Annotated in this window: 47 protein-coding genes and 5 pseudogenes (1 of these 52 only partly in view); 22 read left to right on the forward strand and 30 right to left on the reverse strand. The window is 70.8% G+C overall.

The window, feature by feature from the left end; translation table 11 throughout:
- Window positions 1-779, reverse strand: a pseudogene (locus tag QC385_RS38535) (hypothetical protein); the annotation flags it as partial.
- A gap of 518 nt (window positions 780-1297) precedes the next feature.
- On the opposite strand from QC385_RS38535, the gene QC385_RS38540 reads away from it, so the two are divergent.
- Window positions 1298-1525, forward strand: coding sequence for a transposase (locus QC385_RS38540; RefSeq protein ID WP_279546064.1), 228 nt, complete (start codon window positions 1298-1300; stop codon window positions 1523-1525).
- A gap of 327 nt (window positions 1526-1852) precedes the next feature.
- Here QC385_RS38540 and QC385_RS38545 read toward each other — a convergent pair whose 3' ends face one another.
- Together QC385_RS38545 and QC385_RS38550 are read right to left on the reverse strand one after the other, a co-directional pair.
- Window positions 1853-2065 carry a hypothetical protein gene (locus QC385_RS38545; RefSeq protein ID WP_279546065.1) on the reverse strand — a complete coding sequence of 71 codons (213 nt, stop codon included), beginning with the start codon at window positions 2063-2065 and terminating at the stop codon, window positions 1853-1855.
- Between the two features lie 610 nt (window positions 2066-2675).
- Window positions 2676-2987 (reverse strand): hypothetical protein, encoded by a 312-nt coding sequence (locus QC385_RS38550; protein WP_279546066.1) that lies wholly within the window; start codon window positions 2985-2987, stop codon window positions 2676-2678.
- A gap of 889 nt (window positions 2988-3876) precedes the next feature.
- On the opposite strand from QC385_RS38550, the pseudogene QC385_RS44400 reads away from it, so the two are divergent.
- A pseudogene (locus QC385_RS44400) lies at window positions 3877-4146 on the forward strand (helix-turn-helix domain-containing protein); the annotation flags it as partial.
- Between the two features lie 603 nt (window positions 4147-4749).
- Here the strand turns inward: QC385_RS44400 and QC385_RS38560 are convergent.
- A complete protein-coding gene (locus QC385_RS38560; protein ID WP_279546068.1) occupies window positions 4750-5085 on the reverse strand; it encodes a hypothetical protein in 336 nt (111 codons plus the stop codon).
- A gap of 522 nt (window positions 5086-5607) precedes the next feature.
- On the opposite strand from QC385_RS38560, the gene QC385_RS38565 reads away from it, so the two are divergent.
- Window positions 5608-6816: a S8 family peptidase gene (locus tag QC385_RS38565; RefSeq protein ID WP_279546069.1), complete on the forward strand. Its 1209-nt coding sequence runs from the start codon at window positions 5608-5610 to the stop codon at window positions 6814-6816.
- Window positions 6817-7175: 359 nt separating this feature from the next.
- On the opposite strand, the gene QC385_RS44405 is transcribed toward QC385_RS38565, so the two are convergent.
- From QC385_RS44405 to iolC, 9 genes are all read right to left on the reverse strand, one after another.
- Entirely contained in the window at window positions 7176-7697 is a 522-nt protein-coding gene (locus QC385_RS44405) for a bifunctional DNA primase/polymerase (RefSeq protein ID WP_279546070.1), read from the reverse strand.
- 194 nt (window positions 7698-7891) lie between these two features.
- Window positions 7892-9409: a vWA domain-containing protein gene (locus QC385_RS38575; protein ID WP_279546071.1), complete on the reverse strand. Its 1518-nt coding sequence runs from the start codon at window positions 9407-9409 to the stop codon at window positions 7892-7894.
- Window positions 9410-9557: 148 nt separating this feature from the next.
- On the reverse strand, window positions 9558-10430 hold the full coding sequence (locus QC385_RS38580) for an ABC transporter permease (RefSeq protein WP_279546072.1): 873 nt from the start codon (window positions 10428-10430) through the stop codon (window positions 9558-9560).
- Window positions 10427-13081 carry a CocE/NonD family hydrolase gene (locus tag QC385_RS38585; protein WP_279546073.1) on the reverse strand — a complete coding sequence of 885 codons (2655 nt, stop codon included), beginning with the start codon at window positions 13079-13081 and terminating at the stop codon, window positions 10427-10429. The genes QC385_RS38580 and QC385_RS38585 overlap by 4 nt, the downstream gene beginning before the upstream one ends.
- A 192-nt stretch (window positions 13082-13273) precedes the next feature.
- Window positions 13274-14776, reverse strand: coding sequence for a CoA-acylating methylmalonate-semialdehyde dehydrogenase (mmsA, locus tag QC385_RS38590; protein WP_279546074.1), 1503 nt, complete (start codon window positions 14774-14776; stop codon window positions 13274-13276).
- A gap of 14 nt (window positions 14777-14790) precedes the next feature.
- On the reverse strand, window positions 14791-16668 hold the full coding sequence (iolD, locus tag QC385_RS38595; RefSeq protein ID WP_279546075.1) for a 3D-(3,5/4)-trihydroxycyclohexane-1,2-dione acylhydrolase (decyclizing): 1878 nt from the start codon (window positions 16666-16668) through the stop codon (window positions 14791-14793).
- On the reverse strand, window positions 16665-17477 hold the full coding sequence (gene iolB / locus QC385_RS38600) for a 5-deoxy-glucuronate isomerase (RefSeq protein WP_279546076.1): 813 nt from the start codon (window positions 17475-17477) through the stop codon (window positions 16665-16667). The genes iolD and iolB overlap by 4 nt, the downstream gene beginning before the upstream one ends.
- A gap of 10 nt (window positions 17478-17487) precedes the next feature.
- Window positions 17488-18369, reverse strand: a complete 882-nt coding sequence (locus tag QC385_RS38605) for a Cgl0159 family (beta/alpha)8-fold protein (RefSeq protein ID WP_279546077.1) — start codon at window positions 18367-18369, stop codon at window positions 17488-17490.
- Complete coding sequence (iolC, locus tag QC385_RS38610; protein WP_279546078.1) at window positions 18366-19316, reverse strand: 5-dehydro-2-deoxygluconokinase; 951 nt, start codon at window positions 19314-19316, stop codon at window positions 18366-18368. The genes QC385_RS38605 and iolC overlap by 4 nt, the downstream gene beginning before the upstream one ends.
- Before the next feature lie 407 nt (window positions 19317-19723).
- On the opposite strand from iolC, the gene QC385_RS38615 reads away from it, so the two are divergent.
- Complete coding sequence (locus QC385_RS38615) at window positions 19724-19924, forward strand: helix-turn-helix transcriptional regulator (protein WP_086603695.1); 201 nt, start codon at window positions 19724-19726, stop codon at window positions 19922-19924.
- A gap of 61 nt (window positions 19925-19985) precedes the next feature.
- Here QC385_RS38615 and QC385_RS38620 read toward each other — a convergent pair whose 3' ends face one another.
- Together QC385_RS38620 and QC385_RS38625 are read right to left on the reverse strand one after the other, a co-directional pair.
- Window positions 19986-21029 (reverse strand): zinc-dependent alcohol dehydrogenase family protein, encoded by a 1044-nt coding sequence (locus QC385_RS38620; RefSeq protein ID WP_279546079.1) that lies wholly within the window; start codon window positions 21027-21029, stop codon window positions 19986-19988.
- A 113-nt stretch (window positions 21030-21142) separates the two neighbouring features.
- Entirely contained in the window at window positions 21143-23350 is a 2208-nt protein-coding gene (locus QC385_RS38625; RefSeq protein ID WP_279546080.1) for an MMPL family transporter, read from the reverse strand.
- Window positions 23351-23514: 164 nt separating this feature from the next.
- On the opposite strand from QC385_RS38625, the gene QC385_RS38630 reads away from it, so the two are divergent.
- From QC385_RS38630 to QC385_RS38640, 3 genes are all read left to right on the forward strand, one after another.
- Window positions 23515-24195 carry a TetR family transcriptional regulator gene (locus QC385_RS38630; protein WP_443033100.1) on the forward strand — a complete coding sequence of 227 codons (681 nt, stop codon included), beginning with the start codon at window positions 23515-23517 and terminating at the stop codon, window positions 24193-24195.
- Between the two features lie 79 nt (window positions 24196-24274).
- Window positions 24275-24514, forward strand: coding sequence for a heavy-metal-associated domain-containing protein (locus tag QC385_RS38635; protein WP_059415768.1), 240 nt, complete (start codon window positions 24275-24277; stop codon window positions 24512-24514).
- 228 nt (window positions 24515-24742) lie between these two features.
- Window positions 24743-26998 carry a heavy metal translocating P-type ATPase gene (locus QC385_RS38640; RefSeq protein ID WP_279546081.1) on the forward strand — a complete coding sequence of 752 codons (2256 nt, stop codon included), beginning with the start codon at window positions 24743-24745 and terminating at the stop codon, window positions 26996-26998.
- Window positions 26999-27672: 674 nt separating this feature from the next.
- On the opposite strand, the gene QC385_RS38645 is transcribed toward QC385_RS38640, so the two are convergent.
- The 4 genes from QC385_RS38645 to QC385_RS38660 form a co-directional block, all read right to left on the reverse strand.
- Window positions 27673-28962: a citrate synthase gene (locus QC385_RS38645; protein ID WP_279546082.1), complete on the reverse strand. Its 1290-nt coding sequence runs from the start codon at window positions 28960-28962 to the stop codon at window positions 27673-27675.
- Between the two features lie 349 nt (window positions 28963-29311).
- Window positions 29312-31585: an SF1B family DNA helicase RecD2 gene (recD2, locus tag QC385_RS38650; protein WP_279546083.1), complete on the reverse strand. Its 2274-nt coding sequence runs from the start codon at window positions 31583-31585 to the stop codon at window positions 29312-29314.
- Between the two features lie 29 nt (window positions 31586-31614).
- Window positions 31615-31815, reverse strand: a complete 201-nt coding sequence (locus QC385_RS38655) for a DUF397 domain-containing protein (RefSeq protein ID WP_279546085.1) — start codon at window positions 31813-31815, stop codon at window positions 31615-31617.
- The gene (locus QC385_RS38660; RefSeq protein ID WP_279546086.1) at window positions 31805-32626 is read right to left on the reverse strand and encodes a helix-turn-helix domain-containing protein; all 822 of its coding nucleotides are present in this window, start codon (window positions 32624-32626) and stop codon (window positions 31805-31807) included. The genes QC385_RS38655 and QC385_RS38660 overlap by 11 nt, the downstream gene beginning before the upstream one ends.
- Window positions 32627-32937: 311 nt before the next feature.
- On the opposite strand from QC385_RS38660, the gene QC385_RS38665 reads away from it, so the two are divergent.
- Window positions 32938-33213 carry a hypothetical protein gene (locus QC385_RS38665; RefSeq protein WP_279546088.1) on the forward strand — a complete coding sequence of 92 codons (276 nt, stop codon included), beginning with the start codon at window positions 32938-32940 and terminating at the stop codon, window positions 33211-33213.
- Between the two features lie 19 nt (window positions 33214-33232).
- Here QC385_RS38665 and QC385_RS38670 read toward each other — a convergent pair whose 3' ends face one another.
- Entirely contained in the window at window positions 33233-33493 is a 261-nt protein-coding gene (locus QC385_RS38670) for a hypothetical protein (RefSeq protein WP_279546089.1), read from the reverse strand.
- Between the two features lie 34 nt (window positions 33494-33527).
- Complete coding sequence (locus QC385_RS38675; RefSeq protein ID WP_279546091.1) at window positions 33528-34121, reverse strand: CGNR zinc finger domain-containing protein; 594 nt, start codon at window positions 34119-34121, stop codon at window positions 33528-33530.
- An 88-nt stretch (window positions 34122-34209) separates the two neighbouring features.
- Here QC385_RS38675 and QC385_RS38680 point away from each other — a divergent pair, with 88 nt between their 5' ends.
- Window positions 34210-34998, forward strand: coding sequence for an MBL fold metallo-hydrolase (locus tag QC385_RS38680; RefSeq protein WP_279546093.1), 789 nt, complete (start codon window positions 34210-34212; stop codon window positions 34996-34998).
- 7 nt (window positions 34999-35005) lie between these two features.
- Here the strand turns inward: QC385_RS38680 and QC385_RS38685 are convergent, their stop codons facing one another.
- Both QC385_RS38685 and QC385_RS38690 read right to left on the reverse strand, forming a co-directional pair.
- The gene (locus QC385_RS38685; protein WP_279546094.1) at window positions 35006-35656 is read right to left on the reverse strand and encodes a dihydrofolate reductase family protein; all 651 of its coding nucleotides are present in this window, start codon (window positions 35654-35656) and stop codon (window positions 35006-35008) included.
- Window positions 35657-35992: 336 nt separating this feature from the next.
- Entirely contained in the window at window positions 35993-36358 is a 366-nt protein-coding gene (locus QC385_RS38690) for a hypothetical protein (protein ID WP_279546095.1), read from the reverse strand.
- Window positions 36359-36581: 223 nt separating this feature from the next.
- Between QC385_RS38690 and QC385_RS38695 the strand changes: the two genes are divergently transcribed.
- The 5 genes from QC385_RS38695 (at window position 36582) to rbsD (ending at window position 42499) form a co-directional block, all read left to right on the forward strand.
- Complete coding sequence (locus QC385_RS38695; protein WP_279546096.1) at window positions 36582-37649, forward strand: LacI family DNA-binding transcriptional regulator; 1068 nt, start codon at window positions 36582-36584, stop codon at window positions 37647-37649.
- On the forward strand, window positions 37646-39196 hold the full coding sequence (locus QC385_RS38700; protein WP_279546098.1) for a sugar ABC transporter ATP-binding protein: 1551 nt from the start codon (window positions 37646-37648) through the stop codon (window positions 39194-39196). The genes QC385_RS38695 and QC385_RS38700 overlap by 4 nt, the downstream gene beginning before the upstream one ends.
- Window positions 39186-41135 (forward strand): ABC transporter permease/substrate-binding protein, encoded by a 1950-nt coding sequence (locus QC385_RS38705; protein ID WP_279546100.1) that lies wholly within the window; start codon window positions 39186-39188, stop codon window positions 41133-41135. Before QC385_RS38700 ends, QC385_RS38705 begins: the two co-directional genes overlap by 11 nt.
- A 75-nt stretch (window positions 41136-41210) precedes the next feature.
- Window positions 41211-42113, forward strand: a complete 903-nt coding sequence (locus tag QC385_RS38710; protein ID WP_279546102.1) for a ribokinase — start codon at window positions 41211-41213, stop codon at window positions 42111-42113.
- Window positions 42110-42499 carry a D-ribose pyranase gene (gene rbsD / locus QC385_RS38715; RefSeq protein ID WP_279546103.1) on the forward strand — a complete coding sequence of 130 codons (390 nt, stop codon included), beginning with the start codon at window positions 42110-42112 and terminating at the stop codon, window positions 42497-42499. The genes QC385_RS38710 and rbsD overlap by 4 nt, the downstream gene beginning before the upstream one ends.
- A 200-nt stretch (window positions 42500-42699) precedes the next feature.
- Here rbsD and QC385_RS38720 read toward each other — a convergent pair whose 3' ends face one another.
- The gene (locus QC385_RS38720) at window positions 42700-43203 is read right to left on the reverse strand and encodes a GNAT family N-acetyltransferase (RefSeq protein ID WP_279546105.1); all 504 of its coding nucleotides are present in this window, start codon (window positions 43201-43203) and stop codon (window positions 42700-42702) included.
- Window positions 43204-43250: 47 nt separating this feature from the next.
- Complete coding sequence (locus QC385_RS38725) at window positions 43251-43964, reverse strand: GNAT family N-acetyltransferase (protein WP_279546106.1); 714 nt, start codon at window positions 43962-43964, stop codon at window positions 43251-43253.
- An 86-nt stretch (window positions 43965-44050) separates the two neighbouring features.
- Here QC385_RS38725 and QC385_RS38730 point away from each other — a divergent pair.
- Both QC385_RS38730 and QC385_RS38735 read left to right on the forward strand, forming a co-directional pair.
- Window positions 44051-44233 (forward strand): annotated as a pseudogene (locus tag QC385_RS38730) (AAA family ATPase); the annotation flags it as partial.
- Window positions 44215-44460, forward strand: a pseudogene (locus QC385_RS38735) (hypothetical protein); the annotation flags it as partial. The pseudogenes QC385_RS38730 and QC385_RS38735, both read left to right, overlap by 19 nt.
- Window positions 44461-44570: 110 nt before the next feature.
- Here the strand turns inward: QC385_RS38735 and QC385_RS38740 are convergent.
- Both QC385_RS38740 and QC385_RS38745 read right to left on the reverse strand, forming a co-directional pair.
- A complete protein-coding gene (locus QC385_RS38740; protein ID WP_279546108.1) occupies window positions 44571-45374 on the reverse strand; it encodes a sugar phosphate isomerase/epimerase family protein in 804 nt (267 codons plus the stop codon).
- 219 nt (window positions 45375-45593) lie between these two features.
- Entirely contained in the window at window positions 45594-46526 is a 933-nt protein-coding gene (locus tag QC385_RS38745; protein WP_279546152.1) for a bifunctional helix-turn-helix transcriptional regulator/GNAT family N-acetyltransferase, read from the reverse strand.
- 400 nt (window positions 46527-46926) lie between these two features.
- Between QC385_RS38745 and QC385_RS38750 the strand changes: the two genes are divergently transcribed.
- Window positions 46927-47499 carry a dihydrofolate reductase family protein gene (locus QC385_RS38750; protein WP_279546109.1) on the forward strand — a complete coding sequence of 191 codons (573 nt, stop codon included), beginning with the start codon at window positions 46927-46929 and terminating at the stop codon, window positions 47497-47499.
- A gap of 62 nt (window positions 47500-47561) precedes the next feature.
- Here the strand turns inward: QC385_RS38750 and QC385_RS44410 are convergent.
- Window positions 47562-47693: pseudogene (locus tag QC385_RS44410) on the reverse strand (IS5/IS1182 family transposase); the annotation flags it as partial.
- Between the two features lie 185 nt (window positions 47694-47878).
- Window positions 47879-48928, reverse strand: coding sequence for a LacI family DNA-binding transcriptional regulator (locus QC385_RS38760; protein WP_279546110.1), 1050 nt, complete (start codon window positions 48926-48928; stop codon window positions 47879-47881).
- Window positions 48929-49239: 311 nt separating this feature from the next.
- On the opposite strand from QC385_RS38760, the gene QC385_RS38765 reads away from it, so the two are divergent.
- From QC385_RS38765 to QC385_RS38785, 5 genes are all read left to right on the forward strand, one after another.
- Window positions 49240-50391, forward strand: coding sequence for a Gfo/Idh/MocA family protein (locus QC385_RS38765; protein ID WP_279546111.1), 1152 nt, complete (start codon window positions 49240-49242; stop codon window positions 50389-50391).
- Window positions 50388-51557, forward strand: a complete 1170-nt coding sequence (locus QC385_RS38770) for a dihydrodipicolinate synthase family protein (protein ID WP_279546113.1) — start codon at window positions 50388-50390, stop codon at window positions 51555-51557. The genes QC385_RS38765 and QC385_RS38770 overlap by 4 nt, the downstream gene beginning before the upstream one ends.
- Entirely contained in the window at window positions 51554-52390 is an 837-nt protein-coding gene (locus tag QC385_RS38775; protein ID WP_279546114.1) for a sugar phosphate isomerase/epimerase family protein, read from the forward strand. Before QC385_RS38770 ends, QC385_RS38775 begins: the two co-directional genes overlap by 4 nt.
- 451 nt (window positions 52391-52841) lie before the next feature.
- A complete protein-coding gene (locus QC385_RS38780) occupies window positions 52842-54662 on the forward strand; it encodes a glycoside hydrolase family 3 protein (RefSeq protein WP_279546116.1) in 1821 nt (606 codons plus the stop codon).
- Window positions 54663-54776: 114 nt separating this feature from the next.
- Window positions 54777-55433, forward strand: a complete 657-nt coding sequence (locus QC385_RS38785; protein WP_279546117.1) for a hypothetical protein — start codon at window positions 54777-54779, stop codon at window positions 55431-55433.
- Between the two features lie 43 nt (window positions 55434-55476).
- Here the strand turns inward: QC385_RS38785 and QC385_RS38790 are convergent, their stop codons facing one another.
- A protein-coding gene (locus tag QC385_RS38790; RefSeq protein WP_279546119.1) for a S28 family serine protease crosses the window boundary here: on the reverse strand, window positions 55477-56742 show its 3' portion. It continues 171 nt past the right edge of the window; the window shows 1266 of its 1437 coding nt (coding positions 172-1437); its start codon lies beyond the right edge, outside the window — the gene reads right to left on this strand; the stop codon is at window positions 55477-55479.

Consider the following 56742-nt stretch of genomic DNA (forward strand, 5'->3'; position numbering starts at 1 on the left):
CCGTCCTTGCCGTAACCGCCGTCCTTGCCGTAACCGCCGTCCTTGCCGTAACCGCCGTCCTTGCCGTAACCGCCGTCCTTGCCGTAACCGCCGTCCTTGCCGTAACCGCCGTCCTTGCCGTAACCGCCGTCCTTGCCGTAACCGCTGTCGTTACCCGAGTCGGCGTCCTCACCGTAGCTATCGTCATGACCCGAGCCGGCATCCTCATCACTGCCCGCATTCTCGCCGTAGCCACCGTCCCGACCGGAGCTGGTGACCTCACTGCCGGTGGCCTCACCACTGTCGGCGGCCTCACCGGAGCCAGTGGCCTCACCACTGTCGGCGGCCTCACCGGAGCCAGTGGCCTCACCACTGTCGGCGGCCTCACCGGAGCCAGTGGCCTCACCACTGTCGGCGGCCTCACCGGAGCCGGTGGCCTCACCACTGTCGGCCTCGGCCCCGACCTCGTCGCCGTACCCGCTGTCACTACTGGGGGCGCTACTGGGGGCACTGTCGCCGTACCCACTGTCACTGACGGAACCGGGCACATCGACATCGACGCGATCGGTGCTGTCGTCAAGGCCCCCGGGCCCGCGGTCCTCGCTCTGGGCAGCGACGTGCGGAATGGCTGACGATCCGCGCGGGTTCGGGCCGCTGGTGAAGGAGCTCCCGACGGGCGTGGCGGTCGCGGCACTCATGTCGCTGGACTTGTCAGAGACGCTGACGGACATGTCGGCGTGCGAGTCCGCGAACGCCGTGATGCCGTACAGGGGCAGGATGCTCGTCGCGGCGGCAGCCACGACCATTCCCCTACTCAGGTTCTTTCGCAATCTAGTCGTCTTCCTGTTCGAAGAAAAGGGGAAACCACAGGCCGGAATCGCGCGGGATCGCGTGCATCAGATCACACACATCGCGTCAGCGATTCCTTCTCTTCTTGCGGCTGCGACCTGGGATGGCTTCTCGCCTCCCGTAGTTCCGCCTCCGCTGGATCTTCCGGCTGGTCCAGTAATGAGAACCGGTGAAGTGCCAGTATCGACAGTCCGAGCACCGGTAGATGCGGTCGGGGATTTTCTCCAACAACGGCTGCTTGATCAGCCAGAGCCTCGCCTCGGATTCGGTACGGAACGACGCTTTACCTGTCACCGGACAACGCGGCAAGATAATCGTATCAGTCATATCCCCTCCGAGGCTGGATGCTACTCGCACCTCTCTGGGTGTAACTGATACTGCATCGGCAGGAAACCCCCCATCAAGTAGGTGACACTCTTCCGGGCGAGCAGTCATTGAATTTAATCCGAACGGCCCTGTACGGCGACTGATGCGAATTGCACTGATCAGACGATACTCGGGACGGCTTCACCATCTGCGCCACCCAGCGCGCATAACCACACGGCTCGGCCGACACCGCTGGGTCGTCGAACGCACGGTGTCCTGGCTGGCCGGATGCCGCCGCCTGCACCGCCGCTACGAACGCAAGGCCGAGCACTTCCTGGCCTTCGTCGGCATAGCCGCAGCCCTCATCGCCTACCGCCGACTCACCAACTGAAACGACGCCTAAGTTCGAACCCGTTAGCCGAGCCCACCGGCCACGGAAAAGAAAGAGCGGCCATCGGAATGGATGGCCGCAGCCGACATGGCGCCGGCTCATCAGCGACTGTCATATCACCGGTGACGTGACGTCACGTTGATCAATAGCTGCGAAACGGAAAGCGTCTCTCCCTCGCGGCGGATCAGGATGCCACTTCATCCGCCCGTAGGGAAAGACGCTTTCAGTCGGGCCCTAATCCCAAAGGGATCGACGGCAAAGGCTCTGACCGCGCCGACCTGCAGCCGAACGATCAAAGCCGCCAGGGCCCAGAAGGACTCAGGCCGTTCAGAGCGTGACCTCGACCGTGGCCGTGGCCGTGTTGGTGTTGGTGTTGGAGTTGGAGTTGGAGTTGTTGTTCTCGTTGACGATGATGATGTTGTCAACGCTGTCGTCGTTGTCCCCGTCCCAGCAGGAGGCGCTGGCAGCCGAGGCGGAACCCGCGAGAAGGGCCACCGCGGCGAGGGCCGACGCAGCGCCCAGCTTCATGCTCTTGCGCATTTGAATCTCCATTCTGATTCTTCCCCACTGGAAGAACGGAACCGATACTGCCGCGACACCGAAGGTCACACAACTTGGAATCACCCAAGGGCACGAAGTTCATCCATATGGCCCTGTACTACAGGTGATGGTGATTACCGAGTGCGCAGACCACATCTAGTCGGCCGCCCAAGGAGCAATGACCGACGAGCCAGAGAGGTAAACCGATCAGCAGCGGACCCCGGCGGGAAGGTCCCACACCTGACAGCCGGGCCGCGCACAACATCGCCCCCAGTGGGCGAGGTCACGAACCTGTTGCTCCGACTCAGATCCTGTACCTGCCCTCCTGGGTACCAAAAGGGCCGACCGCCATAGGCGGTCGGCCAGTTCAGCCCACCCCGTCACTACCCCGGAAACCGCCGAGCAGCGAAATGCGCGGCTCGATGCCGCGCATTCGCCGTAGTTGCGGCCGCTCAAGTGGAGCGCCTCTCCCTCGGCGGATGAGGTTGTCCCCTCATCCGCCCGCCAGGGAAAGACGCTTCCAGGTCGGGTCAGGACCCCCAAGAGAATCGGGTGACCGCCTGACCTGGAATCGAACGATCGCAAGCCGGCCCCCTAGGGCTCAGCCATATCAGAGGCCGAGGACGCCCAGGAGGGTGGGCGCGACGGCCTGCTGGGGAGCGGCGGCCGCCGGGGCCGCAGCCGCAGCCGCCGGAGCCGGAGCCGGCAGGGGGGCCTCCAGGGTGATGACAGCGCTGGCGGTGGCGTCGTTGTCGTTGGTGTTCGTGTTGTCATTGTCGTTGTTGTTCTCGTTGACAATGACGATGCCCGGCTCGTCGCTCACCGGCACGTCCTCGACGGCGCTGGCAGCAGAGGCGGAACCCGCGAGGAGGGCCACCGCCGCGAGGGTCCCCGCAGCACCCCGCTTCATGGTCTTGCGCATTTGATATCTCCGTTCTGTCTCTTCCCGGTTGGAAGAACGAAACAGATATTGCCTCAACGCGGAAGCGGGCACCACTTGGAAGGCCTGTGGCTCCGGAACTTCATCCACATGGCCCTCCGGGGGCAGGTAATATGAAGTGCGAGATACCCAGGTCATGCCTTATCCATGGAGCGACGGAGTAACGACACACCGGTTGCGCAACAGAGTTGAATCACCGTTTCATTTCGAACCACCGACCGAATGCACGCTCGATGGGGAGGCCTTCGGCCGTGTTCCCGGCATCGGCCCGAGGTGCCTCGAGCTGCACCGAATCGCCGTCGGCGAGGCCGGGTGTCCGTGGTGCTCCGACAAGGCCAAATCCCCCCGTCAGCAAGGCAGTCAGTTCCGGCTGAGTGGAGGAGGTTCGTTCTCAACCCGTCGCCTGGGCCTGGAGGTGCCGGATGCGCTGGGCAGTAGAACGCAGAGCGGGTAGTCATGCGGTGTCCGCCCGACGGCGGCGGGGTGGCGGAGGCCGGCACAGCGCGTGATCCGCTGCGGTCGGCCCAGACGGCGCAGTTCGGCAAGGAGGTCATTCCGGCGTGGACAACAGCACGCGCAGCGCCTCGCGTTGCCGATGGCTTCAGAGCTGGATGACCTGCTCGGTGGCCAGGGCCTCACCAGCCGCGCAGAGATGGCTCGAGCACGTCCGTCTTGCGTCTCCGTGGACCGGCAGACGCTTTGGGCGGCGGGAGCAGCGCTGTAGCTGTCGATTCCTTCGCGTGCCCAGCAACGGCTCTCCGCGGCCTGCACGAAGGCCACTGGAGATCTTCGAGGACACGGGTCATGTGGGGCCGCGATGGCTTGCGTGGGCTGCGCTGTGCGGCGGGATGAGGTATCCCGACGGTCGTGGCCCTGCGGTGCCCGCAGCAAGCTCGGTGCGAGTGAACTGTGTCTGCCAGGAACGGCGTTGGCTGTCAGCCCGTCCGTCGTCGGCGGGCGGCCGGTGCTGGATTCTGGCGAGGATCGTCGACGTCGTGCGCCACCGGTTCGGCGTCGAGCGCGTCATGGGCGGGCTGGATCTGCTGCTGCACCGCATCGGCTGGAGCGTGCAGGCCCCGTCCCGCAGGGTCACCGAGCGCGACGAGGAGAAGATCGCAGCCGGAAGGACGAACAGTGGCCTGCACCAAGCGAGTGCTGGAGTCCGCGTTGGACCGCGAGAGCACCGGCCATGCCGGCTGGGAGAAGCACGATCCGACCGGGAGAACGGGCCGCTCCACGGTGCTTCTCAGCGTTCGCGGACGCGCCGCCAACAAATCCGCAACCGCCTGCCCGGCGCGGGAGGAGGAGGGGCCGGTCGAGAGGGTGCCGGCGGACGTGTACGGCAGCGGAGACGGTGCCGCGTCGTCACACTGGTGCTCTTCGGGTGCTCTTCAGGCCGAGAGCCCTACTCATACAGCACGGCGCCAAGTCCACAGGGTGCTGAGCGAGCCCCCGACCGAGACGACGCCGGGCATCCATCTGCTCGCGGGCCACGTGCGAGGTCTTGAGCTCAACTGCAGAGCGGGGCCGGGGCGCCGCAGACGCTGCGGCCACTGCAGGAGGGGCGACTTCGGCGGTGATGGCCTTGTGACACGTGCCGAGTTCGGCTCCGCTTCCAGGTCCGTACCGATGCCGGGGCATGACCGGCGATGTGCCGGCGGTGGCCGCCGTCCATCCGGACCCTGCGGATCACGGAATGGGCGGCGACCGTATCCATCAGACTGCTGCCGGCGAGGGAGTGCCGTCAGCAGTCGCCGATCTGGGTGCTCGCACCGTCGGTCTCCAGCGTGGCGCAGACCCCGGTCGTTCTGGGCAAGGTGGCGGTGAAGGTCCCTTCGACACCGGCCTCAACGGTCTTCTGGGCGCTCAAACGCACACTGCCGTCGCCATCGGTGATGTGCACACTCACAGTCCGCTCCTGGTCACAGGTGACGCCGATGCTGACCGTGGTGGTCAGCTGGCTGCTCACCGTGCTGAGGTTGACGCCGCAGGGGAAGTTCTGCTGGGCAGCGGCCTGCGCGGGCGCGGCGGCGACGATCGGTGCGGAGGCCAGCAACACGGTGGCCGCCGAACGGAGCATGCGATGAGGCATTGGTTCTCCAGGGTGTCAATCGTGCCGACCGCCCTTTGGGCGGCCGGCCTTTCAATCGCGGCGCCCAAATCTCTCTTAAGCGCCATTCGGGGTAGATGTGACCATGCTTCGCACGATGCCCGCAACACGGCGCGCTTCCATCTGATGACCCCATCCGCCACTCGGGGGGACCGTGGTTCGCGCCCCAGCGTCCGCCTTACGGGAGCGTCAGCTTCCGTTACACTGCGTCGATTTCGGCCGCCTACGCCGCCGTCACCTCGTGACCGTCTGGACCTTGTGCCGCTGCTGCCACCACTTGAGGCGGCGCCCCGGAAGGGGACAACGGGCACCGTCCGCGCCCTGATGCGTGTCGTCTGCATACACGCGGAGAATTCACCGGTACGTGGATTTTGGTGCGCATTCAGGGTGAAAAGTGCTGACGGTGCAGTTCCGTGATGAACCGTCTGGTCATCATATGATCAGCAGCTTTAGCGAGCGGCGTCATAGGTCCCCCGAGGAAGGTTCTTCAGGATGCGAGAGAAGTTCACCGCCCGTCGGCGGATCGTCGCGGCGATCGTCGCGACGGCCGCGACCGCCGCGATCGGGTGCGGTACCGCCCTGCCCGCCCATGCCGATGCGGCCACCGGAAGGATTCTGGACGAGGGTTCCGCCGACTCCATCGACGGCAGCTACATCGTCGTCCTGAAGGAGGCCGCCGGGTTCAGGGCGAAATCGGCGGAAGGAGAACACTTCGCGTCCAAGTACGGCGCCACGGTGGAGCAGACATACGACGCCGCGCTCAATGGCTACGCGATCCGTATCGGCGCCTCCGGAGCGAGGAGTCTGGCGGAGGACCCGGCCGTCGAGTTCGTCGAACAGGACAAGAAGGTCCACCTCGACGCAACCCAGATCAACCCGCCGTGGAACCTGGACCGGATCGACCAGGTCCGCCCTCAGCGCAACCTGACGTACACCTATCCGGATACGGCGGGCGGTTCCGCGACCGTGTACGTGATCGACACCGGAGTGCGCATCACTCACACGGAGATCGCCGGGCGCGCCAGACACGGCTATGACTTTGTCGACCGTGATGCCAACGCATCCGACGGCAACGGTCACGGAACGCACGTCGCCACCACGGTCGCCGGCAGAACGTACGGCGTGGCCAAACGCACCAGGATCGTGTCGGTTCGGGTGCTGAACAACACTGGGGCCGGCACCCTCGCCAACGTCGTCGCGGGCGTCGACTGGGTCACCTCGCGCCGCGTCGGGCCCGCGGTCGCCAACATGTCGCTGGGCGCCGGCGCCAGCGCGGCGCTGGACACCGCGGTGAGGAACTCCATCGCCTCCGGTGTCACCTATGCGGTGGCCGCCGGCAACTCCAACGCGAATGCCGCCTACTACTCACCTGCCCGGGTGGGCCCTGCCCTCACCGTGGGAGCCAGCACCTGGATTGACGAAAGGTCCAGTTTCTCCAACTACGGCTTCATGCTCGACATGTTCGCCCCCGGCTCGTCGATCACCGCCGGCTGGCACACCAGCGACACCGCGTCGGCCACGCTCTCCGGCACCTCGATGGCGGCCCCCCATGTCGCGGGAGCCGCGGCCGTCTACCTCACCTCGCACCCCACCGCCAGTCCGGCGACCGTGCGCGGCGCGCTCGTCAACGGGGCCACGACCGGAGCCCTGAGCAACATCGGAACCGGTTCACCCAACAGGCTCCTCAGACTCGTACCCTGACGAGCTTGTGCACGGTAGGCCCACGGCGGGGGCACATTACTTGTCCGATAAACCGTGTCCGCGAACGAGGAAAACGTTCTTTCTCCGATGCGGGTCATGCCCCGGGGGGCCGTACCACCCGACTGCACACGGGCATTGACCGAAACGTGAATTGCGCTCTCAAGAAGCCTCCGCCGCGAACGCGGGACCAACCAGCGCCACACGCATAGTGTAATCCCCGCAATGCTGGTGGGAATCCGCCGTCTGCCTGCCCCAGGGACGCCCTGCCGACTTGGTGCCCCCACGCCGAAGGTGGGCCGCATCCCGGCGCCGTCGCCTCCACTGTGCGGCGTCGGTGGCGGCGACCGGACCCGTGGTTGTCATCTGGACCGGCCACCACTACGAAGACGGGTTCCAACGGTCCGTGTTCCACACACCGGACACCGCCGCCGCGGGGCGGCCCGCGCCGCGAGGGTGCCCAGGGCCTGCTGGAGAGCCGCTTCCACGGCTGTGGGAACAAACAGCGTTCCCGCACCGTCGGGAGGAACCAGCCAGCGGAGACGCCCTGAGGCCCGGTGCGGCGCGGGTACCGCGACCCATGCGCCATGGCCCAGGTATCGGACATCCGTGCCGACCCAGCGGCCTGCGGGATCCGGTGGCAGGAAGAAGCCCACTCTGCGGGCGACTACGTCCGCCAGTACGGGGCCGGGCGCCTGCGGGATGCGTAAGAGGGCACTCAGGGCCAGTGCACCCAATTCCTCCGGCACACTCAGCACATCCCAGAACCGTCCGCAGTCCAGCACTGCGACGCCGCTTTCTTCGTGCCACTGCCGTTTGCAGTCGCGCGGATCGGTCGCGGCGGCGGCGAGCCACTCCGTGGCCTGCCTCCCGATGGTTCGCATGAGGTCCCTCCGGATCCATTGGAAACGGCGTTTCCCCCCGTGCCACCCAGGCTGGTCAGGCCCGGCCCGTTCATGATGATGGATTTCTCAATTACGCGGAAGGGGTGGCGTACCCTGGCGAATTTCCTCTGAAGTGCTCGATACCGAGCTCTGCATTCCCATGAGTTCTGAAAATCGCCCAACAATATGAACGTTCATTCTCGGTCGGTGCGCTTCAGGCGCCTCGCCGTGTCGATCGCCTCCGCGAGGCGGTGTATTTCCGTGTCCTGCGTGCGGTCCGCCAAGTCGTCGGCGTGCCCGGCGAGTTCTTCGAGCCTGGGGGCGCCCGGCAGCAAGGGGTCGTCATGGCGCAGGGCGTCGGCGAAGTAGGCGGCCGTCGCGGTGACCTGGAAGGAGCGGTTCGCGCTCCGGACGGAGTCGTCGAGGGCGTCGGTCTCCAGGTCGCCGGTCTTCTCGTGCGGGGCGCGGGTGTCGGGGTCGAGCCAGCGGACGGTGGCGGTGGCGAGGTGGCCCTCGGCGCCGGGCTCGGTGCGGACGGCGTACAGGGCGGTGACGGTGTGGCCGGGGCCGACCTCGCCGCCGTCGACGCGGTCGTCGCGGAAGTCCTCGTCGGCTACGCGGCGGTTGTCGTAGCCGACCAGGCGGAACTCCTCGACGGTCTCGGGGTCGAAGGCGACCTGGGCCTTGGCGTCGCGGGCGGTGAGGTCGATGTTGCGCGGGAGTTCCTCGCAGAACACCTTGCGGGCCTCGTCCTCGTCGGACACGTAGACGGTGTGGCCGTCGCCCTTGTCGGCGAGGCGTTCCATCAGGGCGTCGCCGTAGTCGCTGCCGACGCCGACGCCGAAGAGGGTGATGCCGTGCTCGCGGCGCTCGCCGGAGATCCGCTCCAGGATCGTGTCGGCGTCGGTGTCGCCGGTGTTGGCGAGGGCGTCGGAGACGAGGACGACCCGGTTGGTCGCGCCCTCGCGCAGGCCCTCGACGGCCGTCTCGTAGCCGGTCTCGACGCCCGCGCCGAGGTTGGTGGAGTCGCGGATGTCCAGCTCGGAGATGACGTCGTGGATCTCGTCGCGGTTGCCGTCGAGGCGGGTCATGGGGAGCACGGTCTCGGCCTCGTCGCTGAAGGCGACGATCGCGACCGAGTCGTCGTCGCGCAGCCGGTCCGTCATCACGGACAGGGACTCCTGGGCGAGGTCCAGGCGGCCCGCTTCGGCCATGGAGCCCGAGACGTCGATGACGAAGGTGAGGGCGGCGGGCGGGCGTTCGCCGGTGCGTTCCGTGGTGCGGGTGGCCAGGCCCACGCGGACCAGGGACCAGTCCTCGTCGGCGGTGCGGGCGCCGTCGACGGTGACCGAGAAGCCGTCGCCGTCGGGGCGTTCGTAGTCCTGACGGAAGCTGTTGACGAACTCCTCGGGGCGGACCGTCGAGGGGTCGGGGAGCCTGCCGTCGGCCAGGGCGCGGCGGGCGTAGTCGTAGGAGGCGGTGTCGACGTCGAGGGCGAACGTGGAGAGGTGGTCGGGATCTTCTCGGCGATCGTCCTGCTCGCTGGTGCCCTGGCTCTGGGTGGGCGCGGGCAGGCCCGAGATGTCGCGGTCGGCGGACTTGCTGCCCTCGCTGCCGTCGTCTCCCCCGCTGCACGCGGTGAGCAGCAGCCCGCCCGCCGCCGTGAGCGCCAGCAGCAGCCTGCGTGTCCGGTACCGCCCGTACGGCTTCATCGTCCGTGCCCCCTTGGTCCGTCGGCGTCGCCTTCTTGCGACTGTGACGGCGCGGGGGGCCGGAACGTGCGGTACGGGGGGTTGCGGAAGCGTCTCGAAGCGGCCACGGGGACCGGCCTTCGAGACCGGTGGGTGATCTTCCGTTGACCTAGGAGACGACGTCCTTGCGGGCGAAACCGCGGAAGGCCAGGGCGAACAGCACGAGCGCGTACGTTACGGAAATCGACGTGCCCTGGATCATGTCCGTCCACTGCAACTGCGGCTGGACGGCGTCGAGCCAGGCGTACTGCCAGTGCGCGGGCAGGAAGTGCCGCCAGTCGCCGAGGGCCGTCACCTCGTCGAGGACGCTGCCGATGATGGTCAGGAACACCGCTCCGCCGACCGCGCCGAGCGGTGCGTCCGTCCGGGTCGACAGCCAGAACGCGAGGGCCGCGGTGACCAGTTGGGACACCATGATGTAGGCGACGACGATCAGAATGCGCACGGCGGCGGTGCCGGTGGGCAGGGTGCCGCCGGTGGGCAGCTCGAGCGGGCCCCAGCCGTAGGCGGCCGTGCCGACGGCGAGGGCGACGATCGGGAGCAGGACCAGCGCGGCCAGGCTCAGGCTGAGTCCGACGGCGAGCTTGGACCACAGCAGCCGGGCCCGCGGTACGGGGGCCGCGAGCAGGTAGCGCAGGGACGACCAGCTCGCCTCCGAGGCGACCGTGTCGCCGCAGAACAGGGCGACCGGGATGACGAGGAGGAAGCCTGCGGCGGAGAAGAGGTTGACGGCGGCGAAGTTCGCTCCGGAGGCCGTCGCCGTGTCCATCAGGTTGACGCGGTTGTTGTTGCCGCCCGGGTCGCCGCCGACCTGGAAGGCGATGAGCAGGATGATCGGCAGGGCGAACAGGACACCGCCCATGACCATCGTGCGGCGCCGCTTCAGCTGCCGGACCAGCTCGACGCGGAACGGCAGGGTGCGGCCCGCGCGGTAGCCCTCGGCGACCTCGACGGGCTCGGCCCGGTCGGCGAGCTTGCTCATGCTTCGGCTCCGATCAGAGTGAGGAAGGCGTCCTCCAGGCGGCGGTGCGGGCCGACCGACCGCACGGGCACGTCCAGCCGTACGAGTTCGGCGACCAGGCGCTGCGGGGTGCCGTCGGCGTCGAGCTGGACCAGGAGGCCCTCGTCGACGGGGACGGCCGAGGCGACGCCCGGCAGCGCGGCGACCTTCTCGACGACGGGCTCGTCCACGGGTGTGGCCGTGCCCACCAGGAGCGTGTCGCCCGAGCCGACGATGTCCTCGACCGGGCCCGCCTGGACGAGCTGCCCGTGGTCCATCACGACCAGGTGCGTGCAGGTCTGCTCGACCTCCGCGAGGAGGTGGCTGGAGACGATGACCGTGCGCCCGGCCGCCGCGTAGCGGATCATCACCTCGCGCATCTCGCGGATCTGGGGCGGGTCGAGGCCGTTGGTCGGTTCGTCGAGGATGAGCAGGTCCGGCATGCCGAGCATGGCCTGGGCGATGGCCAGGCGCTGGCGCATGCCCTGGGAGTAGGTGCGCACCGCGCGGGCGAGCGCGTCGCCGAGGCCCGCGATCTCCAGGGCCTCCTCCATGTGCGCGTCCTCGGCCGGGCGGCCGGTGGCGCGCCAGTACAGCTCCAGGTTCTCCCGGCCGGACAGGTGCGGCAGGAAGCCCGCGCCCTCGACGAAGGCGCCGACCCGGGACAGGACCGGGGCGCCCGGGCTGATGGCGTGGCCGAAGACGCGGATCTCGCCGCCGTCCGGCTTGATCAGGCCCATCAGCATGCGCAGGGTCGTGGTCTTGCCGGCGCCGTTCGGGCCGAGCAGGCCGAGCACCTGGCCCTTCTCCACGCGGAAGGACAGGTCCTTGACGGCGTACCGGTCGGAGGACTTGGCGTACCGCTTGGTCAGGTCCGTGATCTGGAGGGGCACGTCGGCGAGTTCGGGGTCCGGCGGGGCGGGTGCGGCCGTGCGGCGGCGTCCCGTGATGATCAGCGCCAGGGCGATCACGGCGCCGGCGAGCGGCATCCACCACACCCAGGCGGGCAGCGGGCCCTGCGCGTTGCTCTCGCCGAGCGCCGACGGGACCTTCAAGTCGCCCTTGAGGGAGACGCTGTACGTGGCCGGGGTCGCCGGGGAGGCGTAGCCGAGGTCCGTCGAGGCGAGGACCAGGCGCAGCCGGTGGCCGTCGTCGATCTCGTGGTCGATCGCCGGGAAGGTGATGGTGACGTCCTTGCCGGCCTTGGCGCCCTCGACCCTGATGGGCGTGACCAGCTGGGAGGGCAGCACCGGCTGGGTGCGGCCCGGGCCGACGTCGTAGACCTTGGCGAAGAGCACGGCGTCGTCGCTGGTGGACTTCACGTGGACCGTGGCCGTCGGGGAGCCGGTGATCTGGACGTCGTCCCGGAACGGGGCCGACTCGAACGCGGCGAACTGGCCGGGGAAGTCGAGGGAGACCCCGACGCCGAGCGAGGAGAGCTGGCTGAGGCCGCCGGCGCCGCCGAGGCCGGGCAGGGCTGAGACGCCGGGCGGGCTGGCGCCGGGCGGGTTGTCGAAGCTCTGCTCGCGGCCGGCCAGGGCGATGGAGCGCTGCTTGCTCTCCAGTCCGGGGTAGCGGTCCGAGGTCACGCCGGTCAGGCGGGGTTCGCCGTCGCCGGAGCCGAGGCCGAGGGTGCGGGTGACGCGGAAGGCGGGGCCGGTGTCGACCCCCTTGTCGTCCTTCAGGTAGCGGTCGAACCAGCTGTGCACTCGGTCCTGGACGCGGCTCGTCTCCATGTCGCCGCCGTCGTGGCCGCCCGAGATCCAGTCGACGTCGACGGGGGCGCCGCCCGCGCGGATCGCCTTCGCGGCCTGGTCCGCCTGGCCGAGCGGGAAGAGGGAGTCGGACTGGCCCTGCATCAGCAGCGTCGGCACCTTGATGTTCTTGCCGACCGCGGAGGGCGAACGCTCGTCGAGCATCTTGCGGGCTTCGGCGTCCGGCTCGCCCGACTCGGCGACCCGCTCGTACATCCGGCACAGCGCGGGCTCGAACCGCTCGCAGCCGCCGCCGGAGTTGACGAAGATGCCGGCCCACAGCTTCTTGAACACGCCGTTCGGGAACAGCGCGTCGGCGAGGTTCCAGTACGTGATGGCCGGGGCGATGGCGTCCACCCGGGCGTCGTGTCCCGCCGTCAGCAGCGCGATGGCGCCGCCGTAGGAGGCGCCGGCCATGCCCACGCGGGGGTCGCCGGGCTTGTCGAGTTCGACCTGGGGCTGCTTCGCGAGCCAGTCGATGAGCTTGGAGGCGTCGGCGACCTCGCCCTCGGGGTCGTTCAGCCCGATCTTCCCGTTGGACTTGCCGAAGCCGCGCGCCGACCAGGTCAGCACCGCGTAGCCGTCTCTGGCGAGATCCTCGGCCTGCTGCCGTACGTCGTTCTTGCTGCCGCCGAAGCCGTGGCCGAGCAGCACGGCGGGACGTCGGCCGTCACCGCCGGAGGTGAAGAACGAGGTGTCGATACGCACCCCGTTCCCCGTGTCCAGGACCCGGTCGGAGCGGTCGACCGGGGGCACCTCGTCGGACGCGACGGCCGTCCACGTCCCCGCGCCCGCGAGCACGACGACGGCGGCCCCGGCGGCGAGGAGCCTCCGGGGCCTCCGAAGCAGCCCGTTCAGTCCGGGCAGTCGAAGATCCATGCGTCAACGGTACGGGGTCAACCTGTCGATGAGTTGTCGACCGAAGACCGAAGTGCAAGGCCTTCCAGGGGTGTACACGGAGTTTCGGCGTACTGCGGGTGGTGTACGGCTTCGAGCTCGGGCGGTGTGGTGATCGGCCGGGTGCGGGGTTCGCTGTGGTTGTTCGCGCAGTTCCCCGCGCCCCTGAGGACCTCAGTGGTTGCGCGGGAAGCCCAGGTCCACGCCGGCCGGGGCGTCGGCCGGGTCCGGCCAGCGGGTGGTGACGACCTTGCCCCGGGTGTAGAAGTGCGTGCCGTCGTTGCCGTAGATGTGGTGGTCGCCGAAGAGCGAGTCCTTCCAGCCGCCGAAGGAGTGGTAGCCCACGGGGACCGGGATCGGGACGTTCACGCCGACCATGCCGGCCTCGACCTCCAGCTGGAAGCGGCGGGCCGCGCCGCCGTCCCGGGTGAAGATCGCGGTGCCGTTGCCGAACGGCGAGGCGTTGACGATGTCCAGGGCCTCCTCGTAGGTCTCCGTGCGCAGCACGCACAGGACCGGGCCGAAGATCTCGTCCTGGTAGGCCTTCGCGGACGTGGGCATCTTGTCGAGCAGCGAGATGCCGATCCAGTGGCCGTTCTCGAAGCCGTCGACGGTGTAGCCGGTGCCGTCGAGGACCACCTCGGCGCCCTCGGCCGCCGCGCCCTCGACGTAGGTGGCCACCTTGTCGCGGTGGACCTTGGTGATCAGCGGGCCCATCTCGGAGGTGGGGTCGTTGCCGGGACCGATCTTGATCTTCTCGGCGCGCTCGCGGATCTTCTGCACCAGCTCGTCGCCGATCGCGCCGACCGCGACCACCGCCGAGATGGCCATGCAGCGCTCGCCGGCCGAGCCGTAGGCGGCGGACACGGCGGCGTCGGCCGCGGCGTCGAGGTCGGCGTCCGGGAGGACCAGCATGTGGTTCTTGGCGCCGCCGAGCGCCTGGACGCGCTTGCCGTTGGCGGAGGCGGTGGTGTGGATGTAGCGGGCGATCGGGGTCGAGCCGACGAAGGAGACCGCCTTGACGTCGGGGTGCTCCAGCAGGCGGTCGACGGCCACCTTGTCGCCGTGGACGACGTTGAAGACACCGTCCGGCAGGCCGGCCTCGTGGAGCAGCTCGGCGAGCCTGACCGACGCCGACGGGTCCTTCTCGGACGGCTTCAGCACGAACGTGTTGCCGCACGCGATGGCGAGGGGGAACATCCACATCGGCACCATCGCCGGGAAGTTGAACGGCGTGATGCCGGCGACGACGCCCAGCGGCTGGCGGATCGAGGAGACGTCGACGCGGCTCGCGACCTGCGTGGACAGCTCGCCCTTCAGCTGGACGCTGATACCGCAGGCCAGGTCGACGATCTCCAGGCCGCGCGCCACCTCGCCGAGCGCGTCGGAGTGCACCTTGCCGTGCTCGGCGGTGATCAGCTCGGCGATCTCGTCGCGGTGCGCGTCGAGCAGCGCCCGGAACCTGAAGAGGATCGAGGTCCGCTGGGCCAGCGAGGACTGGCCCCAGGTGGCGAAGGCCTGCTTGGCGGCGGCGACCGCCGCGTCCACCTCGTCGACCGAGGCGAACGCGACCTTCGTCGTCACCTCGCCGGTCGCCGGATCGGTCACCGGCCCGTGCGTGCCCGAGGCGCCTTCGACGGTCTTGCCGCCGATCCAGTGGTTGACGATCTTCGTCATGGCCGGGAACTCCTTCACAGATGGCGGCGTCGGGTGGAGACGTGCCGTTCGTACAGCTCACGTGCCTTGACCGCGGACGGCCGTGTCGCGGTCTCGGCCACGGGTACATCCCACCAGGCCTGGGCGGGAGGCGCGCCCGACACTGTGTCTGCCGTTTGGGTCTCCACATAGACACATGTGGGAGTGTCGGCGGCCCGGGCCTCGGCGAGCGCCTCCCGCAGGTCCCGTACGGACTTCGCGCGCAGGACGCGCATGCCGAGGCTGGCCGCGTTGGCGGCGAGGTCCACCGGCAGCGGCGGCCCCGTGTACGTGCCGTCCTCGGACGGGAAGCGGTAGGCGGTGCCGAACCGCTCGCCGCCGACCGACTCGGACAGTCCGCCGATGGACGCGTAGCCGTGGTTCTGGATGATCAGGACCTTGATCGCGACGCCCTCCTGCACGGCCGTCACGATCTCGGTCGGCATCATCAGGTACGTGCCGTCGCCGACCAGCGCCCATACGGGCCGGTCGGGAGCGGCCATCTTGACGCCGATCGCGGCCGGGATCTCGTAGCCCATGCAGGAGTAGCCGTACTCCAGGTGGTACTGGTCGTACGAGCGGGTCCGCCACAGTTTGTGCAGGTCGCCGGGGAGGGAGCCGGCGGCGTTGATGAGGATGTCCGACTCGTCGACCAGGGCGTCCAGCACGCCGAGGACCTGCGGCTGGGTCGGGCGGGTGTCCGGCTCGTCCACCTCGTAGCAGGCGTCGACGCGCTGTTCCCAGCGCTCCTTGTCCTCGGTGTACTCGGTGGCGTACAGCGGCGCGACCCGGTGGCCGTGCATCTCCAGCCGCTCGGTCAGCTCCTCCAGGCCGGTGCGGGCGTCCGCGATCAGGGGCTGCCCGGCGAGCTTGTGGCCGTCGAAGGAGGCGATGTTGAGGTTGAGGAACCGGACGTCCTCGCCGGTGAAGAGGGTGCCGGAGGCGGTGGTGAAGTCGGTGTAACGGGTGCCGACGCCGATCACCAGGTCGGCGGTGCGGGCGAGTTCGTCCGCGGTGGCCGTGCCGGTGTGGCCGATGCCGCCGACGTCCTGGGGATGGTCGTGGCGCAGGGAGCCCTTGCCGGCCTGGGTGGAGGCGACCGGGATGCCGGTGGTCTCGGCGAACTCGGCGAGCGCCTCCTCGGCGCGGCTGTGGTGGACGCCGCCGCCGGCGACGACCAGGGGCCTCTTCGCCGCGCGGATGAGCCGTACCGCCTCGGCGAGTTCCGCCGGGTCGGCGCCGGGACGCCGTACGGTCCAGGTGCGCTCGGCGAAGAAGTCGTCGGGCCAGTCGTACGCCTCCGCCTGCACGTCCTGGGGCAGGGCGAGGGTGACGGCGCCGGTCTCGACGGGGTCGGTGAGCACGCGCATCGCGTTCAGCGCCGAGGGGATCAGGGCCTCCGGCCGGGTGATCCGGTCGAAGAACCTCGACACCGGGCGCAGGCAGTCGTTGACCGACACGTCGCCCGCGTACGGCACCTCGAGCTGCTGGAGGACCGGGTCGGCGGGGCGGGTGGCGAAGATGTCGCCGGGCAGGAGCAGCACCGGCAGGTGGTTGATGGTCGCCAGGGCCGCGCCGGTGACGAGGTTGGTGGCGCCCGGGCCGATGGAGGTCGTCACCGCGTGCGTGGACAGGCGGTTGGACTGGCGCGCGTAACCGACCGCCGCGTGCACCATGGCCTGTTCGTTGCGGCCCTGGTGGTACGGCATCGCGTCGGTGTGCTCCACGAGCGCCTGGCCGATGCCGGCGACGTTGCCGTGGCCGAAGATGCCCCAGGTGGCGCCGATGAGCCGCTGCCGTACGCCGTCGCGTTCGGTGTACTGGGCGGTGAGGAAACGGACCAGCGCTTGCGCGACGGTCAGCCGGGTCGTCATCGGTAACCCTCCGTGTGGTCCGGGTGGAAGCAGATCCGCCACTCCCGCGTCTCGCCGGGACCGGCCATGACATTCAGGTAGTACATGTCGTGGCCGGGCTGGGCGATGGACGGGCCGTGCCATCCGTCGGGGACGAGGACGGCGTCGCCGGAGCGGACCTCCGTGAGGACGTCGGATCCGCCCTCACGCGAGGGGAATACGCGCTGATAGCCGAAACCGTTCGGGCCGTCGATCTCGAAGTAGTAGATCTCCTCCAGCTCGGCCTCCTCGCCGGGCCGGTGCTCGTCGTGCTTGTGCGGCGGGTACGACGACCAGTTGCCGCCGGGTGTGATCACCTCGACCGCGATGAGCTTGTCGCAGTCGAAGGCGTCCGCCGAGGCGAAGTTGCGGACGTGGCGTGTGCAGGTGCCGCTGCCGCGCTGTTCGACGGGGACCTCCGGCGCGGGGCCGTAGCGGGCGGGGAGTTGTCGCTCGCACTTCGCTCCTGCCAAAGCAAAGCGGCCTCCCGCGCCGGAGGCGATCTGGGCCCGGGCGTCACGGGGCGCGTACGCGAAGTCGGTGACCGACGCGAACACGCTCTGTCTGCCCGAGAGGTGGAACTCCTCGTTCTCGACGCGCACGGTGCACGCGCCGGTCAGGGGCAGCACGATCCATTCGCTGTCCCCGGTGGTGAAGGTGTGGGTGCCGCCCGGTGCGAGCTCCACGATCCGCAGGCTGCTGTGCGTCCAGCCGGCCCGCTTGGGGTCGATGTCCAGGACGTAGTTCACGTCGGTGGTGGTGCCCTTGGGGACGTACAGCTCACTGGTCATGAAACGGCCCTCACAGCAGTCCTACGGCGGTGTCCACGGCGGCGGCCACGTCGCCGTCCGCCGGGTACAGCAGCGACCGGCCGACCACCAGCCCGCGCACGGTGGGCAGTTGCAGGGCGCCGCGCCACTTCTCGTACGCCCCGTCCTGGTCGTCGCTCACCTCGCCGCCCAGCAGTACGGCGGGCAGCGTGGAGGCGGTCATGACCTCGGCCATGTCGTCGGGGTTGTCGGTGACCGGCACCTTCAGCCAGGTGTAGGCGGAACTGCCGCCCAGACCCGAGGCGATGGCGATGGAACGGGTGACGGCCTCGGCGGACAGGTCGTTGCGCAGCCTGCCCGTCTCGTCGCGGCGGGAGATGAACGGCTCGACGAAGACGGGGAGCCGGCGGGCGGCCATGTCGTCGATGGCACGGGCGGTGGACTCCAGGGTGGTGAGGGAGCCCGGGTCGTCGTAGTCGATGCGCAGCAGCAGCTTGCCCGCGTCGAAGCCGAGGCGCTCGATGTCCTCGGGGCGGTGGCCGGTGAAGCGGTCGTCGAGTTCGAAGCGCGCGCCCTGGAGGCCGCCGCGGTTCATCGAGCCCAGGACGACCTTGCCGTCGAGGGCGCCGAGCAGGAGCAGGTCGTCGAGGATGTCGGCGGTGGCGAGGACGCCGTCCACGCCGGGGCGGGACAGGGCCAGGCAGAGGCGTTCGAGCAGGTCGGCGCGGTTGGCCATGGCCATGCTGCGGCCGCCGACGCCGAGGGCGCCGCGGGCCGGGTGGTCGGCGGCGACGATCATCAGCCGGCCGTTGTCGTTCAGCAGGGAACGGCGGGTGCGGCGGGCGGCGGCCTCGGCGATCGCCTCCGGGCGGCGGCTGCGGAGGCGGACGAGTTCGGAGACGTCGACGGTCACTTGACGGCCCCCGCGGTGACGGCCGCCTCGATCTCGTCCGGGGTGGGCATCGCGGACGAGCACTCCAGGCGGGAGGCGACGATGGCGCCGGCGGCGTTGGCGTGCCGCATGGTCTTCTCCAGGTCCCAGCCGGCCAGCAGGCCGTGGACGAGGCAGCCGCCGAAGGCGTCGCCGGCGCCGAGGCCGTTGAGGACGTTCACGGGCAGCGGCGGGACCTCGGCGCTCTCACCGTCGCGGTTCACGGCCAGGACGCCCTTGGGGCCCTGCTTGACGACGGCCAGCTCGACACCGGCGTCCAGGAGGGCACGGGCGGCGGCGTGGGGCTCGCGCACGCCGGTGGCGACCTCCACCTCGTCGAGGTTGCCGACGGCGACGGTGGTGTGGCGCAGGGCCTCCTGGTAGAAGGGGCGGGCCGCGTCGGGGTCGGTCCAGAACATCGGGCGCCAGTCGAGGTCGAAGACCGTCGTACCGGACTTGGCGCGGTGGGCGAGGGCCGCGAGGGTCGCCGTACGGCTCGGCTCCTCGCTCAGGCCCGTGCCCGTGACCCAGAAGACGCGGGCGTCGCGGATGGCGTCGAGGTCGAGCTCGTGGGCGTCGATCTCCAGGTCGGGGGCCTTGGGCTGCCGGTAGAAGTACAGCGGGAAGTCGTCCGGCGGGAAGACCTCGCAGAAGGTGACCGGGGTGGGCAGGCCGGGGACCGGGGTGACCCAGCGGTCGTCCACGCCGAAGCCCTTCAGGGCCTCGTGCAGGTAGGTGCCGAAGGGGTCGTCGCCGGTGCGGGTGATCACCGCGGTCCCCCGCCCCAGGCGGGCGGCGGCGACCGCGACGTTCGTGGCCGAGCCGCCGAGGAACTTGCCGAAGGACGTGACCTGCGGCAGCGGGACGCCCGTCTGGAGCGGATACAGATCCACTCCGATGCGCCCCATGGTGATCAGGTCGTACGCCATCGGCTTCCCCTCGTGTCGGCTCTCCCCGGCTTTGTAGCCCCCTTCCCGAAGCCCTGTCAATGTTTTGTCCGGACATTCGGACCAGATCATGACAGCGCTTTCGGCGAGTCGCGATGTGTCCGCTGTGCGTGCCTGCTCAGTTCCCAGTCTTCGCCCGGTGCCGCGTCAAGGCGCCTCGCCGGAGCTCCGGCGCGCGCCTTTGCCCCGGCTGTGTCACAAACACCCGCTTCCTGTCACATGTGTCGCATCTGCGCGGGTCTTCCGTCACACCCCGCGCACAGGCGCTGCCCCGTGTCACCGGAGCGTCGTTGTCCGGACACAGGCTTGTTGATCGCCAGCGCAGCGCCCGGCTCCCCCGGACGGCCGTCCCCGGTCGCCGCCGTGGTGCGCGCGGGGAGGGGCACGTCATGACCGACCGAAGGCTCTGGTCCTACAAGGAGATCGCTGCACACATCCGGGTGCAGCCGGACACCGTGCGGTCCTACCGCAAGCACGGCCTGCTGCCGCCGCCCGACCACGTCGAGAGCGGCAAGCCCTACTGGTACGCCGACACGGTCCGGGCCTGGGTGGCTTCCAGGCCCGGCAACCGTGCCCGAAGAGCCGACTGACCTTTCCGTCCCGGCCCCGCGCCCCACCGTCGCGTGCGGCACGGGGTGTTTTCGGGGAGGATCAGCGCCACGGCTCGATGACCGTCGCGCCCGCCGGTGGCGCCGTCCCCATCGCCGCCAGCGCGGGCGGGGCCTCGTCCAGCGGGATCCTGGACGTCACCAGCAGGTCGGGGCGCAGGACGCCGCCGCGGACCAGCTCCAGCATCGGCGGGTAGGCGTGCGCGGCCATGCCGTGGCTGCCGAGGAGTTCGAGCTCCAGGGCGATCGCGCGGGCCATCGGCACGGGTGTCGTGCCGGTCGGCGAGGGCAGCAGGCCCACCTGGACGTGCCGGCCGCGGCGGCGCAGGCCGTTGACGGAGGCGGCGCAGGTGGCGGGTGAGCCGAGGGCGTCGAGGGAGAGATGGGCACCGCCGCCGGTGAGGTCACGGACCGCCGCCGCGGGGTCCGGCACGGCCGACGCGTCCAGGCACCGCGCCGCCCCGAACTCCCGCGCCAGGTCCAGCGCCCGGTCCGACACGTCGACGGCCACGACCCGCGCGCCCGACGCCGCCGCGATCATCACCGCGGAGAGGCCGACCCCGCCGCAGCCGTGCACCGCGACCCACTCCCCCGCCGCGACCCGGCCCTGCCGCACCACCGCTCGGTACGCCGTGGCGAACCGGCAGCCGAGGGAGGCCGCCGTCGCGAACGACAGGTCCTCAGGGATGGCCACGAGGTTGACGTCGGCGTGGGCCAGGGCCACGTACTGGGCGAAGGAGCCCCAGTGCGAGAAGCCGGGCTGGGTCTGCCGCTCGCACACCTGGTGGTCACCCGCCGCGCAGGACGGGCAGGTGCCGCAGGCGCAGATGAACGGCACGGTGACCCGGTCGCCGGGCCGCCAGCGGGCCACCCGGTCGCCCACCGCCTCGACGACCCCGGCGAGTTCATGCCCCGGCACGTGCGGCAGCACGATGTCCGGGTCGTGGCCCTGCCAGCCGTGCCAGTCGCTGCGGCACAGCCCCGTGGCCTCGACCCGCACGACGACCCCGTGCTCCGCGGGCTCCGGATCGGCGACGTCCCGCACCTCGGCCGGCTCCCCGTACCGCTCGAACACCACGGCCCGCATGCATCTGCCCGCCCTTCGTTCGTATCCGGGGTCGCCGGGTGTCCTGGTGCCCCGGGCAGTCAGCGTCTCGGGGAACGCTAGCCCGTGCCCTGCGGGCCTGGCACACCCAGACCTCAGCCCGGGGCTCCGACCTTGTCCCTGGCCGGTTCCGGGTTTCCGGCCGGCTCCTGGTCCGCCTCGCTCAGGCCGAAGCGTTCGTGGAAGCGGCGCAGGGGGCCCGGGGCCCACCAGGTGGCGCGGCCGGTGAGGCGCATGACCGCCGGGACCAGGAGACTGCGGACGATCATGGCGTCCATCAGGACCGCCAGGGCGATGCCCAGGCCGAGCATCTTGGTGTTGGTGACCCGGGACGTGCCGATCGCGACCATGACCACGGCCAGGATGACCGCCGCCGCCGTGATCAGCCCGCCGGTGCGCTGGAGTCCGTGGCGGACGGCCTGGTCGTGGTCGCCGGTGTGGTCGTACTCCTCCTTGATGCGGGAGAGCAGGAACACGCCGTAGTCCATGGACAGGCCGAAGGCCACGCAGAACATCAGGACCGGGAGGGTCGTCTCGATGGAGCCGGGGCTGGTGAAGCCGAGCAGGCCGGAGAGATGGCCGTCCTGGAAGATCCAGACGACCGCGCCGAACATGGCCGTCAGGCTGAGCGCGTTGAGCACGACCGCCTGGACCGGTATCAGCACGCTGCCCGTGAGGAGGAAGACCAGGAGCAGGGTGACGATCGTGATGAAGACGGCCGCGAGCGGCAGGCGTTCGCCTATGGCGTCCTTGGAGTCGACCAGGACGGCCGCCGTGCCGGTCACCTTGGTGTCGAAGGGGGCCCGGACCTCGCGCAGGTCGCCGACGAGGCGCTGGGCCGGGTCGTCGACCGCCTCGCCCTCCGGCAGCACCGTGAAGTACGCCGAGTCGCCCTTCACCAGCGGCCCGTCGACCCGCAGCACATCGGGCAGTCCGGCGATCCGCTCCTTGTAGGCGCCGTACTGCGCCTCGGTCGCGCGGCCCTCGGCGAGCACTTCGAGGCCGCCGCCGGGGCTGCCCGGGAAGCCTTCCCGGATGTGCTGCTGCACGACGTGGGACTCGGACGTCGAGGGCAGCTGACGGTCGTCAGCGGTGCCGAACCTCACGCCCAGGAAGGGCAGTCCGAGCAGGACGAGGACGGCTGTGGTCCCCAGGGCGAAGAACGGGGCGCGGCGCATGACGAGCGACGCCGAGCGCGCCCAGGCCCTGCCCTCCTCCCCGGCGGGCTCCGGCCGCTGTCCGCGCCGGAACAGGCGGCGCAGGTCCAGGGAGTTGACCCGGTGGCCCAGCAGCATCAGCGCCGCCGGGAGCAGGATCAGCGCGGCGGCCGCGGCCAGCAGCACCACGGCGATCCCGGCGTAGGCGAAGGACCGCAGGAAGTACTGCGGGAAGACCAGCATCGCCGCCAGGGACACCGCGACCGTGAGGGCGGAGAACAGCACCGTGCGGCCGGCGGTGCGCAGCGTCGTGCCGATGGCGGTCAGGGGCTCGGCGCCGGTGGACAGCTCCTCGCGGAAGCGGCGGACGATGAACAGCGCGTAGTCGACGGCCAAGCCGAGGCCGAGGGCCGTGGTGAGGTTGATCGCGAACACGGACACGTCGGTGAGCTCGGTGAGGGCGCGCAGGATCGCGTTCGTCCCGAGGATGGCGACGATGCCGATGCCGAGCGGCAGCAGGGCCGCGACGGCGCTGCCGAAGACCATCACCAGCAGCACGAGCGTCACCGGCAGGGCGATGAGCTCCGCCCGGGTCAGGTCCTCCTGGATGATCGTCTGCATCTCGTGCCGCACGGCGACCGGGCCGCCGACGGTGACCTCCACCGGGCCGTGCACCCCGCGGTAGTGGGGCGCGATGCGCTCCAGGGTCTCGCCGGCGGTCTTCTCGTCGCCCGTGATGCGGGCGGCTATCAGCGCCTCATGGCCGTCCTCGGCGCGCAGGGCGGGGGTGCCGGACTGCCAGTAGGAGCCGACGCCGGTGACGCCCTTCTCGTTCGCCAGTCGCTCGGCGAGACGCTCGGCCCGGGCGGCGACGGCCGGGTCGTCGACCGAGGCGTCGCCCGCGTCGACCAGGAGCAGGAGGTTGGGCTGGGAGCCGGGGAACTCGCGCTCCAGGGCCTTGGTCGCGTACGTGGACTCGGCGGCCGGGTCCTCCCAGCCGCCGGCGCCGAGCCGGTCGGCGACGCCGCTGCCGGCCAGCACCGCGAGCGCGGTGAGGACCAGGGCCAACAGCAGTGACAGCCTGGGCCGGGCCGTGACGAAGCGGGTCCAGGCTCCGAGGCGTGGTGGTGCGTTGACTTCGGTCATCGTGCGGTGTCCCCTTCACCGTGACCCGTGTTCAGGCGCAGCCTGAACAGCACGGGGCTGCCGTAGACTGGCAAACACGAGAGATCGCTCGCATTTCTGCCGACTCCAGAATGCGAGCGACCGCTCGCGTTTGTCAATCGCGTTCTGAGACCTGGGGAAAACGCGTGCCCGAGAAGACCGAGAAGCCCGGAACAGCGAAACCCGGAACGGAGACCACGACGGCGGCCGAGGACCGGCCGCGCCGCCGCCAGGCGCGCGGCGAGCGCCGGATCGCCCAGCTCCTCGACGCCGCCGCCACCGTCTTCTCCACGACCGGCTACACGGCCGCCAGCACCAACGCCATCGCCCGCGAGGCGGGCGTCTCGCCGGGGACGCTGTACCAGTTCTTCCCGAACAAGGAAGCGATCGCGATCGAGCTGGGCAGCCGGCTCATGCACGAGATGCGGCAGTCCTACGACGAGGTCCTCGCCCCGATCGACCCCGCGGCGACCCCGATCGAGGACGTGATCGCCGGGACCGTCGACCGCTTCATCGAGTTCAACTGCCGCCACCCGGCCTTCTTCGCGCTGATGCACGGCTCCGACATCCCGGGACGCATCGCCGAGGAGCACGACGCGCTGCACCGCACGCTGGCCGCCCGGGTCGAGGCACTCCTCGCGCCGTTCACCCCCGACGCCCCCGCCCCGGCCGTCGCCCGCGCCGCCCAGATGTGCGTCGGCATCTACAAGGCGGGCCTGGAGCTGGTCCTGGCCCATGAGGGCGCCGAACGCGAGGCCTACGTCCAGGAGCTGAAGGACGCCCTCCTGCGCTACTTGCGACCCCTGGCCGGGGACCTCGTGAACTGATACCCCCTAGGGGTACAGTTGGTGTATGCGGACCCCACGGGTCCCCATTGCCCCACATGCCTCGACGAGGAGTAACGACATGACCGCCCAGACCGACACCACGGGCCCCGTCACCACCGTCTACAAGGTGAGCGGCATGAGCTGCGGACACTGCGAGGGTGCCGTCTCCGGCGAGATCTCCCAGATCTCCGGCGTCAGTTCGGTGACGGCCGTCGCCTCGACCGGCGAGGTCACCGTCGTCTCGGCCACCCCGCTCGACGACGAGGCCGTACGCGCCGCCGTCGACGAGGCCGGATACGAGCTGGCCGGGAAGGCCTGAGCCGGCTCCAAGAGCCCGGGTCGACCGGAGCCGGGCCCGAGGCCCCGGGCCGGGTTCAAGGGCCCGAGCCGGCTCCAACAGCCCGGCCCGGTCGCAAAAGCCCGGGACGCGCAGGCCTGAGACATCCCGGGCCTGGCACTCGTACCGGCGTACGGGCCGTACGCGCCGCCCCCGGCCCGTAGGGCCCGTTCCGCTTCCCGGGCGCCCCGCACCACCTGGAGTACGGACATGACCAGCACCACCGCCAAGGCGCCGACGGACCGCGAACCGGCGCTCGCCGAGGCCGAGCTGCTCATCGGCGGGATGACCTGCGCCTCCTGCGCGGCCCGCGTGGAGAAGAAGCTCAACCGCATGGACGGCGTCACCGCCACGGTGAACTACGCGACGGAGAAGGCCCGGGTCACCTACCCCGCGGGCATCGAGGTCGCCGACCTGATCGCGACCGTGGTGAAGACCGGGTACACCGCCGAGGAGCCCGCGCCCGCGCGCGAGGAGGAGCCCGCCGCCGAGGGGACGCGCCCCGACGGGGAGGACCCCGAACTGTCGGCTCTCCGCCGCCGCCTCGTCGTCTCCGCCGCCCTCGCCGTCCCGGTCGTCCTGCTGGCGATGGTCCCGGCGCTCCAGTTCGACAACTGGCAGTGGCTCTCGCTCACCCTCGCCGCCCCGGTCGTCGTCTGGGGCGGGCTGCCGTTCCACCGGGCGGCCTGGACGAACGCCCGGCACGGTGCCGCCACCATGGACACGCTGGTCTCCCTCGGCACGCTGGCCGCGTTCGGCTGGTCCCTGTGGGCCCTGTTCCTCGGCGACGCGGGCATGCCCGGCATGCGGCACCCCTTCGAGTTCACGGTCTCGCGCGGCGGCGGCGCCTCCTCGATCTACCTGGAGGTCGCCTCCGGCGTCACCGCCTTCATCCTGCTGGGCCGTTACCTGGAGGCCCGCTCCAAGCGCCGTGCGGGAGCCGCCCTGCGCGCGCTCATGGAGCTGGGCGCCAAGGACGTCGCCGTACTGCAGGACGGGCGCGAGGTGCGGATCCCGGCGCAGCGGCTGGCCGTCGGCGACCGGTTCGTCGTACGGCCCGGCGAGAAGATCGCCACCGACGGCACGGTCGTCGAGGGCGCCTCGGCGGTGGACGCCTCGATGCTGACCGGCGAGTCGGTGCCGGTGGACGTGGCGGCCGGGGACGCGGTCACCGGCGCGACGGTCAACGCGGGCGGACGGCTCGTCGTCGAGGCGACCCGGATCGGCGCCGACACCCGGCTCGCGCGGATGGCGAAGCTGGTGGAGGACGCACAGAACGGCAAGGCCGAGGTGCAGCGGCTCGCCGACCGGATCTCCGGGATCTTCGTGCCGGTGGTCCTGCTGATCGCCGCCGCCACGGCCGGGGCGTGGCTGGGGACGACCGGTGACGGCGTCGCCGCGTTCACCGCCGCGGTCGCGGTCCTGATCATCGCCTGTCCGTGCGCGCTGGGCCTGGCAACCCCGACCGCGCTGATGGTCGGCACGGGCCGTGGTGCCCAGCTCGGCATCCTCATCAAGGGCCCGGAGGTCCTGGAGTCCACGCGCCGGATCGACACGGTCGTCCTGGACAAGACCGGCACGGTCACCACGGGCCGGATGACCCTCCAGGAAGTGCACGTCGCCGAGGGCGCCGACGAGAAGGAGGTGCTGCGGCTGGCGGGCGCCGTGGAGCACGCCTCGGAGCACCCCGTGGCCCGTGCGATCGCGCTGGGCGCCGAGGAGAGGGCCGGACGGCTCCCGGACGTCGAGAGCTTCGAGAGCGTCCCCGGGCGGGGCGTATGGGGGCGTGTGGAGGGCCGTGAGGTCGCCGTGGGGCGGCTCTTCGACGACGTACCGCCCGAGCTGGCCCGCGCGCGGGACGAGGCCGAGCGGGCGGGCCGTACGGCCGTACTGGCCGGCTGGGACGGGGCGGCGCGGGCCGTGCTGTCCGTGGCGGACGCGGTCAAGGAGACCAGTGCCGAGGCGGTGCGGGAGCTGCGCGCGCTGGGGCTCACACCGGTCCTGCTGACCGGGGACAACCGGGCGGTGGCCGAAGCGGTGGCCGAGGCCGTCGGGATCGACCAGGTCATCGCGGAGGTCCTGCCCGAGGACAAGGTCGACGCCGTACGGCGGTTGCAGGCCGAGGGGCGGGTCGTCGCCATGGTGGGCGACGGCGTCAACGACGCGGCCGCGCTCGCCACCGCCGATCTGGGCCTGGCCATGGGCACCGGGACGGACGCGGCGATCGAGGCGGGCGATCTGACACTGGTCCGCGGCGACTTGCGGGTGGCCGCGGACGCGATCCGGCTGTCGCGCCGGACGCTGGCCACGATCAAGGGCAACCTCGTCTGGGCCTTCGGCTACAACGTGGCCGCGCTGCCGCTGGCCGCCGCGGGACTGCTGAACCCGATGATCGCCGGGGCCGCGATGGCCTTTTCGTCGGTCTTCGTCGTCACGAACAGTCTCCGACTGCGGACATTCCGGTGAAGTCGCCCGAATTCGCCCTAAGTTCACGGCGAACGTGATATGAGCCCCTCTGGAGTCCCGAGCCCGGCTCACATAAGCTCTTCACAAGGCTCGCGCATCATCCTTACGCTTGAGCCCCAAGCGGCATACCCGGGCTCTTGCGTACCTTACGGACATACGCAAGAGACGCAGATCACAGTGATGTGAACGTAACCATCGAAGGGGTTCGAAGGTCTAAGTTGACGATGTCGGGGAGCGTCTTGGGGGGCGCCACCTGGCATCTGGAGATGTCTTGGGGGACTTCTCCAGAGATGCGTTGCCGGGGCACGTACACCGGGAAGCTTTGAGCGGCCCTCCCGGTAGTGCGCTGTCCCGGCAGACCGCACACCGCAGTACGGCGAGTTTTGCTCGTTGCGCTCAACAGCGATTCAGGCGCTGTCCTCACAGACGCCCGGCCGGATCCCGTGGGGGGAATCCGTACCGGGACTGGGAAGGCGCCCTGATCGTCGGCCCGTGGGGGGACCGGCGACAGGGCGCCTTCTTTCTTTTTCCGCCCCCAGGGCCTTCTCGCTCCACGCGTACGCAGCCGTCCCGCTCCGTACGCTCCGCACGTACACAGCCGTCCCGCTCCGCACGCACGCAAAAGCCCCCGCACCCGCACGAGCGCGGATACGGGGGCCGAGCGGTACTGCGCCTCAGCGCTGCTCGACGGGCACGAAGTCGCGCTCGACGACGCCCGTGTAGATCTGGCGCGGGCGGCCGATGCGGGAGCCCGGCTCCTTGATCATCTCGTGCCACTGGGCGATCCAGCCCGGCAGCCGGCCGAGGGCGAACAGGACCGTGAACATCTCGGTCGGGAAGCCCATGGCCCGGTAGATCAGGCCGGTGTAGAAGTCGACGTTCGGGTAGAGGCTGCGCGAGACGAAGTAGTCGTCGGAGAGCGCGTGCTCCTCCAGCTTCAGCGCGATGTCCAGCAGCTCGTCGGACTTGCCGAGGGCGGACAGCACGTCGTGCGCGGCGGCCTTGATGATCTTGGCGCGCGGGTCGAAGTTCTTGTAGACCCGGTGGCCGAAGCCCATCAGGCGGACGCCGTCCTCCTTGTTCTTCACCTTGCGGATGAAGGAGTCGACGTCGCCGCCGGAGTCGCGGATGCCCTCCAGCATCTCCAGCACGGACTGGTTGGCGCCGCCGTGCAGCGGGCCCCAGAGCGCGTTGATGCCGGCGGAGATCGAGGCGAACATGTTCGCCTGCGAGGAACCGACCAGGCGGACCGTGGAGGTCGAGCAGTTCTGCTCGTGGTCCGCGTGCAGGATCAGCAGCTTGTCGAGCGCGGAGACCACGGTCGGGTCCAGGTCGTACTCCTGCGCCGGGACCGAGAAGGTCATCCGGAGGAAGTTCTCGACGTAGCCGAGGTCGTTGCGCGGGTAGACGAACGGGTGACCGATCGACTTCTTGTACGCGTACGCCGCGATCGTCGGGAGCTTGGCGAGCAGGCGGATCGTGGAGAGGTTGCGCTGGCGCTCGTCGAACGGGTTGTGGCTGTCCTGGTAGAACGTGGACAGCGCCGAGACGACCGACGACAGCATGGCCATCGGGTGGGCGTCGCGGGGGAAGCCCCTGTAGAAGTTCTTGACGTCCTCGTGCAGCAGGGTGTGCTGCGTGATGTCGTTCTTGAACGTCGAGAGCTCGTCGACGGTCGGCAGCTCGCCATTGATCAGCAGGTAGGCGACCTCCAGGAAGGTGGAGCGCTCGGCCAGCTGCTCGATCGGGTAGCCGCGGTACCGCAGGATGCCCGCTTCGCCATCCAGGTAGGTGATGGCGGATTTGTAGGCGGCGGTGTTGCCGTACCCGCTGTCCAGCGTCACCAGACCGGTCTGGGCGCGGAGCTTGCCGATGTCGAAGCCCTTGTCACCGACGGTGCTGTCGATCACCGGGTAGGTGTACTCGCCGTCGCCGTACCGCAGTACTACAGAGTTGTCGCTCACGTCATCCCTCACCGACGTTGTGCCTCTTCTTCGAGGTGCCCTGACTGTCTCTACCATCCCCCATTTGGCGCAGGAGAGTGCACTCGGGGTCGACCATTGGGCCTACTGGCGGCACTGAGTGCCGCCAACCTGTCCATCCTGCCCCCTCCAACCCTCCCGAGGAAAGCACTGTGTGACCTTTCCGACTTGTTTGATCGATCATTTTTCGGTCGGCGGGTGCCGGCCGAGGCCCGGCGCGCGAGTGCCTGCACCGGGCAGGGCTTCTCGGCCGCGGCGACTGCACCTGCCACGACCACTCCGACAGCAGGGCAGGACGGCGTTCGCCCGGCAGCGCGTGAACACGTCGGCGTCAGTTTGATTCGTCCGGGAGCCGGCCCCCGGCCAGACGGAAGTCCAGCGCCGTGCACCGCCGCCCGGCGGACACCGTACGGACCGCCTGGCCCAGGGCCTTCCGCGAACCGACCAGCACCACCAGCTTCTTCGCCCGAGTGACCGCCGTGTACAGCAGGTTGCGCTGGAGCATCATCCAGGCCCCGGTGGTGACCGGGATGACGACAGCGGGGTACTCACTGCCCTGGGAGCGGTGGATCGTCACCGCGTACGCGTGGGCCAGCTCGTCGAGTTCGTCGAACTCGTACGGCACCTCCTCGTCCTCGTCCGTCCGCACCGTCAACCGCTGGTCGTCGAGGTTGAGGGAAGTCACCACGCCCACCGTGCCGTTGAAGACGCCGTTCTCGCCCTTCTCGTAGTTATTGCGGATCTGCGTGACCTTGTCGCCGACGCGGAAGACGCGACCGCCGAACCGCTTCTCGGGAAGGTCGGGGCGGGCCGGTGTGATGGCCTGCTGAAGCAGGCCGTTGAGAGTGCCCGCGCCCGCCGGGCCCCGGTGCATGGGGGCGAGGACCTGCACGTCCCGGCGCGGGTCCAGCCCGAACTTGGCGGGGATCCGCCGCGCCGCCACGTCCACCGTGAGCCGCCCCGCCTCCTCCGTGTCGTCCTCGACGAAGAGGAAGAAGTCCTTCATGCCGTCCGTGAGGGGGTGTTGGCCGGCGTTGATCCGGTGCGCGTTCGTCACGACGCCCGACTGCTGGGCCTGGCGGAAGACCCGGGTGAGGCGGACGGCGGGGATCGGGCCCCCGTCCGCCAGGAGGTCGCGCAGCACCTCCCCCGCGCCGACACTGGGCAGCTGGTCCACGTCCCCGACGAAGAGCAGATGCGCCCCCGGAGGGACGGCCTTCACCAGCTTGTTGGCGAGGAGAAGGTCCAGCATGGACGCCTCGTCGACCACCACCAGGTCGGCGTCCAGCGGGCGGTCCCGGTCGTAGGCCGCGTCGCCGCCGGGCTTCAGCTCCAGCAGGCGGTGGACCGTGGAGGCCTCGGCGCCGGTGAGCTCGGACAGGCGCTTGGCGGCCCGGCCGGTCGGGGCGGCGAGCACGACCTTCGCCTTCTTCGCGCGGGCCAGCTCCACGATGGAGCGGACCGTGAAGGACTTGCCGCAGCCGGGGCCGCCGGTGAGGACGGCGACCTTCTCGGTCAGGGCGAGCTTGACGGCGGCCTCCTGCTCGGGGGCGAGGTCGACGCCGGTGCGTGTTCTCAGCCAGCCGAGGGCCTTGTCCCAGGCCACCGCCCGGAAGCCCGGCATCCGGTCCTCCTCCGTGCGGAGGAGGCGCAGCAGCTGGGCGGAGAGGGAGAGTTCGGCGCGGTGGAAGGGCACGAGGTAGACCGCGGTGACGGGCTCGCCGCCGTCAGGGCCCGGGACCCTCTCCCGTACGACGCCGGGGTCCTCGCCGTCCTCCGGAGGCCCGGCCAGCTCGGCGAGGCACTCGATGACCAGGCCCGTGTCGACCTGGAGGAGCTTGACCGCGTCCTTGATCAGCTGTTCCTCCGGGAGGAAGCAGTGGCCCTGGTCGGTGGACTGCGACAGCGCGTACTGCAGGCCCGCCTTGACGCGCTCCGGGCTGTCGTGCGGGATGCCGACGGACTGGGCGATCTTGTCGGCGGTGAGGAAACCGATCCCCCAGACATCGGCGGCGAGGCGGTAGGGCTGGTTCTTCACCACGGAGATGGACGCGTCGCCGTACTTCTTGTAGATCCGCACCGCGATGGACGTGGACACCTCGACCGTCTGGAGGAAGAGCATGACCTCCTTGATGGCCTTCTGTTCCTCCCAGGCGTCGGCGATCTTCTTCGTCCGCTTGGGCCCGAGGCCCGGGACCTCGATGAGCCGCTTGGGCTCCTCCTCGATGATCTGGAGGGTGTCCAGCCCGAAGTGCTGCGTGATCCGGTCGGCGAACACCGGGCCGATGCCCTTGACCAGGCCGGAGCCGAGGTAGCGGCGGATGCCCTGGACGGTGGCGGGCAGGACCGTCGTGTAGTTCTCCACGTGGAACTGCTTGCCGTACTGGGGATGCGAGCCCCAGCGGCCCTCCATGCGCAGGGACTCCCCTACCTGGGCGCCGAGCAGCGCGCCCACGACCGTGAGCAGATCGCCGCCGCCTCTGCCGGTGTCGACCCGGGCGACCGTGTAGCCGTTCTCCTCGTTGGCGTACGTGATCCGCTCGAGAACGCCTTCGAGCACGGCGAGTCGCCGTTCTCCGGCGGGGGTTCCCGTCTGGTTGGGCATGATCCGACCGTACCGCCGGGGTACGACAGTCAGGCCTCGATGTGCCCATCCTTGACGGCCGTCACGAACGCCGTCCAGCCGTGGGTGGAGAAGACCAGAGTGGGGCCGGTGGCGGTCTTGCTGTCGCGGACGGGTACGTCGGGGTGGTTGCGGGCGACTTCGAGGCACTCGGCTTGGCTGCCGCCGCTGTAGCTGGACTTGTACCACCCGCTGTGTTCGCTACTGATCATGCGCGTGTTCCTCCGCTGCCGACCTGACGAGGGCCAGTGACTCCTGCTGCGACAACGCGTCGCTCAGAGCGAGAGAGTAGGCGGTCTGGCAGGCCCTCACCAGCGCCGGATCGTCCATCAGACGTCCCGTCTCGAACGCGTCGACGTATGCCACCGGGGCGGAGTCCTCGAAGGTCATCAGGGTGAGCAGGCTCTCCATGAGCGGATGCGCACCGACGCGGTACGGAATGACGTGCAGCCGAATCCGTCGTGCCCCGGCCAAGTCCGCGATCTTGTACAGCTGTTCGGCCATGACCTGCGGGCCACCCACACAGCGTCGCAGCACGGCCTCGTCGAGAAGCGTCCAGACGATCGGAGCCGACGGCCCCTCGAGGATTCGGGCACGCTCTGTTCGGATGACAACCTTCCTGTCAAGTTCCTGGTCTGTGGAGTTGGGGCGGTAAGCGGCGAACACTGCCCGCGCGTAATCAGGCGTCTGGAGCAGTCCGGGAACCAGTGAGAGCGCGAACTGCTGGATTACGCTCGCGTGTCGCTCCAGTTCGGCGGCGGCAGCGAAGCGGGGATCGTACTTGTTCTCCAGATCCTCCAGCCACCGCGTGAAGAAGCCGTCCGTCCCCAGCGCGCGGTCGATCCGCCGGGCGTCGTCGGGTTTGGGCAGCCGTCTCCCGGCCTCGAAGTGGCTGATCAGCGTAGGCGAGCACACGACCTGGTCGCTCAGTTCCTCCTGAGTGAGGCCCGCCGCCGTCCGCCGCAGCCTCAGCTCCTCCCCGTACTTCTCCCGCAGTGTTCGAGGCGTGCGGCGTTCGTCCATGCGGCCAACTCCCTTTCTTGACAAGCGCGATGTCAAGTCCCGACCCCTGGCAGCGTAGCCATCACCGACCCCACTCTGTGAGTGATTCACCACGGAACGCAGTCACCGCAGGTCGGAAGGTAAGCAGACGTGACAGACCTCATCGCTCGAGCCCTCGAACCGCTCCTCCGCGTTCTGTTCCCTCCATGCGGACGGCGACGGCGATCCCCGGCACGGCCCCCGTGCCCGTACTGCCGCGCGCAGGAACGTCCGTTGCGCGGAGAGGACAGCCGACTGGTCCGTCCCTACCCGGCGGCGGAAGTGAGCGCGTGATGGTCGGGCGACTGCTGCCTTGGACGACGGTCGACGGGAGGCCGTGCTACCTCGTGGGCGACGGGACCGGATACGTCTCACGCTTGGCCGACGACATCGAAGCCGTACAGCTGGACATGGCGGACGGTCTTCTCGGCCACGCCGCCGCACTCCTCGCGGAACGCCGCGTGACGAGCGCGGAGCTGCGCTATCTGGCCCTGCGGCTCGCCGAGTCCCTGCGGGACGTCAAGCGGGTGGCGGAGAGCAGAGGGGCACGGCTCGACCCGTCACCATGACTCTGGCCAAGGATCAGAGTCACTCTTCGGACTGCCGCTCGTGCCGGTGGGTGCCGCGGGCCAGCTCCTGGAGCAGCTCGTGCTCGGTCTTGCCGACGTCACGGGCCATCTTGCGCAGCAACAGGGCACACAGGGCCGCCGCCCCGTCCATGAGGGCCTCGGTCGCCATGGGGTCCTCGCGCCGTCGCTCTGTCACGTAGGCCGTCAGCAGGTCGTTGCCGGAGACGTAAGCGGTCATGAGCTCGATGCCGTTACGCAGACGGTCGTAGTCGCTGGTCATGGTCGAACCGTCCCACACGAGTCAAGGGATCGAGTCATCGCGAGGTGCTGCGGCGGGCATACGCCCGCGCCGCCCGGGCGCGGTCGCCGCAGCGGGTGGAGCACCACTGGCGGCGGCCGTGGCGGAGCAGGTAGCGGTTGCAGGGCGGGGAGCCGCAGGCGGTGAGGCGTTCGGCGTCGGGGGACGTGAGCAGGTCGGCGGCGTCGGCGGCGAGGGTGGCCAGGGCGAGGTCGACGATCGCGGTGGTGGGGTGGGGGGCCGTGCGGTAGGGGCCGGTCTTGTCGTCCCACCGCAGCAGCGGGGCCGTGGGGACCCGGGTCATCGCGTCGTTGACGGCCGCCACGGCCGCGGGGAGGGCGGGCAGGCCTTCGGCGCGGGCGGCGAACAGCGATCTGATCTGTTCGCGCAGGGAGCGCAGTTGCGTCGCGCACATCTCCCGCATGCCGGCGTCGACCGGGGCGAGGCCGCGCTGGGTCAGCCAGTGGTTCGTCTGCGCGGGGGTGCCCAGGAGGTCGACCGTGTGCCCGCCGGGCAGCGCGATCGCGCTGTTGACGAGGGCGAGCGAGGGGTGCTCCTCCTCGCCCTGTGCGGGCGGCGGGGCGGGCTGGTCGATCACGGGCTCCTGCATACCTCTCATGTTACGGCTTGCCTGTATCCGTGAGAAGCGGCTACGGTCGTCTCACGGTTCGAACACGTCTATCCGTGAGGTTTCTTTCATGTCCGCGCTTCCCGCGACGACCGCCCCCTTCCCCGTCCGCGTCTTCGGCGGCCCGACCGCCCTCTTCGAGTACGGCGGCCTGCGCTTCCTGACCGACCCGACCTTCGACGGCCCCGGCGACTTCCCCGCACCCGCCGTGGTTCTGACCAAGACCGCCCCCTCCGCCGGCTCGCCCGCCGAACTCGGCCCCGTCGACGTGGTGCTCCTCTCGCACGACGAGCACGCCGACAACCTCGACACCTCCGGCCGGGCACTGCTCGCCGACGTCCCGCTCACCCTCACCACCCCCGGGGGCGGACAGCGCCTCGGCGCGAAGGCCACGGGCCTGGCCGACTGGCAGTCCGTCGAGCTCGACCGCCCCGACGGCGGCACGGTCACCGTCACGGGCGTCCCCGCCATCCACGGCCCCGGCCCCCGCGAGGAGGTCGAGCCGATCTGCGGCGAGGTCGTCGGCTTCGTCCTGACCGGCGAGGGCCTGCCCACCGTCTACGTCAGCGGCGACAACGCCTCACTGGACGCGGTGAAGGAGGTCGCCGAGCGCTTCGCCCCGGTGGACACCGCCATCCTGTTCGCCGGCGCGCCGCGCTTCCCGGAAGTCTTCGACGGAAAGGTCATCGTCCTGGACAGCGCCATGGCCGCCGAGGCCACGCGGATCCTCGGTGCCCGCCGGGTGGTGCCCGTCCACTACGACAGCTGGGCCCACTTCACCGAGGGCCGCGAGGAGCTGGAGGCCGCTTTCACCGCCGCCGGGCTCGCCGACCGGCTGGACTGGAGCAAGGACGCCTGACCTGCCGTCACTTCCTCCAGAACAGGTGATGGACCACCCCACTGGGGCTCGGCACCACATCGCAGTGGAAGCGGTCGAACAGCTCCTCGGGGGACTCCCAGAGCCGTGAGCCGGACCCGATGACCACGCCGGGCGAGACCGCCACGTGCAGCGTGTCCACCAGGTCGGCGTCGAGGAACTCCCGGATGGTGGCCGCCCCGCCGCCGAGCCGGACATCCTTGCCGCCGGCCGCCTCGCGCGCCTGCTCCAGGACGTCGGCCGGGTCGCCGCCGACGAAGTGGAACGTGGTGTCGGACAGCGTGAACGAGGGGCGCTCGTGGTGGGTCATTACCAACACCGGCGTATGGAACGGCGGCTCGTCGCCCCACCAGCCCCGCCACTCGTGGTCCTGCCACGGCCCGCGATGGGGGCTGAACTTGTTGCGGCCCATGATCTCGGCGCCGATGTTGTTGGCGAAGTCGCGCGTCAAGTAGTCGTCGAGGCCGCGGCTTCCGCCGGGGTCGGTGCGGTTGGGCCAGCTCGCCGTGGCACCGGCCCAGGCGAACATCTGTCCCGGGTCGGCGTGGCCGAACGGGCGCTCCAGGCTCTGGTTCTCACCGGCACCGAACCCGTCGCTCGAGACGTTGAAGTTCTGCACTCGCAGTAGCTGGTGGGGCACGGCGTTCCTCCTGTGGTCGACGAGGGGTGGACCGCCCGGGCCGGCAAAACTCATCGGCGGCCCGGCGGTTTCCCTCGACTCATCGGCGGTCCGGCGGTTTCCCTCGGCCCACCGGCGGCCCGGCGGTTTCCCTCGACTCACCGGCGGTCCGCCGACTCCCTCGGCTCACCGGCGGCCCTTCAGGGGTTCCCCTGCCCACCGGCCCGTCTGGAGTTCCTCCGTTCACCGGCCCGTCGCAGGGTTCCTCCGGCCAACCGGCCCGCCAGGGTCCCCTCCGGCTCACCCACCCGTCCGCTCCCGCACCTCACCGCCCCGGCCGCGCCCCCACCCCCGGCCTCACCCGCCCTGCGCGGCCACGTGCTCGATCACCTGCTGGAAGTCCTCGCTCGGGGAGAACTCCACGAACTCGCTGTCCTCCAGGGCGACCGGGACGTGACCGGGACCCCAGTAGTACGCCTGGCCCGCCTCGTACTCCTCCTCGCCGGAGGCCGTGCGCATCCTGATCCGGCCCTTCAGCAGATAGCCCCAGTGGGGGCACTGGCACGCGTCGTCGGGCAGGCCCTTGAGGGCCGGGCCCATGTCCGTGCCCTGGGGCAGTCTGATGTAGCCCACCGACATGCTGCCCCCGATCGGCATGAGGCGCAGTTCCACGCCGTCGCCCTCGAGTACGACGGGTACGTCGTTCCGGATCGCCGCCGTCATGACTCCTCCACTCCGGCCCGGCCGGGCCTCGCGACAACGGATCTCTCCCTTCCACCCTGAACCGCCGTCGAGCCGCCCGCGACATCACGATCCGGTCAAGAGGTGCCCTCGGGGTCTTGATTTACCGGCGTGTAATCGATTCCATCCACCCGTCGATGTAATCGATTCCACGAGCGCTTCAGCAAGTGCTCCCACGACTGATCCACAAGGAGGTGGAGCGGCGGTGGCCAGCATCAAGGACGTCGCTGCCGAGGCGGGCGTATCGGTCGCCACGGTCTCGCGCGTCCTGAACGACCACCCGTCGGTCAGCGCCGACGCGCGCACGCGCGTCCTGGCCGCCGTCGAGTCCCTGGGCTACCGCCCGAACGCCGTCGCCCGCTCCCTGCGCACCGACCAGACCCACACCCTCGGCCTGGTCATCAGCGACGTGATGAACCCCTACTTCACCGAACTGGCCCGCTCCGTCGAGGAGGAGGCCCGCGCGCTCGGCTACAGCGTCATCATCGGCAACGCCGACGAGCGGCCCGACCTCCAGGACCACCACGTACGCAACCTGCTGGACCGGCGGATCGACGGGCTGCTCGTCTCCCCGACGGACGGCGGTTCGCCGCTGATGCTGGACGCCGCGCGGGCGGGAACGCCCATGGTGTTCGTGGACCGGTGGATCCCGGGCGTGGACGTGCCGGTGGTCCGGGCGGACGGCCGGACCGCCGTGCGGGACCTCGTGGCGCATCTGTACGGGCTCGGGCACCGGCGGGTCGCGATCATCGCGGGCCCGGCGGCGACCACGACCGGACGCGAGCGTGTGGAGGCCTTCCGGGAGGCCCTCCAGGAGTACGGGCTCTGCCTGCCCGACGCCTACATAGGGCAGGGCGACTTCCAGGCCGAGAGCGGGCGCCGGGTCACCGAGGGGTTCCTCGACCTGGCCGAGCCGCCCGAGGTCGTCTTCGCGGCCGACAACCTGATGGCGCTCGGCGCGCTGGACGCCGTACGCGCGCGTGGTCTGCGCGTGCCGGACGACATCGCGCTCGCCGCGTTCGACGACATCCCGTGGTTCGTGCACACCGATCCGCCGATCACCGCCATCGCCCAGCCGACCGGCGAGCTGGGGCGGGCCGCCGTGCGCGCGCTGGTCGACCGGATCGAGGGGCGGCCCGGCGAGTCCGTCACCCTCCCCGCCCGGCTCGTCGCACGCCGCTCGTGCGGCGAGCCGTATCCGGCCTCCCCGGAGCCGGACTCTGCACAGGCCCCCGCTGTGCAGCCCCCAGCTGAGAACAGGAGCCACACGTGAGCAACGCGGACGAGTTGCTGCGCATCGAGGGCATACGGAAGACCTTCCCGGGTGTGGTCGCGCTGGACGGCGTGGACTTCGACCTGCGCCGGGGCGAGGTGCATGTGCTGCTCGGTGAGAACGGCGCGGGCAAGAGCACGCTCATCAAGATGCTCTCCGGCGCCTACACGCCCGACGCCGGACGGATCCTGGTCGGCGGCGAGGAGGTGCGCATCCACGGCGCGCAGGACTCCGAGCGGCTCGGGATCGCCACCATCTACCAGGAGTTCAACCTCGTTCCGGATCTGACGGTCGCCGAGAACATCTTCCTGGGGAGGCAGCCTCGCCGGTTCGGGGTGATCGACCGGAAGCGGATGGAGGCCGACGCCGAGGTCCTCCTCGCGCGCGTGGGCGTGAAGGTGTCGCCACGCGCGCGTGTGCGCGAACTCGGCATCGCACGCCTCCAGATGGTCGAGATCGCCAAGGCGCTCAGCCTCGACGCGCGCGTGCTCATCATGGACGAGCCGACAGCCGTGCTCACCTCCGAGGAGGTCGACAAGCTCTTCGCGATCGTGCGCACGCTGCGCGAGGACGGCGTCGGGATCGTGTTCATCACGCATCACCTGGAGGAGATCGCCGCCCTCGGTGACCGGGTGACGGTCATCCGGGACGGCAGGAGCGTCGGGCAGGTGCCCGCCGCCACGCCCGAGGACGAACTCGTCCGGCTCATGGTGGGGCGCTCGATCGAGCAGCAGTATCCGCGCGAACGGGCCGATCGCGGCCCCGCGTTGCTGTCCGTCGAGGGACTCACCCGCGACGGTGTCTTCCACGACGTCAGCTTCGAGGTGCACGCCGGCGAGGTGGTCGGCATCGCGGGGCTGGTCGGCGCCGGCCGTACGGAGGTCGCGCGGGCCGTGTTCGGGGCCGACCCGTACGACAAGGGGGCCGTGAAGGTCGCCGGTTCGGCCGTCCCCAGGTACGACGTCAACGCGGCGATGACCGCGGGCATCGGGCTCATCCCCGAGGACCGCAAGGGCCAGGGTCTGGTGCTGGACGCGTCGGTCGAGGAGAACCTCGGTCTGGTGACGCTGCGCTCGGCCACCCGGGCGGGGCTCGTCGACCTCAAGGGGCAGCGCGAGGCCGCCGAGCGGATCGCGGGGCAGCTCGGGGTACGGATGGCCGGACTCGGCCAGCACGTGCGCACGCTGTCCGGCGGCAACCAGCAGAAGGTCGTCATCGGCAAGTGGCTGCTCGCCGACACCAGGGTGCTGATCCTCGACGAGCCGACGCGCGGTATCGACGTCGGCGCCAAGGTCGAGATCTACCAGCTCGTCAACGAACTCACCGCGGCCGGTGCCGCCGTCCTGATGATCTCCAGTGATCTGCCCGAGGTGCTCGGCATGAGCGACCGGGTGCTGGTCATGGCGCAGGGCCGGATCGCCGGCGAGCTCTCCGCCGACGAGGCGACCCAGGACGCCGTGATGGCACTCGCCGTCAGCACTCCGACGACCACGACCACGTCCACAACCACGATCACCACCGGAACGGAGTCCTCCCGTGGCCACTGACACGCTCAAGAGCACGACGGGCGCGGGTGCCGCCTCGGGCGGCCTGCGCCGTCTCCTGCTCGACAACGGCGCGCTCACCGCGCTCATCGTCCTCGTCGTCGCGATGTCGGCGCTGTCCGGCGACTTCCTGACGACGGACAACCTCCTGAACGTCGGCATCCAGGCGGCCGTCACCGCCATCCTCGCCTTCGGCGTCACCTTCGTGATCGTCTCGGCGGGCATCGACCTGTCGGTCGGCTCGGTCGCCGCGCTGTCGGCCACGGTCCTCGCGTGGAGCGCCACCTCGGCGGGCGTCCCGGTGTTCCTCGCCGTCCTGCTCGCCATAGCGACCGGTATCGCGTGCGGCCTGGTCAACGGCATCCTGATCTCCTACGGCAAGCTGCCGCCGTTCATCGCGACGCTGGCCATGCTGTCGGTCGCCCGCGGTCTGCTGCTCGTCATCTCCGGGGGCTCGCCGATCGCCTTCCCCGACTCCGTCTCCCGCCTCGGGGACACGCTCGGCGGCTGGCTGCCGGTGCCGTTGCTCGTCATGGTCGTGATGGGCCTGATCGCCGCGTTCGTGCTCGGCCGGACGTACATCGGCCGCTCGATGTACGCGATCGGCGGCAACGAGGAGGCCGCGCGGCTGTCCGGCCTGCGCGTGAAGAAGCAGAAGCTCGCGATCTACGCCTTCTCGGGCGTCTTCGCCGCCGTCGCCGGTGTCGTGCTCGCCGCCCGGTTGTCCTCCGCGCAGCCGCAGGCCGCCGACGGCTACGAGCTGGACGCGATCGCCGCGGTCGTCATCGGCGGGGCCTCTCTCGCGGGCGGCACGGGCAAGGCGTCCGGCACGCTGATCGGCGCGCTGATCCTGGCCGTGCTGCGCAACGGGCTGAACCTGCTGAACGTGTCGGCGTTCTGGCAGCAGGTCGTCATCGGCGTCGTCATCGCGCTGGCCGTGCTGTTCGACACCGCGCGCCGCAAGGCCGGGGTGACCCCGGTCGCGGGCGGCGCGGGCGGCGGCAAGGGCAAGCAGGCGACGACCTACGCGCTCGCGGCCGTCGTCACCGTCGCGATCGTCGGCGCCACGTCCTTCCTGCACAACGGCTCCTCCGCCGCGAGCACCCCGAAGATGGGCCTGTCGCTGTCCACCCTCAACAACCCCTTCTTCGTGCAGATCCGGGCGGGCGCCCAGGCCGAGGCCAAGAAGCTGGGCGTGGACCTGACCGTCACGGACGCGCAGAACGACGCCTCCCAGCAGGCCAACCAGCTCCAGAACTTCACCACTTCCGGACTCGGCGCGATCATCGTCAACCCGGTCGACTCGGACGCGGCGAGCAACTCGGTGCGGGCCGCCGACAAGGCGAAGATCCCGGTCATCGCCGTCGACCGCGTCGTCAACGACGCGAAGACGGCCACCCTGGTCGCCTCCGACAACGTCGCCGGCGGTGAACTCGCCGCGAAGAGCATCGCCGACAAGCTGGGCGGCAAGGGCAAGATCGTGATCCTCCAGGGCCAGGCGGGCACCTCCGCCGCCCGCGAGCGCGCCCAGGGCTTCGCGAACGGCCTCAAGGCCTACCCGGGCATCCGGGTCGTGGCCCAGCAGCCCGCCGACTTCGACCGCACCAAGGGCCTCGACGTGATGTCGAACCTGCTCCAGGCCCACCCGGACGTCCAGGGTGTCATCGCCGCCAACGACGAGATGGCGCTCGGCGCGATCAAGGCCCTGGGCTCCAAGGCCGGCAAGTCGGTCTCGGTGGTCGGCTTCGACGGCACGCCTGACGGACTGAAGGCGGTCGAGGGCGGCACGCTGTACGCGTCCGTGGCGCAGCAGCCGTCCCAACTCGGGAAGATCGCCGTGGACAACGCGCTGAAGGCACTCCAGGGCAAGAAGGTCGAGGAGACGGTGAAGGTGCCGGTGAAGGTGGTCACCAAGGAGAACGTGGCCGGCTTCAGCGGCTGACATCGGGGAACGGCGGGCGGTCATCCACCACTGGTGGGGCCGCCCGCCCATGTCACTCATGTGGGGAGACGACTCATGTACGACTACGACCTCCTGGTCGTGGGGTCGGCCAACGCCGACCTGGTGATCGGTGTCGAGCGCCGGCCCGGTGCAGGCGAGACCGTGCTCGGCTCCGACCTGGCCGTCCACCCGGGCGGCAAGGGCGCGAACCAGGCGGTCGCGGCCGCCCGGCTCGGGGCCCGTACGGCCCTGCTGGCCCGGGTCGGCGACGACGCGTACGGCCGGCTGCTGCTCGACTCGCAGCGCTCGGCCGGCGTCGACACGGTGGGCGTCCTGGTGGGCGGCGCGCCGACCGGGGTCGCGCTGATCACGGTCGACCCGTCCGGGGACAACAGCATCGTGGTCTCGCCGGGCGCGAACGGCCGGCTGGCCCCGGAGGACGTCAGCGCCGCCGGGAGCCTCTTCCACGCCTCCCGGGTGGTCTCGGCGCAACTGGAGATCCCCCTGGAGACGGTGGTGGAGGTCGTACGGAATCTGGCGCCGGGGAGCCGCTTCGTGCTGAACCCCTCGCCGCCGCGTCCCCTTCCGCGGGAGGTGCTGGCGGCGTGCGACCCGCTGATCGTCAACGAGCACGAGGCGAAGGTGATCCTGGGCTCGGCCGCCGTGGGGGACAGCCCGGAGGACTGGGCGCGGATCCTGCTCGCGAAGGGGCCCCGGTCGGTGGTCGTGACGCTGGGCGCGGAAGGCGCGCTGGTCGCCTCGGCGGAGGGGGTCTCCCGGGTGCCGTCCGTGAAGGTGAGCGCCGTGGACACGACCGGCGCGGGTGACGCGTTCACCGCCGCGCTGGCGTTCCGGCTGGGGGCCGGTGAGTCCCTCGCGGAGGCGGCCGCGTACGCGGCGCGGGTCGGGGCGGTGGCCGTGACGAGGGAGGGCGCGCAGGCGTCCTTCCCGACGGCGGCGGAGGTCGCCGGGCTGTGAAGCGGAACGGAATACTGAACCGTCATCTCGCCGGTGCGGTGGCCGAGCTGGGCCACGGGGACGGGGTGCTGGTGTGCGACGCGGGCATGCCCATTCCCGACGGCCCCCGGGTGGTGGACCTCGCCTTCCGGGCCGGGGTGCCGTCGTTCGCCGAGGTGCTGGAGGGGCTGCTGGCCGAGCTGGTGGTCGAGGGGGCGACCGCGGCGGCGGAGGTGCGGGAAGCGAACCAGGAGGCTTCGGACCTCCTGGAAGGGCACTTCCCGTCACTGGAGCTGGTGTCGCACGAGCGGCTCAAGGAGCTGTCGGCCGGGGCCCGGCTGGTGGTCCGCACGGGCGAGGCACGGCCGTACGCGAACGTGCTGCTGAGGTGCGGCGTCTTCTTCTGACGCGCATCAAGGGGGCCCGGTCCGTGGACCGGGCCCCCTCGGCTTTCCCCTCCCGTCAGAACCCCCGCGATCCCCCCAGATCCCCCTCCAGAAAGCCCTGACGCCATGTACGACCCGCGTGGGGCAGAAAGGGTTGCACGGTCAGGTAAGAATTTCTTGCCGGATTCTTGGCGGATAGCTGAGCCGGATGACTGAGGAGGTCAGCGCGCCGGCCGGGTCAGTACGCGGGTGAGGCCGCCGTCGTCCTCCTCGACGTCCCGGACGTGCGCGAACCCGATCCGGCCGAGCAGGCGCAGCGAGGTCTCGTTCTCCGCAGCGACAGTGGCGTGCACCTCGGTCAGCCCGAGCACGTCGAAGCCGTACTCCACGAGCGCCTCCGCCAGCTCCGTACCGAGCCCGCTCCCCCATGCCTCCGGGGCCAGGGCGTAGACGATCTCGTGACCGCCGACCGCGTCCGTCCGCTTGATCTCCGCGTGCCCGACCAGTCGCCCACCGCGCCGGACCGCCCACACGTCGAACAGGTCCTGGGCGTAGACCTTGCTGAAGATCCGCCCGAACAGGGCCCGGTCGTCCGCCTCGGGAGAAGGACCGTCCCCCATCCACCGGGAGACCCTGGTGTCCTGGAACAGGGCGACGAAGTCCTCTTCGTCCTCCGGGGTGTAGGCGTCGAGGAGCAGGCGGGCGGTGCGCAAGGTCGGGGGCATGGGCGGTGAGGCTAGCCATGCGGACAGGGGGGTGCAACGCACTTTTCTCAGGGGGTGCGGAAGCCGCGGAACGTCACGTGCTTCCGGCTGGTGAAGCCGAGCCGTTCGTAGAGGGCGATCGCTTCGGTGTTCGTGTCGGCCACGTGCAGGAAGGGGCGTCGGCCCTGAGCCAGGATGCGGGTGACGAGGGCGGTGACCAGGCGGACGGCGTGGCCCCGCCCGCGTGCCTCGGGGGCCGTGCAGACGGCGCTGATCTCGGTCCATCCCGGAGGCCGGAGCCGCTCGCCCGCCATGGCCACCAGCGTGCCGCCGTCGCGGACGCCGAGGTAGGTGCCGAGGTCCCGGGTACGCGGCCAGAACGGCCCGGGTTTGGTACGTGCGGCCAGGTCGAGCATCTCGGGCACATCGGCCGCACCCAGTTCGACCACGTCGGTGCCGGTCGCGGCGTGGGCCTCATCGGGCCGGCGGCCGGCGGGCCAGATCATCTGGCGGCCTTCGAGGACGAAGACCGGCTCCCAGTCCGGCGGTGGGGTCGCCGGGCAGCTGAACATGTCGGCGAACGCGTCCCGGCCGAGCAGCCGTGCGAGATCGGCCCAGTCCGCCGCGTCCGCCTCGGCGGGTACCGCCGAGAAGGTCGCGACCTCCGGCAGGTAGGTGGCGGCCCGGCCGGCCCGGCGGCCCAGATCCGCGTGGCGGCCGCGCAGCGACTCGCCCACCGGGTCGTCGAGTGCCGTGGTGTCACCGCTGTCGCCGTTCTTCATCGTGGACCAGGCTACCTTTCCCTTCGTCGCGGGTCCGGGGCCCAGGGCCCGTCTCCTCGGGCCAACGCGGCCTTGCGGGCAAAGAGTTGAACGTGGAAGCGCAGGACACCGCCAGGAGAATGCGGATGATCGGCGACGAGACGTCGGAGCGGTTCCACGAACAGGCCGACGTCGTGCGGACGCTGGTGGTGACGCCGCCGGCGGGGCAGCACTCGCTGGTGCTCGGTCCGCCGGGGACGGCGAAGTCCGAGCCCGCGGGCGCGGCGACATCGTGGTGATCACCGACGACGACTGCGGTGTCACCGAGGAGTGGATGCGCGGCTGGAACGAGGCCGAGCGCCGGCTGGGCTTCCGGGTGTTCGGCGTGGCCGCCGGCGCCCCGCGCGTCGGCGAGGCGGCTCGGTGCCGGAGGCCCGGTGCGGCAGCCTCCGGTCCGTCGAGGACCGCACCGACGTCCGACGTCCACGCCGCCGCCGACCTGTTCCGCGTGGTCTGACGTCGCCGGGGGCGCGTCGGGGCCGGGTCGTCGTCCGTTCCTCCGGCCCCGCGAGGCAGCCGGGCCGCCGGCGCCCGAGGCCGGTCAGGCGGCCGGCGCCCCGCGCCCCGTCACGCCGAGTCGTTCAGCAGCCGGTTCAGATGCTCGTGGCCCGCCTTCAGCAGGCCGGGCAGTTCGGGAGCCGACTCGTACCAGCGCTTCTCGTACTCCCAGCACAGCCAGCCGTCCCAGCCGTGCCGGGAGAGGACCTCCACGCACTCGGCCAGCGGCAGGACGCCGGCGCCGAGCGGCAGCGGGGTGGTGTCCTCGGCGGAGGCGATGTCCTTGACCTGGACGTAGCCGAGGTGCGGGGAGAGCGCCGCGTAGGTCTCCGAGGGCTGTTCGCCGCCCAGCCAGGTGTGCATCACGTCCCACAGCGCGCCCACCTGGCGGTGGCCGACCAGCCCGAGGACGCGCATCGCGTCGGCGGCGGTGCGGTGCGAGTCGTGGGTCTCCAGGAGGATGCGGACGCCCAGGTCGTTCGCGTACTCGGCGGCCGTGCCCAGCCGCCGGGCGGCCGTGGCGTCGGCCTCCTCGGGGGTCTGGACGTCCAGGTCGCCGCCGGGGAAGACCCGGATGTTCGGGGCCCCGAGGTCGCGGGCCAGGTCGAGGAGGGAACGGATCTCGGCCAGGACGGGTTCGTCGTCGCCCGGCGCGGCGACGCGCGCGTAGCCCGCCAGGCCCAGGATCTCTACGCCCGACCCCTTGAACTCGGCCGCGACATCGGCCCGTTCGGCGGGGCCGAGGCCGGGGTGGACCGGTTCCTCGGGGTGGGCGCGCAGTTCCACGCCGTGGTAGCCGTGGGCGGTGGCGAGCCGCAGGACGTCGGGCAGGGGCAGGCCGGGGACACCGAGGGTGGAGAACGCCAGCTTCATGTGGACGGACCCTACCCGGCACCCCTGCCGGCGACTCCCCAGGCCCTGCCGTCAAATTCCCGTCGTCCGCCCGAAGGGCGGGCCCCGCGGCGTCAGGTGCGTGCTCTACCGTGCCGGGCGCAGGCCCGCGTACTGGTTGTACGTGGGTCTGTGCCCGGTGCGGCGAGAGGACGTGCATGGCGTCGCGGGGCAGGCGGGAATTTGACGGCAGGGCCTAGGTCACTCGGGTGTTGCGAGAAGATCCAGTCGCCAGTCCTGGCCGACCAGGTCCTGGCCGAAGGAGCGGTGCGGTTTCTCCTCGACCAGGACGAAGCCGTGGCGCTGGTAGATGCGGCGGGCCGCGGCGAGGACGTCGTTGGTCCACAGGACCACCTCGCGGTATCCGGCCTCGCGCGCGAAGCCGACGACGGCCCCGACCAGCCGGTCCCCGATGCCCAGGCCGCGCGCGTCCGGCTCGACGAGCAGCAGCCGGAGCCGGGCGGCACCCGGCACGTCGTCCCGTACGCACATCACGCACCCCACCGGGCGGCCGTCCAGCTCGGCGATCCACGTCCGCTCCAGATGGGGGTCGTGGTCCTCGGCGTACTCGGCGACGATCCGGGCGACCAGGCCCTCGTAGTCGAGGTTGAAGCCGTACTCGGCCGCGTACAGCGCGGCGTTGCGCTGCACGATCCAGCCGAGGTCGCCGGGGGCGGGGTCGCGCAGGACGACGTCCTCGGGACGTGGCGCCCGGCCCCCGCCCAGGATCGTCCGTACGGTCCGCATCGCCTCCGCCAGCCGCGGCCGGTCCTCGGTGCGCACGGTGTCCAGCAGCGCTCCGACCGTCTCGCGCGCCCGCTCGTCGAGGAGCGCGGCGGCCTCCCGGCCGCGCCCGGTGAGGGCGACACTGCGGCGGCGCGGATCCGTCTCGGACGGCCCGCGCTCGACCAGCCCGTCCTCCTCGAACCTGTTCAGGATGCGGCTCAGGTACCCGGCGTCCAGGTGCAGCTGGGCCCGCAGGTCGGCGGCGTCCGTGCGCGGCGCGTGGGCGAGCTCGTAGAGCACGCGGGACTCGGTGAGGGTGTAGGGCGCGTAGAGGTGACGGCCGTAGTCGAGCGCGCCGATGACGTTCGTGTAGAAGCGGTTGAAGGAGCGGATGTCCTGGACGGTCATGGCCACGACCCCCGATGCTTGACTCAGTCAGAGATTCCCGTGGGCCGAGCCTAGACGTCCAGGACGGCCGGGGCTAGGGCCTGTCGTTTGGATCACGCCGCAGACGCGGGGTCTGGCACGCGCATCTGCCGCGTTGTCGTCGGTTGCCGACGCTCCGCGTCGACGCCCTCCTCCGCCTTGCAGCTGCACGCACCAGACCCCGCTCACCGGCACTGAACAGCACCGTCGATTTCCTGCCGCCTGATCCAAACGACAGACCCTAGGCCGCGTGACGGCCGATGAGTTTCCGCGCGGTCCGCAGTCACAGATCATGGGTGGTGCGCCGCAGCCGCGAGCGTGGCGGAAGCGTGCACCGACCGGATCCGCTGAGAACCGGACACGAGACACCGAGGAACCTTAAATGCGCACTCTGATCAGCACCGCTTTCATCTCGCTCGACGGCGTCGTGGAGGCCCCGGGCGGCGAGCCCGGTTACCGGAACTCCGGGTGGACCTTCAAGGACGTCGAGTTCCTCCCCGAGGCATACGAGATCAAGGGCCGGGAACAGCAGGAAGCCACCGCCATGCTGATGGGCCGGACCAGCTACGAGGCGTTCAGCCCGGTGTGGCCCGACATGGAGGACTTCGCCGACTACAAGGTGATGCCGAAGTACGTCGTCTCCACCACCCTCACCGAGGACGACCTGGTGTCGAACTGGGGCGAGACGACGATCCTGCGCTCGCTCGACGACGTCGCCGCGCTGAAGGCGACCGAGGGCGGCCCGATCATCGTCCACGGCAGCGCCTCCCTGAACCAGGGCCTCTCGGACGCCGGCCTGATCGACCGTTACCACCTGCTGGTCTTCCCGCTCCTGCTCGGCGCGGGCAAGCGGCTCTTCAGCGCCACGGACAAGGACACCCAGAAGCTGAAGCTCGTCGAGCACGAGGTCTACGCCAACGGGCTGCAGAAGAACGTCTTCGACGTCGTCCGCTGACGAGGCTCCCTGTACTCCCCCTGCCGCCGTATGTGGGTGGTCGCGCTGAATCCGCCGGGACTGCGGCCCGTGACGTCGGTGAAGGCGGGCGCGTCACCGGCCTGCCCGGCGGTGAGAAAGAACGCGAGGGGGCGGCAGCGGGCATCGGCTGCGAGGGGGATCCCGCTGGTCGGCCCACCGCAGGACCGACCGATGGCGCGGTCGGCCCCGTCGCCGACCGGGCCCCCGCGGGCCCCGGCCGCGTGCTGGTGAGCACGCACGATCGTGGCGCCCACCGACACGGCTCAGGTCGGTTTCGACTCCTGGAACAACACCGGCGCCCCCGCCCGCCCGGCCCGGGGGCGGCAGCCTCCGGCAGGCCCGGGCCGGAACGCCGAGGTCAGGAAACCCGCGGCACCCCGGAAGACCCCCGCACCATCAACTCCCCCCGCACCGACGCGATCCCCCCGGGCGGCGCCTCCTCCCGCCCCATCGCGATCCGCCCGGCACGCGCCCCGGCCTCCGCCAAGGGCAACCGCACGGTCGTCAGCGAAGGCACCGCGTCGATGCTGAACGGCAGATCGTCGAACCCGGCCACCGACACGTCCTCAGGAATCCGCAGCCCGGAGTCGCGCAGCGCCGCACACGCCCCCAGCGCGACGGAGTCGTTCGCGGCGACGACCGCCGTCAGCGACGGATCGCGCCGCAGCAGCTCAAGCGTCGCCTCGTAGCCGGACCGCCGGTCGTAGCGCCCGTGCACCGTCCACCGGGGGTCCTCCTCGATGCCGTGCGCGGCGAGCGCGGCCCGGTGGCCCTCCAGCCGGTGCCGGGTCGTCGTCCGTTCCCCCGGGCCCGCGATGTAGCCGAGCCGCCGGTGCCCGAGCCCGATGAGGTGCTCGGTGAGTTCCTGCCCGCCGCCGCGGTTGTCGAAGGTGAGCGCGATCGCCCCGGTCTCCGGCGCCGGCGGGCGTCCGCACAGGACGACCCGCGTCCCGGCGTCGGTCAGCTTCCGCACCTTGGTGTCCATCGCCGCCTGGTGCGCCGCGTCCTCGATCGCCCCGCCGGTCAGCACCACGGCCGCCGCCCGCTGCCGCTGCAACAGCGTGAGATAGGTCAGCTCCCGCTCGGGAGAGCCGCCGGTGTTGCAGACCACCGCGAGTCTCTCCCCGCCCGCGCGGCCGCCCGGCCCGCCGATCTCGGCCTGGATCGCGCTCGCCATGATCCCGAAGAACGGGTCGGCGATGTCGTTCACCAGGATCCCGACCAGGTCGGAGGTGGCGGCGGCCAGGGCGCTCGCGGGCCCGTTGAGCACGTAGTCCAGCTCGTCCACGGCCTTCAGCACCCGCTCCCGGGTGGATGCGGCCACGGGGTAGTTCCCGTTCAGCACGCGCGACACCGTCGCGGGCGAGACCTGCGCGCGGGCCGCCACGTCCGCCAGGGTCACCGTCATCTCGTCGTCCTCCGGTCGCGCATCTCGTCGTCCGCCCTCGTCGCCCTCGTACACATACAGACCTGCGACCTTGGTTCCGGCAGAGCCGAGGCCTTGGTTCCGAGCAGACCTTAAGCCCCCGACCCCGGGTTGTTCGCCCCCTCGAACAACTCGTCCTGGTCACGGTCTTGTCCGGACCGCGGTTCAGAGGCTAGCTTCTTCATCTATAGAAAGCGCTTGCTGTAACGCTCACCAGTCCACAGGCGGCTCACCGGTCCGCCAGTGAAGGGTGGGGCGTACGCGGCGCGACGACCGCGTACGAAGGGAACGACGTGACACGCAAGACGGTGCGTATCGCCATGAACGGCGTGACCGGGCGCATGGGCTACCGCCAGCACCTGGTCCGCTCCATCCTCGCCCTCCGTGAGCAGGGCGGCCTCGACCTCGGCGACGGCACCGTGCTGTGGCCCGAGCCGATCCTGGTCGGCCGCCGTGAGCACGCGCTGAAGACGCTGGCCGAGCGGCACGGGCTGGAGCACGTCTCGACCGACCTGGACGCGGTCCTCGCCGACGAGACGGTGGACATCTACTTCGACTCCCAGGTCACCTCCGCCCGCGAGGAAGCGCTCAAGAAGGCCATCGCGGCCGGCAAGCACATCTACACCGAGAAGCCCACGGCCACCGGCCTCGACGGCGCCCTGGACCTCGCCCGGCTGGCGAACGAGGCCGGCATCAAGCACGGCGTCGTCCAGGACAAGCTCTTCCTCCCCGGCCTGCTCAAGTTGAAGCGCCTCATCGACGGCGGCTTCTTCGGCCGGATCCTGTCCGTGCGCGGCGAGTTCGGCTACTGGGTCTTCGAGGGCGACTGGCAGGCCGCCCAGCGCCCGTCCTGGAACTACCGCGCCGAGGACGGCGGCGGCATCGTCGTCGACATGTTCCCGCACTGGGAGTACGTCCTGCACGAACTGTTCGGCCGCGTGAAGTCCGTCCAGGCCATCGCCACCACGCACATCCCGCAGCGCTGGGACGAGAACGGCAAGCCCTACGACGCCACCGCCGACGACGCCGCGTACGGCATCTTCGAGCTGGAGGGCGGCGCGATCGCCCAGATCAACTCCAGCTGGGCCGTGCGCGTCAACCGCGACGAGCTCGTCGAGTTCCAGGTCGACGGCACCGAGGGCTCGGCCGTCGCCGGCCTGCGCAACTGCCGCGCCCAGCACCGTTCGGCCACGCCCAAGCCCGTCTGGAACCCGGACATCCCCGCCACCGAGGTCTTCCGCGACCAGTGGCAGGAGGTCCCGGACAACGCCGAGTTCGACAACGGCTTCAAGGCGCAGTGGGAGCTGTTCCTCAAGCACGTCTACGCCGACGCCCCCTACCACTGGGACCTGCTGGCCGGTGCCCGCGGTGTCCAGCTCGCCGAGCTGGGCCTGAAGTCCTCGGCCGAGGGCCGCCGTATCGACGTACCGGAGATCCAGCCGTGACCATCCGACTCCCGGACAGCAACGGGGCGTCGCGGACGTACGAGCCGCGCACCGAACCGCTCCTGGTGACGCCCGGCACGCCCTTCACCTCCCGCACGGTCTACTCGGCGGCACACGTCGTCGCCGACCCGTACGCGGACGTGTCGCCCGACTCGCCCGCCGCCGTCGACTGGGACGCCACCCTGGCCTTCCGCCGTCACCTGTGGTCGCACGGCCTGGGCGTCGCCGAGGCGATGGACACCGCCCAGCGCGGCATGGGCCTGGACTGGGCGGGCGCGGCGGAGCTGATCCGGCGGTCGGCGGCGGAGGCGAAGTCGGTCGGCGGCCTGATCGCCTGCGGTGTGGGCACGGACCAGCTGCCGGCCACCGAGATCGGCTACCCGTACAGCCTGGCGGAGATCCGCGCGGCGTACGAGGAGCAGCTCGCGCTCGTCGAGGAGTCGGGCGCGCGGGCGATCCTGATGGCCTCCCGGGCCCTGGCGGCGGTCGCCAAGGGGCCGGAGGACTATCTGGAGGTCTACGGCCACCTGCTCCGCCAGGCGTCCGAGCCGGTCGTCCTGCACTGGCTCGGCCCGATGTTCGACCCGGCGCTGGAGGGCTACTGGGGCGCGACGGACCTGGACGCCGCCACCCACACCTTCTTGGACGTCATCGCCGCCCACCCGGACAAGGTCGACGGCATCAAGGTCTCGCTGCTGGACGCGCAGCGCGAGATCGACATCCGCCGCCGCCTGCCGCAGGGCGTGCGCTGCTACACGGGTGACGACTTCAACTACCCCGAGCTGATCGCCGGCGACGAACAGGGCTTCAGCCACGCCCTGCTGGGCATCTTCGACCCGCTGGGCCCGCTGGCGGCGCAGGCGGTGCGGGTGCTCGACACGGGGGACGTGAAGGGCTTCCGGGAGCTGCTGGACCCGACGGTCCCTCTGTCCCGGCACCTCTTCCAGACGCCGACCCGCTTCTACAAGACGGGCGTGGTGTTCCTGGCCTGGCTGGCCGGTCACCAGTCCCACTTCACGATGGTCGGCGGCCTCCAGTCGGCCCGCTCCCTCCCGCACTTCGCGAGGGCGTACGAACTCGCCGACGGGCTGGGCCTGTTCCCCGACCCCAAGCTGGCGGAGGAGCGGATGAAGAACCTGCTGAGCCTGTACGGGGTGGACCAGTGAGCGCCGCGGAGCTGGAGCGCTTCTCCATCAACCAGATGACGGTCAAGCAGCTGTCGATGCCGGACCTGGTGGACGCCTGCGTCCAGTCGGGCATCGGCAACGTCGGCCTGTGGCGCGAGCCGGTTCAGTCCTACGGCCTGGAGGCCACGGCCAAGCTGGTCCGGGACGCGGGCCTGACGGTGACAACGTTGTGCCGGGGCGGCTTCTTCACGGCGATCGACCCGCGGGAGCGTGCGGAGGCCCTGGCCGACAACCGCCGGGCGATCGACGAGGCGGCGACGCTGGGCACCGACACGCTGGTCCTGGTCTCGGGCGGACTCCCGGCGGGGTCGAAGGACCTGCACGGGGCCCGCGAACGCATCGCGGACGCCCTGTCGGAACTGGGCCCGTACGCGGAGCGGCACGGCGTCCGCCTGGCCATCGAGCCCCTCCACCCGATGTACGCCTCCGACCGCTGCGTGGTGTCGACGCTGGCCCAGGCCCTGGACCTGGCCGAACGCTTCCCGGCGAACCAGGTCGGGGTCACCGTCGACACGTACCACATCTGGTGGGACGACACGGCTCCCGCGCAGATCGCCCGGGCGGGCGCGGGCGGCCGTATCCACACCTTCCAGCTCGCCGACTGGACGACCCCGCTCCCCCAGGGCGTACTGACCGGCCGTGGCCAGATCGGCGACGGCTCGATCGACATGCGGGAGTGGCAGCGGTACGTGGAGGCCGCCGGCTACACCGGTGCCATCGAGGTCGAGCTGTTCAACGACGTGCTGTGGGCGAGGGACGGACGGGAGGTGCTGGCCGAGACGGCGGCGAGGTTCGTCGAGCACACCCTCTGATCCGGCCCTGAAGCGCGCTCGCTGCCCTGCCCCCGAGGATCCGGGGCGGGGCAGCCGGCCGTGCGCCTCCGCGTTCTCGGCTCGCCGGCCTCGTGGGCCCCTGTGTCACCCCGTTTACCGACTTCCGGAAATCCGGCCCGTGTCGGGAACCCGGCCCGGACTCCCGTCGTCCAATCGCAGGCCGCCGGAGAGTCACCACGGTGCGGTGTCGGCCCTCGCTGCTGGCTGCGATCGCTGACCACCCTCTCCGCCGTACCGCGGCCGGCGGCACGGCCGCCATCGGCGCGCCCCCCTCCAACCGCGCCGGTGGCGGCCCCTGCGCGGTTAGTGTGCGTTCCCTTGACCGGCAGAAACTTCCCGGTTATTGGTGACCTCCTGGAAGTTTCCTTCAGCGGATCCGAGCGGATCACCTCCGGAAGGAGCGCACGTGCACGACACCGGCACGGGAAGCATGGGAAGCACGGGAAACACCGCACAGCCCTCCAGACGCGCCGTCCTCGCCGCCACGGCCGGCGCCGCCGGCGCCCTCGCGGCCGGCGGGCCCTCGTACGCCGCCGGCGCCCCCGGCGACAAGCGCCTGCGCGCCCTCGTCTCGCGCATGACGCTCGAGGAGAAAGTCGGCCAGCTCTTCGTGATGCGGGTGTACGGCCACTCCGCCACCGCCCCCGACCAGGCCGACATCGACGCCAACCTGAAGGAGATCGGGGTCCGTACGGCCGCCGAGCTGGTCGCGAAATACCGGGTCGGCGGCATCATCTACTTCGCCTGGGCGCACAACACCCGCGAGCCGCACCAGATCGCGGACCTGTCCAACGGTATCCAGCGGGCCTCCCTGGAACTGCCGCGCGGGCTGCCCGTACTCATCTCCACCGACCAGGAGCACGGGATCGTGGCCCGGGTGGGCAAGCCGGCGACGCTCTTCCCGGGGGCCATGGCCGTCGGCGCGGGCGGGTCCCGGTCCGATGCCCGGGCCCTCGGGCGAATCGCGGGGCGTGAGCTGCGGGCGATGGGCATCCGGCAGGACTACTCCCCCGTGGCCGACGTGAACGTCAACCCGGCCAACCCGGTCATCGGCGTACGGTCCTTCGGCGCCGACCCGCGGGCGGTGGCCGCGCTGGTGGCCGCCGAGGTCGCCGGGTACCAGGGGTCCGGGGTGGCGGCGACCGCCAAGCACTTCCCCGGGCACGGGGACACCAACGTCGACAGCCACACCGGCTTCCCGACCATCACGCACAGCCGGGAGCTGTGGGAGAAGCTGGACGCACCGCCGTTCCGGGCGGCGATCGCCGCGGGCATCGACTCGATCATGACCGCGCATCTGATGGTCCCGGCCCTGGACGACTCCGGCGACCCGGCCACCCTCTCCCGCCCGATCCTCACCGGCATCCTCCGCGAGCGGCTCGGCTACGACGGGGTCGTGGTCACGGACTCCCTCGGCATGGAGGGCGTGCGGACCAAGTACGGCGACGACCGGGTGCCGGTGCTCGCGCTGAAGGCGGGCGTGGACCAGCTCCTCAACCCGCCGGACCTGGACCTCGCCTGGAACGCGGTCCTGGCGGCCGTGCGGAACGGCGAGCTGACCGAGGCGCGGCTCGACGAGTCGGTCCTGCGGGTCCTGCGGCTGAAGACGAAGCTGGGGCTGTTCCGCGCGCCGTACGTCAGTCAGGAGGGTGTCGACCGCACCGTCGGTACCCGGGCGCACCTGGCGGCGGCCGACCGGATCGCCGAGCGGACGACCACCCTGCTCGTCAACGAGGGGCGGCTGCTGCCGCTGTCCCGGCGCCGGTACCCCAAGGTGCTGGTGGTCGGCGCCGATCCGGCCTCGCCGTCGGGGACGACCGGACCGCCGACGGGAGTGCTCGCCGCCGCGCTGACCGAGCTCGGGTTCACCGCCACCGCCCTGCCTACGGGGACGGCCCCCTCCGCGGCGACCGTCGCCCGGGCGGTGGCGGCGGCACGGGACGCGGACGCGGTGGTGGCGGCGACGTACAACGTCACGGCGGGCAGCGGTCAGAAGACGCTGGTCGAACAGCTCGTGGCGACGGGGCGGCCGGTCGTGGCGGTCGCGGTCCGCAATCCGTACGACGTGGCCCAGCTGCCCTCCGTCCCGGCGTGCCTCGCGGCCTACTCCTGGACCGACGTCGAACTGCGGGCCGCCGCACGGGTGATCGCGGGACGGGTGGAGCCCCGCGGGAAACTCCCGGTGGCGGTGCGGCGGGCGGACGATCCGGAGCAGGTGCTGTACCCGATCGGGCACGGGCTGACGTACTAGACGTACGCCATGGACCGGGCGCACCACCCCCAAGGTGCGCAAACCCTCCCATGTGCCTGGCGTGCGCCCCTCGCGGCGGGCCACGCTGGGCCAGGGCTCTTCTGGGGGACGGCAATGCGCGTGAGAAGTTCGGCGGGGGTGGTGTGGGGGCTGCTGGTGCTGCTCGGCGTGCTGCTGACCGGGTGCCAGAGCCCCTCGGCGGGTGTCACGGAGGACGGCCGGCTGGGCGGGCCGGCGTCGGGGACCGCCGCTGCCGGGTCGGCGCCGGTGACCCGGCCGTCCGGGTACGGGGCCGTGTTCCTCGCGGTCGACGAGTGCAGTTCGTTCGGCACGACGAGCTTCACCGAGGTGCCGTGCGCCGGTGAGCGGGCGGCGGCCCGGGTCGTGGCGCGGCACGACGGCACGGTTGGGGACGGGCCGCGCTGCCCGGCGACCACCGACTTCGTGCTGCACATCAGCGAACAGCGGCCCGCCTCCGACGAGGACGGCGACGGGGCCGTGCCGCAGGGTTACGCCTGTATGCGCAACCTCCAGCCGCCGCACCCGGGCGACCCGGGCGGCGGGGGCGGGCCCCGCACCATCGTCGGCGACTGCGTCTACAGCTCCGGCGACGGGCAGGTCCGCGAGACCACGTGCGAAGGGAAGGGCGGGCAGGAGCCGGAGTACAAGGTGACGGAGGCCGTCACCAGGCGCGCCGACTGCCCCGTGTCGACCGCCCTCTACGTCCGGCTCGGCGGCGACCGGCCCGTGGGGTGCGCCCGGCCGCTGTGAGCAACGGCCGGGCGCGATACGAGCGTTACGGGCTCCTACGGGGTCACGGCCGCAGCGTCTGCTCGCGGTGCATGTCCCGCTTGTCGAGCTTGGCGTCGAACTTCGCCAGCGGCTTGGCCGCCTGCGGGTCCGCCTGCACCGAGCTCGTGGCGACACCGGCCCAGTCGAGGATGCGGGCGGTGGCCAGGGCCTTCTGCTCGGGCACGAGGCCCGCGACGTTGGCGCCGTGGTTCATGCCGGGGGCGGTCATGACGTAGGAGTCCTTCGCGCCCTTGCCGAGGCGGAACGGCTCCGCGCTCCACGGGTCGTTCTGGCCGTTGACGAACAGCATCCGCCGAGCGTTGTGGCGGACCCAGGTGTCCACGTCCCGCATCGCCGACGGCTGGAACTTCATCGGGATGTCCCGGGGGACGAAATTGCGCGGCGGCTGGTAGCCGTAGCGGATGTACTGCTTGTCGATGTGCGGGAACCGGATCGTCGGCGCGCCGAGCTGCGTGCCGGCCTGGTAGTAGTACGGCGTGTACGTGGTCAGGCCCTGGTCGGCATAGGCGGAGAAGCCGGCGATCGTGTCGACGGAGTTCCAGATCTCGTCGTCGGTGGCGTTCTTCGCGTCGGCCGGGATCTGGTCGCAGTCCTTCAGCGTGCTGTACTGCCAGAAGCCCCACACATAGTCGAGGACGGTCGCCTCGTAGGCCCTGTCCAGGCTGCCGATGGTCGTGAAGGTGAGGCCGTTGTCCTGCGCGTAGGCCGCGTACTTCTTCTCCAGCGGCTCGCGGCGCACCAGTGCCTCGCGCTGCACGCCGTTCAGCCGGTCGCGGCACTCCTCGGTGCCGACGCGGGCGAAGAAGCGGTCGTAGGCGGAGTCCTCCTTGTTCACCACGTCGTTGGGGGCGACGTAGGCGACCACGCCGTCCATGTCACGCGGGTAGAAGCGCTCGTAGTAGGTGGCGGTCATGCCGCCCTTCGAGCCGCCCGTGGAGATCCACTTCTTGGCGTAGATGCCCTTCAGCGCCTTGAAGACGCGGTGCTGGTCGCTGGCCGCCTGCCAGATGTCCAGCTTGGACCAGTCGGCCGGGGCGGGCCGGGACGGGGTGAAGAAGCGGTACTCCAGGGAGACCTGGTTGCCGTCCACGATCTGGGTCGGCTCGCTGCGGCGGGGCGTCGTGGAGACGTTGTAGCCGCTGGTGAAGAAGACCGTCGGGCGCGCGACGTCCTTGTGCAGCACGGTGATGCGCTGCTGGAACGTGCCCTTCGACGGCTTCCGGTGGTCGACCGGCTGGGTGTAGTTCAGGACGAAGAAGCGGTAGCC

Source organism: Streptomyces sp. DH10, assembly GCF_029813805.1.
GTDB classification, from domain to species: domain Bacteria; phylum Actinomycetota; class Actinomycetes; order Streptomycetales; family Streptomycetaceae; genus Streptomyces; species Streptomyces coeruleofuscus.

Coding starts and splice junctions, on each gene's coding strand:
- QC385_RS38540 (WP_279546064.1), top strand. CDS start 1,298: ATGCGAATTGCACTGATCAGACGATACTCGGGACGGCTTCACCATCTG.
- QC385_RS38545 (WP_279546065.1), bottom strand. CDS start 2,065: ATGCGCAAGAGCATGAAGCTGGGCGCTGCGTCGGCCCTCGCCGCGGTG.
- QC385_RS38550 (WP_279546066.1), bottom strand. CDS start 2,987: ATGCGCAAGACCATGAAGCGGGGTGCTGCGGGGACCCTCGCGGCGGTG.
- QC385_RS38560 (WP_279546068.1), bottom strand. CDS start 5,085: ATGCTCCGTTCGGCGGCCACCGTGTTGCTGGCCTCCGCACCGATCGTC.
- QC385_RS38565 (WP_279546069.1), top strand. CDS start 5,608: ATGCGAGAGAAGTTCACCGCCCGTCGGCGGATCGTCGCGGCGATCGTC.
- QC385_RS44405 (WP_279546070.1), bottom strand. CDS start 7,697: ATGCGAACCATCGGGAGGCAGGCCACGGAGTGGCTCGCCGCCGCCGCG.
- QC385_RS38575 (WP_279546071.1), bottom strand. CDS start 9,409: ATGAAGCCGTACGGGCGGTACCGGACACGCAGGCTGCTGCTGGCGCTC.
- QC385_RS38580 (WP_279546072.1), bottom strand. CDS start 10,430: ATGAGCAAGCTCGCCGACCGGGCCGAGCCCGTCGAGGTCGCCGAGGGC.
- QC385_RS38585 (WP_279546073.1), bottom strand. CDS start 13,081: ATGGATCTTCGACTGCCCGGACTGAACGGGCTGCTTCGGAGGCCCCGG.
- mmsA (WP_279546074.1), bottom strand. CDS start 14,776: ATGACGAAGATCGTCAACCACTGGATCGGCGGCAAGACCGTCGAAGGC.
- iolD (WP_279546075.1), bottom strand. CDS start 16,668: ATGACGACCCGGCTGACCGTCGCGCAAGCGCTGGTCCGTTTCCTCACC.
- iolB (WP_279546076.1), bottom strand. CDS start 17,477: ATGACCAGTGAGCTGTACGTCCCCAAGGGCACCACCACCGACGTGAAC.
- iolC (WP_279546078.1), bottom strand. CDS start 19,316: ATGGCGTACGACCTGATCACCATGGGGCGCATCGGAGTGGATCTGTAT.
- QC385_RS38615 (WP_086603695.1), top strand. CDS start 19,724: ATGACCGACCGAAGGCTCTGGTCCTACAAGGAGATCGCTGCACACATC.
- QC385_RS38620 (WP_279546079.1), bottom strand. CDS start 21,029: ATGCGGGCCGTGGTGTTCGAGCGGTACGGGGAGCCGGCCGAGGTGCGG.
- QC385_RS38625 (WP_279546080.1), bottom strand. CDS start 23,350: ATGACCGAAGTCAACGCACCACCACGCCTCGGAGCCTGGACCCGCTTC.
- QC385_RS38635 (WP_059415768.1), top strand. CDS start 24,275: ATGACCGCCCAGACCGACACCACGGGCCCCGTCACCACCGTCTACAAG.
- QC385_RS38640 (WP_279546081.1), top strand. CDS start 24,743: ATGACCAGCACCACCGCCAAGGCGCCGACGGACCGCGAACCGGCGCTC.
- recD2 (WP_279546083.1), bottom strand. CDS start 31,585: ATGCCCAACCAGACGGGAACCCCCGCCGGAGAACGGCGACTCGCCGTG.
- QC385_RS38655 (WP_279546085.1), bottom strand. CDS start 31,815: ATGATCAGTAGCGAACACAGCGGGTGGTACAAGTCCAGCTACAGCGGC.
- QC385_RS38660 (WP_279546086.1), bottom strand. CDS start 32,626: ATGGACGAACGCCGCACGCCTCGAACACTGCGGGAGAAGTACGGGGAG.
- QC385_RS38665 (WP_279546088.1), top strand. CDS start 32,938: ATGGTCGGGCGACTGCTGCCTTGGACGACGGTCGACGGGAGGCCGTGC.
- QC385_RS38670 (WP_279546089.1), bottom strand. CDS start 33,493: ATGACCAGCGACTACGACCGTCTGCGTAACGGCATCGAGCTCATGACC.
- QC385_RS38675 (WP_279546091.1), bottom strand. CDS start 34,121: ATGCAGGAGCCCGTGATCGACCAGCCCGCCCCGCCGCCCGCACAGGGC.
- QC385_RS38680 (WP_279546093.1), top strand. CDS start 34,210: ATGTCCGCGCTTCCCGCGACGACCGCCCCCTTCCCCGTCCGCGTCTTC.
- QC385_RS38690 (WP_279546095.1), bottom strand. CDS start 36,358: ATGACGGCGGCGATCCGGAACGACGTACCCGTCGTACTCGAGGGCGAC.
- QC385_RS38710 (WP_279546102.1), top strand. CDS start 41,211: ATGTACGACTACGACCTCCTGGTCGTGGGGTCGGCCAACGCCGACCTG.
- QC385_RS38720 (WP_279546105.1), bottom strand. CDS start 43,203: ATGCCCCCGACCTTGCGCACCGCCCGCCTGCTCCTCGACGCCTACACC.
- QC385_RS38725 (WP_279546106.1), bottom strand. CDS start 43,964: ATGAAGAACGGCGACAGCGGTGACACCACGGCACTCGACGACCCGGTG.
- QC385_RS38740 (WP_279546108.1), bottom strand. CDS start 45,374: ATGAAGCTGGCGTTCTCCACCCTCGGTGTCCCCGGCCTGCCCCTGCCC.
- QC385_RS38745 (WP_279546152.1), bottom strand. CDS start 46,526: ATGACCGTCCAGGACATCCGCTCCTTCAACCGCTTCTACACGAACGTC.
- QC385_RS38750 (WP_279546109.1), top strand. CDS start 46,927: ATGCGCACTCTGATCAGCACCGCTTTCATCTCGCTCGACGGCGTCGTG.
- QC385_RS38760 (WP_279546110.1), bottom strand. CDS start 48,928: ATGACGGTGACCCTGGCGGACGTGGCGGCCCGCGCGCAGGTCTCGCCC.
- QC385_RS38780 (WP_279546116.1), top strand. CDS start 52,842: ATGGGAAGCACGGGAAACACCGCACAGCCCTCCAGACGCGCCGTCCTC.
- QC385_RS38785 (WP_279546117.1), top strand. CDS start 54,777: ATGCGCGTGAGAAGTTCGGCGGGGGTGGTGTGGGGGCTGCTGGTGCTG.